This is a genomic window from Enterococcus sp. DIV0970a (genome assembly GCF_051711265.1).
Lineage (GTDB): Bacteria > Bacillota > Bacilli > Lactobacillales > Enterococcaceae > Enterococcus_D > Enterococcus_D casseliflavus.
The window spans coordinates 1614797-1672467 of sequence record NZ_JBIOMF010000001.1 but is presented as its reverse complement, the minus strand read 5'-3'; the positions used below and the strand labels follow the sequence as shown (position 1 = coordinate 1672467).

The 57671-nt window shown below is 36.6% G+C and carries 64 protein-coding genes, 1 tRNA gene and 8 pseudogenes (1 of these 73 cut by a window edge); 9 read left to right on the top strand and 64 right to left on the bottom strand.

Annotated elements, in window-relative coordinates:
* The 3 genes and pseudogenes from IGK14_RS07990 to IGK14_RS07980 all read right to left on the bottom strand — a co-directional run.
* Positions 1–1291: the 5' portion of a YhfT family protein gene (locus IGK14_RS07990; RefSeq protein WP_010748293.1), read on the bottom strand. It extends 26 nt beyond the left edge of the window; the window shows 1291 of its 1317 coding nt (coding positions 1–1291); its start codon is at positions 1289–1291; the stop codon falls past the left edge of the window.
* 24 nt (positions 1292–1315) lie between these two features.
* Positions 1316–1678 carry a DUF2620 domain-containing protein gene (locus IGK14_RS07985; protein ID WP_010748292.1) on the bottom strand — a complete coding sequence of 121 codons (363 nt, stop codon included), beginning with the start codon at positions 1676–1678 and terminating at the stop codon, positions 1316–1318.
* A 377-nt stretch (positions 1679–2055) separates the two neighbouring features.
* Positions 2056–3786: pseudogene (locus tag IGK14_RS07980) on the bottom strand (glycosyl hydrolase 115 family protein).
* Between the two features lie 739 nt (positions 3787–4525).
* On the opposite strand from IGK14_RS07980, the gene IGK14_RS07975 reads away from it, so the two are divergent.
* Together IGK14_RS07975 and IGK14_RS07970 are read left to right on the top strand one after the other, a co-directional pair.
* Positions 4526–4930, top strand: coding sequence for a hypothetical protein (locus tag IGK14_RS07975; RefSeq protein WP_010748288.1), 405 nt, complete (start codon positions 4526–4528; stop codon positions 4928–4930).
* 39 nt (positions 4931–4969) lie between these two features.
* Positions 4970–5479: an AAA family ATPase gene (locus IGK14_RS07970; RefSeq protein ID WP_231435324.1), complete on the top strand. Its 510-nt coding sequence runs from the start codon at positions 4970–4972 to the stop codon at positions 5477–5479.
* Positions 5480–5691: 212 nt separating this feature from the next.
* Here IGK14_RS07970 and IGK14_RS07965 read toward each other — a convergent pair whose 3' ends face one another.
* From IGK14_RS07965 to IGK14_RS07955, 3 genes and pseudogenes are all read right to left on the bottom strand, one after another.
* Complete coding sequence (locus IGK14_RS07965; RefSeq protein ID WP_010748286.1) at positions 5692–5943, bottom strand: hypothetical protein; 252 nt, start codon at positions 5941–5943, stop codon at positions 5692–5694.
* Positions 5944–6215: 272 nt separating this feature from the next.
* Positions 6216–7166, bottom strand: a complete 951-nt coding sequence (locus IGK14_RS07960; RefSeq protein WP_231435323.1) for a zinc-binding dehydrogenase — start codon at positions 7164–7166, stop codon at positions 6216–6218.
* Between the two features lie 319 nt (positions 7167–7485).
* Positions 7486–7887 (bottom strand): annotated as a pseudogene (locus tag IGK14_RS07955) (site-specific integrase); the annotation flags it as partial.
* 75 nt (positions 7888–7962) lie between these two features.
* Between IGK14_RS07955 and IGK14_RS07950 the strand changes: the two are divergent.
* Positions 7963–9125 (top strand): IS3 family transposase gene (locus tag IGK14_RS07950; RefSeq protein ID WP_146946556.1). Its coding sequence is split into 2 segments (ribosomal slippage): positions 7963–8239 and positions 8239–9125, totalling 1164 coding nucleotides; the frame shifts between segments, so codons are not numbered across the junction.
* Positions 9126–9253: 128 nt separating this feature from the next.
* Here IGK14_RS07950 and IGK14_RS07945 read toward each other — a convergent pair.
* From IGK14_RS07945 to IGK14_RS07855, 19 genes and pseudogenes are all read right to left on the bottom strand, one after another.
* A pseudogene (locus IGK14_RS07945) lies at positions 9254–10003 on the bottom strand (Arm DNA-binding domain-containing protein); the annotation flags it as partial.
* Positions 10003–10194, bottom strand: a complete 192-nt coding sequence (locus IGK14_RS07940; RefSeq protein ID WP_010748281.1) for a DUF3173 domain-containing protein — start codon at positions 10192–10194, stop codon at positions 10003–10005. The pseudogene IGK14_RS07945 and the gene IGK14_RS07940, both read right to left, overlap by 1 nt.
* A 594-nt stretch (positions 10195–10788) precedes the next feature.
* On the bottom strand, positions 10789–11529 hold the full coding sequence (locus IGK14_RS07935; RefSeq protein WP_010748280.1) for an endonuclease/exonuclease/phosphatase family protein: 741 nt from the start codon (positions 11527–11529) through the stop codon (positions 10789–10791).
* Positions 11530–11680: 151 nt separating this feature from the next.
* Positions 11681–12811 (bottom strand): hypothetical protein, encoded by a 1131-nt coding sequence (locus IGK14_RS07930; RefSeq protein ID WP_438711992.1) that lies wholly within the window; start codon positions 12809–12811, stop codon positions 11681–11683.
* Between the two features lie 42 nt (positions 12812–12853).
* Positions 12854–13893, bottom strand: a protein-coding gene (locus tag IGK14_RS07925; protein ID WP_231434936.1) for an IS630 family transposase whose coding sequence is annotated in 2 segments (ribosomal slippage) — positions 12854–13393 and positions 13396–13893 — 1038 coding nt in all. Because the reading frame shifts where the segments join, the coding sequence is not laid out codon by codon here.
* Between the two features lie 71 nt (positions 13894–13964).
* A complete protein-coding gene (locus IGK14_RS07920) occupies positions 13965–14273 on the bottom strand; it encodes a hypothetical protein (protein WP_438711990.1) in 309 nt (102 codons plus the stop codon).
* A gap of 110 nt (positions 14274–14383) precedes the next feature.
* The gene (locus IGK14_RS07915) at positions 14384–14749 is read right to left on the bottom strand and encodes a hypothetical protein (protein WP_010748278.1); all 366 of its coding nucleotides are present in this window, start codon (positions 14747–14749) and stop codon (positions 14384–14386) included.
* A gap of 96 nt (positions 14750–14845) precedes the next feature.
* Positions 14846–15175 (bottom strand): DNA/RNA helicase domain-containing protein, encoded by a 330-nt coding sequence (locus IGK14_RS07910; RefSeq protein ID WP_232624653.1) that lies wholly within the window; start codon positions 15173–15175, stop codon positions 14846–14848.
* An 81-nt stretch (positions 15176–15256) separates the two neighbouring features.
* Positions 15257–15598, bottom strand: a complete 342-nt coding sequence (locus IGK14_RS07905) for a hypothetical protein (protein WP_165569207.1) — start codon at positions 15596–15598, stop codon at positions 15257–15259.
* Positions 15579–16211 carry a DNA/RNA helicase domain-containing protein gene (locus tag IGK14_RS07900; RefSeq protein WP_438711987.1) on the bottom strand — a complete coding sequence of 211 codons (633 nt, stop codon included), beginning with the start codon at positions 16209–16211 and terminating at the stop codon, positions 15579–15581. The genes IGK14_RS07905 and IGK14_RS07900 overlap by 20 nt, the downstream gene beginning before the upstream one ends.
* Positions 16212–17008: 797 nt before the next feature.
* Positions 17009–17200 carry a helix-turn-helix domain-containing protein gene (locus IGK14_RS07895; protein WP_010748274.1) on the bottom strand — a complete coding sequence of 64 codons (192 nt, stop codon included), beginning with the start codon at positions 17198–17200 and terminating at the stop codon, positions 17009–17011.
* Between the two features lie 538 nt (positions 17201–17738).
* Positions 17739–18038: a hypothetical protein gene (locus IGK14_RS07890; RefSeq protein ID WP_174272996.1), complete on the bottom strand. Its 300-nt coding sequence runs from the start codon at positions 18036–18038 to the stop codon at positions 17739–17741.
* Between the two features lie 101 nt (positions 18039–18139).
* Positions 18140–19030, bottom strand: a pseudogene (locus tag IGK14_RS07885) (IS3 family transposase); the annotation flags it as partial.
* A 17-nt stretch (positions 19031–19047) separates the two neighbouring features.
* Positions 19048–19289 (bottom strand): annotated as a pseudogene (locus IGK14_RS07880) (transposase); the annotation flags it as partial.
* 57 nt (positions 19290–19346) lie between these two features.
* Positions 19347–19993: pseudogene (locus IGK14_RS07875) on the bottom strand (ATP-binding protein); the annotation flags it as partial.
* Positions 19986–20684: pseudogene (locus tag IGK14_RS07870) on the bottom strand (cell surface protein); the annotation flags it as partial. The pseudogenes IGK14_RS07870 and IGK14_RS07875, both read right to left, overlap by 8 nt.
* A 98-nt stretch (positions 20685–20782) precedes the next feature.
* Positions 20783–22378, bottom strand: coding sequence for a hypothetical protein (locus IGK14_RS07865; RefSeq protein ID WP_114148904.1), 1596 nt, complete (start codon positions 22376–22378; stop codon positions 20783–20785).
* Between the two features lie 155 nt (positions 22379–22533).
* Complete coding sequence (locus IGK14_RS07860; protein ID WP_010748268.1) at positions 22534–22869, bottom strand: hypothetical protein; 336 nt, start codon at positions 22867–22869, stop codon at positions 22534–22536.
* Between the two features lie 124 nt (positions 22870–22993).
* On the bottom strand, positions 22994–23908 hold the full coding sequence (locus IGK14_RS07855; RefSeq protein ID WP_311902653.1) for a helix-turn-helix domain-containing protein: 915 nt from the start codon (positions 23906–23908) through the stop codon (positions 22994–22996).
* A gap of 505 nt (positions 23909–24413) precedes the next feature.
* Between IGK14_RS07855 and IGK14_RS07850 the strand changes: the two genes are divergently transcribed.
* The 4 genes from IGK14_RS07850 (at position 24414) to IGK14_RS07835 (ending at position 27135) form a co-directional block, all read left to right on the top strand.
* Positions 24414–24767, top strand: a complete 354-nt coding sequence (locus IGK14_RS07850; protein ID WP_010748266.1) for a hypothetical protein — start codon at positions 24414–24416, stop codon at positions 24765–24767.
* Positions 24767–25036, top strand: coding sequence for a hypothetical protein (locus tag IGK14_RS07845; RefSeq protein WP_010748265.1), 270 nt, complete (start codon positions 24767–24769; stop codon positions 25034–25036). The genes IGK14_RS07850 and IGK14_RS07845 overlap by 1 nt, the downstream gene beginning before the upstream one ends.
* The gene (locus IGK14_RS07840) at positions 24954–25211 is read left to right on the top strand and encodes a hypothetical protein (RefSeq protein ID WP_034695591.1); all 258 of its coding nucleotides are present in this window, start codon (positions 24954–24956) and stop codon (positions 25209–25211) included. Before IGK14_RS07845 ends, IGK14_RS07840 begins: the two co-directional genes overlap by 83 nt.
* A gap of 928 nt (positions 25212–26139) precedes the next feature.
* Positions 26140–27135 (top strand): glycosyltransferase family 2 protein, encoded by a 996-nt coding sequence (locus IGK14_RS07835; protein ID WP_194186076.1) that lies wholly within the window; start codon positions 26140–26142, stop codon positions 27133–27135.
* Between the two features lie 66 nt (positions 27136–27201).
* Here IGK14_RS07835 and IGK14_RS07830 read toward each other — a convergent pair whose 3' ends face one another.
* From IGK14_RS07830 to IGK14_RS07750, 17 genes are read right to left on the bottom strand one after another with little or no spacing between them, the layout of a single operon-like run.
* On the bottom strand, positions 27202–27981 hold the full coding sequence (locus IGK14_RS07830) for a peptidoglycan recognition protein family protein (protein WP_010748262.1): 780 nt from the start codon (positions 27979–27981) through the stop codon (positions 27202–27204).
* A 39-nt stretch (positions 27982–28020) separates the two neighbouring features.
* Complete coding sequence (locus IGK14_RS07825) at positions 28021–28266, bottom strand: phage holin (RefSeq protein WP_010748261.1); 246 nt, start codon at positions 28264–28266, stop codon at positions 28021–28023.
* A gap of 1 nt (position 28267) precedes the next feature.
* On the bottom strand, positions 28268–28561 hold the full coding sequence (locus IGK14_RS07820; protein ID WP_010748260.1) for a hypothetical protein: 294 nt from the start codon (positions 28559–28561) through the stop codon (positions 28268–28270).
* Between the two features lie 35 nt (positions 28562–28596).
* Entirely contained in the window at positions 28597–28800 is a 204-nt protein-coding gene (locus tag IGK14_RS07815) for a hypothetical protein (RefSeq protein WP_010748259.1), read from the bottom strand.
* Between the two features lie 13 nt (positions 28801–28813).
* Positions 28814–32617, bottom strand: coding sequence for a hypothetical protein (locus IGK14_RS07810; RefSeq protein WP_438711982.1), 3804 nt, complete (start codon positions 32615–32617; stop codon positions 28814–28816).
* Positions 32614–34080, bottom strand: a complete 1467-nt coding sequence (locus tag IGK14_RS07805; protein WP_010748257.1) for a distal tail protein Dit — start codon at positions 34078–34080, stop codon at positions 32614–32616. Before IGK14_RS07805 ends, IGK14_RS07810 begins: the two co-directional genes overlap by 4 nt.
* A 2-nt stretch (positions 34081–34082) precedes the next feature.
* Positions 34083–37250 carry a hypothetical protein gene (locus tag IGK14_RS07800; RefSeq protein ID WP_010748256.1) on the bottom strand — a complete coding sequence of 1056 codons (3168 nt, stop codon included), beginning with the start codon at positions 37248–37250 and terminating at the stop codon, positions 34083–34085.
* Positions 37243–37938 (bottom strand): Gp15 family bacteriophage protein, encoded by a 696-nt coding sequence (locus tag IGK14_RS07795; RefSeq protein WP_142967529.1) that lies wholly within the window; start codon positions 37936–37938, stop codon positions 37243–37245. The genes IGK14_RS07800 and IGK14_RS07795 overlap by 8 nt, the downstream gene beginning before the upstream one ends.
* 12 nt (positions 37939–37950) lie before the next feature.
* Entirely contained in the window at positions 37951–38355 is a 405-nt protein-coding gene (locus IGK14_RS07790) for a hypothetical protein (protein WP_010748254.1), read from the bottom strand.
* A 51-nt stretch (positions 38356–38406) separates the two neighbouring features.
* Positions 38407–38904 carry a phage tail tube protein gene (locus IGK14_RS07785; RefSeq protein WP_010748253.1) on the bottom strand — a complete coding sequence of 166 codons (498 nt, stop codon included), beginning with the start codon at positions 38902–38904 and terminating at the stop codon, positions 38407–38409.
* Positions 38905–38915: 11 nt separating this feature from the next.
* A complete protein-coding gene (locus IGK14_RS07780) occupies positions 38916–39350 on the bottom strand; it encodes a phage tail terminator protein (protein ID WP_010748252.1) in 435 nt (144 codons plus the stop codon).
* Positions 39350–39679: a hypothetical protein gene (locus tag IGK14_RS07775; protein ID WP_010748251.1), complete on the bottom strand. Its 330-nt coding sequence runs from the start codon at positions 39677–39679 to the stop codon at positions 39350–39352. The genes IGK14_RS07780 and IGK14_RS07775 overlap by 1 nt, the downstream gene beginning before the upstream one ends.
* On the bottom strand, positions 39676–40020 hold the full coding sequence (locus tag IGK14_RS07770; protein ID WP_010748250.1) for a putative minor capsid protein: 345 nt from the start codon (positions 40018–40020) through the stop codon (positions 39676–39678). Before IGK14_RS07770 ends, IGK14_RS07775 begins: the two co-directional genes overlap by 4 nt.
* Positions 40010–40417 (bottom strand): hypothetical protein, encoded by a 408-nt coding sequence (locus IGK14_RS07765; RefSeq protein WP_010748249.1) that lies wholly within the window; start codon positions 40415–40417, stop codon positions 40010–40012. Before IGK14_RS07765 ends, IGK14_RS07770 begins: the two co-directional genes overlap by 11 nt.
* Before the next feature lie 9 nt (positions 40418–40426).
* Positions 40427–40633 (bottom strand): hypothetical protein, encoded by a 207-nt coding sequence (locus IGK14_RS07760; RefSeq protein ID WP_034695588.1) that lies wholly within the window; start codon positions 40631–40633, stop codon positions 40427–40429.
* Between the two features lie 20 nt (positions 40634–40653).
* A complete protein-coding gene (locus IGK14_RS07755) occupies positions 40654–41592 on the bottom strand; it encodes a hypothetical protein (protein ID WP_010748247.1) in 939 nt (312 codons plus the stop codon).
* A 14-nt stretch (positions 41593–41606) separates the two neighbouring features.
* Positions 41607–42656, bottom strand: coding sequence for an XkdF-like putative serine protease domain-containing protein (locus tag IGK14_RS07750; protein ID WP_010748246.1), 1050 nt, complete (start codon positions 42654–42656; stop codon positions 41607–41609).
* A gap of 49 nt (positions 42657–42705) precedes the next feature.
* On the opposite strand from IGK14_RS07750, the gene IGK14_RS07745 reads away from it, so the two are divergent.
* Entirely contained in the window at positions 42706–43227 is a 522-nt protein-coding gene (locus IGK14_RS07745) for a hypothetical protein (protein WP_010748245.1), read from the top strand.
* Here the strand turns inward: IGK14_RS07745 and IGK14_RS07740 are convergent, their stop codons facing one another.
* The 9 genes from IGK14_RS07740 to IGK14_RS07700 all read right to left on the bottom strand — a co-directional run bounded on the left by IGK14_RS07740 (position 43228) and on the right by IGK14_RS07700 (position 49588).
* A complete protein-coding gene (locus IGK14_RS07740; protein WP_010748244.1) occupies positions 43228–44043 on the bottom strand; it encodes a phage minor head protein in 816 nt (271 codons plus the stop codon).
* Positions 44036–45568, bottom strand: coding sequence for a phage portal protein (locus IGK14_RS07735; RefSeq protein WP_412045723.1), 1533 nt, complete (start codon positions 45566–45568; stop codon positions 44036–44038). Before IGK14_RS07735 ends, IGK14_RS07740 begins: the two co-directional genes overlap by 8 nt.
* Before the next feature lie 11 nt (positions 45569–45579).
* Positions 45580–46875 (bottom strand): PBSX family phage terminase large subunit, encoded by a 1296-nt coding sequence (locus tag IGK14_RS07730; RefSeq protein WP_010748242.1) that lies wholly within the window; start codon positions 46873–46875, stop codon positions 45580–45582.
* The gene (locus IGK14_RS07725; RefSeq protein WP_010748241.1) at positions 46838–47290 is read right to left on the bottom strand and encodes a terminase small subunit; all 453 of its coding nucleotides are present in this window, start codon (positions 47288–47290) and stop codon (positions 46838–46840) included. Before IGK14_RS07725 ends, IGK14_RS07730 begins: the two co-directional genes overlap by 38 nt.
* 74 nt (positions 47291–47364) lie before the next feature.
* Positions 47365–47892, bottom strand: a complete 528-nt coding sequence (locus tag IGK14_RS07720) for a hypothetical protein (protein ID WP_010748240.1) — start codon at positions 47890–47892, stop codon at positions 47365–47367.
* Positions 47893–48020: 128 nt separating this feature from the next.
* A tRNA-Lys gene (locus IGK14_RS07715) sits at positions 48021–48094 on the bottom strand.
* Positions 48095–48323: 229 nt separating this feature from the next.
* Positions 48324–48740 carry an ArpU family phage packaging/lysis transcriptional regulator gene (locus IGK14_RS07710; protein ID WP_016608639.1) on the bottom strand — a complete coding sequence of 139 codons (417 nt, stop codon included), beginning with the start codon at positions 48738–48740 and terminating at the stop codon, positions 48324–48326.
* Positions 48741–49020: 280 nt separating this feature from the next.
* Positions 49021–49221 carry a hypothetical protein gene (locus IGK14_RS07705; RefSeq protein ID WP_010748237.1) on the bottom strand — a complete coding sequence of 67 codons (201 nt, stop codon included), beginning with the start codon at positions 49219–49221 and terminating at the stop codon, positions 49021–49023.
* Positions 49211–49588, bottom strand: a complete 378-nt coding sequence (locus IGK14_RS07700; RefSeq protein WP_010748236.1) for a YopX family protein — start codon at positions 49586–49588, stop codon at positions 49211–49213. Before IGK14_RS07700 ends, IGK14_RS07705 begins: the two co-directional genes overlap by 11 nt.
* A gap of 159 nt (positions 49589–49747) precedes the next feature.
* Here IGK14_RS07700 and IGK14_RS07695 point away from each other — a divergent pair, with 159 nt between their 5' ends.
* Positions 49748–50221, top strand: a complete 474-nt coding sequence (locus tag IGK14_RS07695; protein ID WP_010748235.1) for a membrane lipoprotein lipid attachment site-containing protein — start codon at positions 49748–49750, stop codon at positions 50219–50221.
* A 294-nt stretch (positions 50222–50515) separates the two neighbouring features.
* On the opposite strand, the gene IGK14_RS07690 is transcribed toward IGK14_RS07695, so the two are convergent.
* From IGK14_RS07690 to IGK14_RS07630, 13 genes and pseudogenes are all read right to left on the bottom strand, one after another.
* Positions 50516–50689, bottom strand: coding sequence for a hypothetical protein (locus IGK14_RS07690; protein WP_010748234.1), 174 nt, complete (start codon positions 50687–50689; stop codon positions 50516–50518).
* Positions 50690–50737: 48 nt separating this feature from the next.
* Entirely contained in the window at positions 50738–51130 is a 393-nt protein-coding gene (locus IGK14_RS07685) for a hypothetical protein (protein ID WP_010748233.1), read from the bottom strand.
* Between the two features lie 35 nt (positions 51131–51165).
* On the bottom strand, positions 51166–52158 hold the full coding sequence (locus IGK14_RS07680; protein WP_010748232.1) for a tyrosine-type recombinase/integrase: 993 nt from the start codon (positions 52156–52158) through the stop codon (positions 51166–51168).
* 17 nt (positions 52159–52175) lie between these two features.
* Positions 52176–52451: a hypothetical protein gene (locus tag IGK14_RS07675; RefSeq protein WP_010748231.1), complete on the bottom strand. Its 276-nt coding sequence runs from the start codon at positions 52449–52451 to the stop codon at positions 52176–52178.
* Positions 52452–52463: 12 nt separating this feature from the next.
* Positions 52464–52876: pseudogene (locus IGK14_RS07670) on the bottom strand (RusA family crossover junction endodeoxyribonuclease).
* A gap of 14 nt (positions 52877–52890) precedes the next feature.
* Positions 52891–53796, bottom strand: coding sequence for a Lin1244/Lin1753 domain-containing protein (locus IGK14_RS07665; protein WP_010748229.1), 906 nt, complete (start codon positions 53794–53796; stop codon positions 52891–52893).
* Positions 53797–53839: 43 nt separating this feature from the next.
* Positions 53840–54889, bottom strand: coding sequence for a hypothetical protein (locus IGK14_RS07660; RefSeq protein ID WP_311902624.1), 1050 nt, complete (start codon positions 54887–54889; stop codon positions 53840–53842).
* Between the two features lies 1 nt (position 54890).
* A complete protein-coding gene (locus IGK14_RS07655; protein WP_010748227.1) occupies positions 54891–55841 on the bottom strand; it encodes a DUF1351 domain-containing protein in 951 nt (316 codons plus the stop codon).
* 214 nt (positions 55842–56055) lie between these two features.
* On the bottom strand, positions 56056–56238 hold the full coding sequence (locus IGK14_RS07650; RefSeq protein WP_010748226.1) for a hypothetical protein: 183 nt from the start codon (positions 56236–56238) through the stop codon (positions 56056–56058).
* Between the two features lie 2 nt (positions 56239–56240).
* Positions 56241–56489 (bottom strand): hypothetical protein, encoded by a 249-nt coding sequence (locus tag IGK14_RS07645; RefSeq protein ID WP_010748225.1) that lies wholly within the window; start codon positions 56487–56489, stop codon positions 56241–56243.
* Between the two features lie 2 nt (positions 56490–56491).
* Positions 56492–57019: a helix-turn-helix domain-containing protein gene (locus IGK14_RS07640; protein ID WP_010748224.1), complete on the bottom strand. Its 528-nt coding sequence runs from the start codon at positions 57017–57019 to the stop codon at positions 56492–56494.
* Between the two features lie 63 nt (positions 57020–57082).
* On the bottom strand, positions 57083–57337 hold the full coding sequence (locus tag IGK14_RS07635) for a hypothetical protein (RefSeq protein WP_194186081.1): 255 nt from the start codon (positions 57335–57337) through the stop codon (positions 57083–57085).
* The gene (locus IGK14_RS07630) at positions 57334–57561 is read right to left on the bottom strand and encodes a helix-turn-helix transcriptional regulator (RefSeq protein ID WP_438711969.1); all 228 of its coding nucleotides are present in this window, start codon (positions 57559–57561) and stop codon (positions 57334–57336) included. The genes IGK14_RS07635 and IGK14_RS07630 overlap by 4 nt, the downstream gene beginning before the upstream one ends.
* Positions 57562–57671: the final 110 nt, after the last annotated feature.

The following is a 57671-nucleotide window of genomic DNA, read 5'->3' as shown; positions in this document are numbered from 1 at the left end:
ATCCCAATAAATACAAAATGTTGACAATAACGCCTAAACTGATTGCAGCAATAGGACCCACGGCTAATTCTACGACTGGTTTTTTCGCTTTTCTATTCAAAAGCATCAAACCGATGACCCAGAAAAAACCTATTCCTGGTGCAATTTGCTCAGATGCCATCGCTCCCCCAATTAAAAGAGCAACTTCTAATACTTTATTCATAGCTGTACGAATATGTTCACCCATTTCGCGTATGCCTGGAAATTTGTCAAGGGCTTTTGCCATTAAGGTCAATAATTGTACTTCAACAAACATTAGCAGTGCGCCAACTAGAAAAGCAACAGGAGGATTACCATTCAATAAGATTCCTGCGACAAATACAAAAGTCGTGCCAGCTGGGCTATACACACCTGTAACGATTGCAGTGGAAAAAACTAAGGGAATGAAGCCAATTCCACGAGCAAAAGCAGCTAATGCAGCTTCACTCATTTTTCCTTCTGAAAGCAAATTTAATGAAATAGGATCACCTGCAATAATCATCAAACTTGTTGATGCCGCCACTAAGCCCCCTGTAACGGATAACCATAACCAGTTCTTCTTAATACGATTCACACGTTCTAAAAATACACTTACAAGGCTCTCATTTGAGTTACTACCATCGCTTTTCACTTGAATGGCATAAACAATCATGAAGAGCATCCCAACAAGTAAGGACATTCCTTCTGCACTAAGTGTTAATGTTGCGCCATTTCCTAAATCAAATGTACCAAAACGTTTTACAACAAACAATGTTAAAAGTGTAGCGCTGAATGAAATCGCACCTTTTTTGAATCCATGTTGACTAGCGATTGCAATCGCTGGAAAAATACTAAAACCAATAACTACAGGAGCACCTACTTGCGAAAGTGAGTCCATAAAGTTCACCGGCATCATTGCAAAGAGATCAACAACCGCTTGGAGTCCAATAACTAATCCAACACCATAAATAGCTCCTACACTAGCAGCAACAATAACTCCGATTTTGCCTTCCGGTGCCCAAGATCCGATAATATCTGTCATTAATAATACACTATGGACTAATAGAATAGATGCACCTATTGAAACAGGAATGCCAAATCCAATGACTAATCCAAAACTTAAAGCAAAACTTGTCGCTGCAATTTCTTTCTTACCAATTTTTCCTTCTAAAAATTCCGGAATGATTGGCCTTAATCCGTCATTAAAAACAGCGATTCCTTTATTTGCTAACACTGCACAAAGTCCCCCTAAAAGTGCAATAGCAATTAATTCAACAATTTTCGACGATTCCATCTCTTTTCCCCCAAATTATATAATCTATTGTTTTTTTAGTTCGTCTATAATGATAGGTACTACTGCTTCTTTATGCTGAGCGGTAAATCCAAAAGCTTTTTTTCCTGAACTGACATGTTCTCTTATTTCAGATTCCGGCATCACTTTTCCAGGCATAGAAACAGTTACACAGTTATCATGGCCTAATAAAGCTAATGCCATTGCCAGAGCACCCCCACCACCAGTATTACATGCGCCGATGTAGTAGTCAGCTTGTTTATTTTTGACTGCCATCGCAGCATCTAAATCACTTTTGATAACAATCTCGAACTGATCATCACCAAACGTTTCGACTAATGCTTTCACCTCGTCCTTATCGATTTGACCGCCGATAACTATTTTTTTCATCACAATTTCCTCCTCATGAATGTACATTTTTTTGTATATTGATAAATAATCAATAATTACAAATTGATTGTAACCGGAGACACAATCAATTGCAAGCCCTTTCTAAAAATCATTTGAATGAAAGTTTGTTTCAACTCTGCCCTTTTTTAAAACTGTTTTATGAAAAACCTACTTCGCTTAGCGTATACTCACACCAAAAAAGTAGGTTTCTTTGTTCCTCTTAGTCACTTATTCCTATATTTCTATTCTCGAATTCCTTGGGCAGTATAATTTTGACTTTTGTGTTGCCGTAGTTTTTATTTGCAACTAGGAACAAAATGCAACTTTATAAATAAAAAATGTAAAGAGGTCTAATCGCGTCTTTAAAAGTACTTGTTTCAACACCTTAAGGTTACTCTGATTTTTCTTGCTAACTTTTCATCCGTCAGCGCTTTTTTAGTATTTGAAAGCAACATAACTCTTGATTCAGTGGGATCCATAATATATTTTCTCTCCCACTGATCTTGATCTGGACCATCGCCAATGATGCGAATGTAAGACAACAGACTTTTGATCATCTCTTTTGTCAATGTTAGGTTGGTATAGCCATCATTTTCATAAAAATCATACCATGTATCACTAGGATTTTCCTTCAGTATTTGAATTAGTTGATGAATTTCTTCTAACGCATCGAAAACTTTTACAAATACAAAGACCATTTCTTCCCGATCAAGCATCTGATAAGTGTCTAACAAATGGAGCAGTGCTTTTAACGTTTTGCATTGAACAGCTACTGAGAGGTAAATATCATTAAAAAAGCGAGCATTTTGTGCATGTTTATCCTGAAGGGATGATGAAATCTGCTGGCATCTCAGCAATAGATTCTCCCAGGCTGCTATCTTTTCTCCTACCATAGAGAAAATTTCTGTGACTTGCTCCTTGATTTTTTGATCACCCGTCAACCATTCTATCCTCGGAATTTTTGTTTCTTGCTTGAGCCAGGATTGAATAATTTTTCGAATCAAATAACAGGCAAACTCGTCCCCAGCGGCTTGATCCTCATGTGTTCCATAGCGAATAACCGCTTCAAAGTAAGCATCATAGACAGCTTGGATCTCTTCTTGCTGATTTTGAGAGTATTGTGTTACATGCTCTGAAATTATCTCTTGATTGGTTCGTAACTGATAATCTGCTCGCCAGAAATTCGCTATTTCTTGTAAGAACAAAATATGCGGTTTTATGTTGCCTGTATTAACTAAGACAAACTTATCCATCTTGACTTCTCTAACCGCCATTAACTCTCTAGAAACAAATTCTGGGCTATTAGGCAAGATCGTCAAGAAATTAGATGCTTGTAAATCATGAAAGGCAACGTGATAATAGATTCCTCTTGATTGATTTGGTTTTGGTGTGTTTGTTAACACCTCATCTCGAGGATCGTGATTTTCTTGTCTACGAGAAATCATTTTGCCATAACCATTATCCGCCCAAATCTCAATCACATCATCTGGAAGCTCAAGTAAGCCAAGATTAAATAATTCCGTCATCTCCCCATAAATATTCATTGAACATACTGCATGGGGATCGACTTCTTTAACCATATGATATTGCAGATAAACGATTTCGTTGATCACTACTGCTTTTTCCGCTGCAGACCACTGTCGATCAAGATCTTCTGCCCAAAAAGGACAATCCCCCTGTCCACGAAAACCGAGTGTGTAAATGACGTTGGTACCTTTTTGCTAGTGTAAGGCTTTTTTCCATAATTCCTGAAACAACTCAAAATGTTCCTCGTATGAAGCCTTTAAACCGGGATACCTTCTAGCAAACATCTCAGCGCCTAATGGCTCGGCATGATGATGTGTATAGATCAACCCCATCGCTTGCGCATTTTCCCGATGTCTATGACTGTTCTTATCTGTTCCCGGGATGATAACATTTCCGCCTAAACGTAACAATGTTTCATAAATACGTTCCCAGACATATTCATTTGAACCATTATCTTCCCAATGATCCAGCAACAACTCATCATTGACAAACCAGCCCCGGTAGTCCGTTGCAAAATCAGGCAATGTTAAATCAAAATCTGTCCATTCAATAAATGGCTTTTTTATTGGGGGAATATCCATGAAATACCAAAAGGGTTGAACACCTAAAATTTTATGAGAGATTTCAAGAACCCCATACATTAATCCTAACTGTGTTTCAGCACACACTTTTACTTTATCTGGCGATACGAAAAGTATATGAAAAACATCCGTTTCATTTTTTCCATCAAGTAAAACCAATTCAATTTCATTTGCCTTCCTCGTGTCTGTCACAACGGTTAAAATGTCACGCTGCAAGATCTCGCAAGCATGTCCAATCACTTCATTTTTCAACTGTTTTGACGTGACAGAAGTATTTTTCGAAATGAAAAATGTTGTTTCCATGTAATCCCCCGTTTTATCTTTTTCTTTCATTATTTTAACTCTAATGAGAATCCAACTACTGTACTGTAACTAATATTCTATCTATAACTTGATAGTCAATTCGCTCTTTGAAAAAATAGGACCACATTCTAAAAATCATTCTAATAATCCCCATTTAAAAACTTTGAGATCGTTTACAAGTATAGAATAAACGAAACCTTTCCCCAAAAAAGTAGAGAAAATCGATGAAAAAATTAAAAAAACAGACTTTTTTCGTATTGTGGTTTTAATCGTCTTCTTTTATGTAAACACGTCTCTCATAGATAGATTACTTTAATTCAATCAATAATTTCGTCCTTCCCATTACTAGATTGGCGATACAAGTTAGCTAAAATTTCCCTCGCTTAGCACCTTCATCCTGATATAATGAAGTAAATCAACGACAAGGAGCCATAGTATGTCAAAAATAATTATTTCTGGAAGTATCGCTTTTCAAAAGGATTTTGAAGAACTAACGAATACACTTACTGAAAACGGTCATCAGGTGATCAATTATCCAAAAGCCACGGACGATCTTTCTACTCAGTTTCCAACCTTATTCGTAGACTTTTATAAAGACATAGAAAAAGCCGAGATTTTTTATTTGTATAACAAAGAAAAAAATGGCATCTGTGGTTATATCGGTGCAGCTGGCTTTGCGGAAGCAACCTTTGCTTTGACTCGAAAACTACTGTACGGACAGAAAATCCAATTGTTGTTGCATGAGGAACCGAGTGAAAAAGTTGCTTGTTCTGAAGAAATTGGGCTGTGGAAAGAGAATGGTTGGATCACAGTTAAAAATCTAAACACATTTTTGGATTGAGAAAAAATTACTTTTTATATGAAAGGTAGAGGTAGTCTAATGAAAAAGCTTATATTGATCAGCGGTACGATGGGAATTGGTAAATCAACTATAACTGAAGAACTATCCCAACAAACAAAGCAGTCTGTTTACCTTGACGGGGATTGGTGCTGGATGATGAATCCGTTTGTCGTCAATGAAGAAAATAAGGATATGGTGATCAACAATATCCATTTTCTGTTAAACTCTTTTATCAATAACTCTATGATCAACGTCATTTATTTTTGCTGGGTTATGGATGAGCAAAAAATTGTGGATCGAGTCTTGAACGGCATCGCATTGGAAGATATTGACGTGCAACACTTCTCATTAATTGCCTCGCCAGAAAAATTGCAGAAAAACTTTGAAGGAGATATAACCACCGGGAAACGAACACTCTCTGATTTACAGCGTTCACTGGATAGGTTACCAAAATATACTGAATTGCGTTCAAGAAAAATTGATATTTCCCATCACTCTGTTGCAGAGACCGTTTCAAAAATAACAAAAAAAATTTTGGCATCTTCTTAAATATTTCTTCAATGAGTAAATTTTGGCACATGTTTTTAACACAACTATTATCAGAGAGCTACTTCTTGCGACTGATACAAATAAGCCCACACTCATAAGAGCATGGGCTTATTGAGATCATTGTCAATTCTATATCTTCAATTGAAATTTGGCTTTTATCAGTTCAGATTTCAATTGCTGAATAATGATGACAATTTCTTATTTTTCTTCAATTACATATACTTCTCAACTTCATCAATTTCTTTTTGTAGTGCTTTTTCATCGTACTTTTCATACTTACCGGCTTCGTGTGCGATCTTTTTGATTTCATGAATCGCTTTTTTCTCAACGATCCATTTCTTCATACTATGTTTTTTGGCGTCTGCATCTAGTCTGTCTAATTCCGCTAAATTCTCATCTAACTTATCAAGAACCTCTGCAATCTTTACCAATGCTTTTGCTTCCTTTTCTTCATAGTTTGTCATAGATATCACTCCTTAAGTATTTGATATATTTATCTTACTGCTGTAATTAAATATTTTCAAATTAAATGTATTGTTTATCACAAAGTTTTATCTTATTCTCACTGAAGAAGTAGAAAACATTAGATTATTGCAATATTCTATTCATTTTACATTTATTTTTATCCTTAAAGATGTATCAAAAGAGAAATATCGATTATATAAAAAAACGCCTTAGTGAAACATCAAACATTCGGTGTATCGTTTACAATAAAAACATCTAGTTTTTTACCTTCTTATGGTTGCAGCAGAATTTTACCGATACTTTTTCCAGATTCTAAATAATCATGGGCAGCTTTTCCGTCAGCTAATGAAAAAATGGTTGGTTGACTGATTTTCATTTGATCCTTGCTAAAGTAGTCAAACAATCGAGAGCTTCTTCTCTCCCGCTCTTGAAAACTTGTCAAGTAATCCCAGAGATCCCCTGTCAAAATACTTTTTGATTTAGATAACAAGGGAATAAAGTCGATCGCTGGCGGATTTCCGCCGGCCATGCCAAAAAAGATAACCTTTCCTCTATTTTTGAGCAAGTCGACACTTTCGGCTAATGTATGCCCAATGCCATCATAAACGGTATCAAAGAAAGAAGTGTAGGTATCTTGCCATTCTGTATTTCTTAAAAAGACTTGTTTTGCTCCTTGGTCTAAAGCCAGTTGTCGCTTTTCTTCCGTAGAAGTGACGCCATAAACTTCTAGACCATCTGCGGTTAATAATTGCGATAAAATTTGTCCGACACCACCAATTATCCCATGGACGAAGACCTTACTACGATTCACATTATTGCCAAGATCATGAGCTAAAAAATCAGCTGTCAACCCTTGCAGACCAATACTGGCTGCTAATTTAGGTGGTATACCTGATGGAATACGGATGGCATTTTCCTCAGGAACAGCCACCAATTCTGCATTAGCAAAATGAACATCCACAAAAAGAATCGTTTCCCCTAGCTGAAACTTGGAGACAGATGTTCCTTTTTGAATAATCCTCCCTACCCCTTCATAGCCATTAATAAGAGGGTCTCGGGATTCAATATGATAGCTGCCCTTTCTCCGATAAATATCAGCATAATTCAACCCAATATACACCATTTCTACCAATAGCTCATTTTCATGAATGATGGGATCAGGCAAATCCCCATATGTTAAAACAGTTGAATCACCGAATTCATTAAAATACAACGCCTTCATGCGCAAATCATCTCCGATCTTCAATCTATCAAAAGCCACGCATCAATCGATTGAAACTATCTACTAAACAACCGATGAATGTCCCTTCGGTCATTTTAGATTTTCCTTTTATTCAAAAAAAGCACCTTCTCTCGAAGCTACTTTCATTTTATTCCTCTTACTGACATCCGTCAAAACAGATTATTTCTTCGGTTCGTCCTCATCCATTTTCGATTCCGACAAATAGCCTATAAATCCCGGTATATCAACATCGAAAAATCAAAAATCGGCTAAAAATGGCTCGTGACAGTAATTTGACAGCAGTAAATCGCAAAAAAAATTACACTTCAAATTTGGTAAATTCATCTGCTAAAGTTTGGTTGGTATCGGGATAAAGATGCCCATATTTATCCAAAGTTGTCTTAACAGAGGAATGTCCCAATCGCTTCGAAACAGCATAGATATTATTATTATGCTCAATCAAAAACGCCACATGAGAATGCCGTAATCCATGTAGGTGAATTGGTTTGACACCAGCTACCTCAGCTAATTTTTTTACTCGACTTAAAAATGTCTTTGGAGATGGCGGTAAACCATCAAAGGTAAAAATAATGCCTAAATCATCTCCAATCGTTTTTTGAGACTTTTTCCATTCCCTCAAATCTTCTATCGTTTGCTTGTCTAGAGTAATCGTTCGGATACTTGAAGTATTTTTAGTATCCGAGAAATCATAATCCGTTCTTGGATAGGCTACAATTAACTAGACAGAAAAATTAAGGTGTGTAGACTAGAAGAAAACATACCAGGAAGAATTTTTATGTCTAAGAGAACACGAAGAACTTTTTCACAAGAATTCAAGCAACAAATCGTCAATCTTTACTTAGCTGGAAAGCCACGTGTAGAAATCATTCGAGAATATGAACTAACGGCTTCAGCATTTGACAAATGGGTAAAGCAATCTAAAACGAGTGGTTCATTCAAAGAAAAAGATAATCTTACACCTGAACAAAAAGAATTGTTAGAACTACGTAAAAGAAACCAGCAATTAGAAATGGAAAATGATATTTTAAAGCAAGCAGCACTGATATTCGGACGAAGAGACAAGTAATCGATGCGAATAAGCATCTTTACCCTATATCAGCGATGTGCAGAATATTAGGTCTATCACGTCAGTCCTATTATTATCAATCAAAACCAAAGAAAGACGAATCAGAACTTGAAGAAGTAGTCGCTGAAGAATTTATCCGCAGCCGAAAGGCCTACGGCTCAAGAAAAATAAAAAAAGCCTTATCAAAACGAGGCATTCGGATCAGCCGACGAAAAATTAGTAGAATCATGAAAAATAGAGGATTAAAATCGAGCTATACTGTTGCTTATTTTAAAGTACATCATTCTACTTGCAATGAAGCCAAAACGACAAACGTATTGAATCGTAAATTCTTAAGAGACAACCCATTAGAAGCGATCGTAACAGACTTGACTTATGTACGAGTCGGGAAAAAATGGAATTATGTCTGTTTCATTTTGGATCTGTTCAATCGAGAAATTCTCGGCTATTCTTGTGGAGAACATAAAGATGCCGTTCTAGTAAAAAAAGCATTTAGCCGTATCAAACAACCTCTGACAGAGGTTGAGATTTTTCATACTGATCGTGGAAAAGAGTTTGATAACCAAGCTATTGATGAATTATTAACAACTTTTGACATCAATCGATCATTGAGTCATAAAGGCTGTCCTTTTGATAATGCCGTAGCTGAATCAACTTATAAGTCGTTGAAAGTAGAATTTGTCTATCAATACACATTTGAAACCTTACAACAATTGGATTTGGAGTTATTTGACTATGTCAATTGGTGGAACCACCTTCGGTTGCACGGTACACTTGGCTACGAGACACCGGTTGGTTACCGTAACCAGAGATTGGCGCAGCGAATCCTTGATAATGAGCTCGGATGTGCTAACGCTAGCGAGGCAGTCTAACTTTAACTGTTAGCTCCTGCCGAAGATCGTCACATCCGAGGAGGCTCATTGTCAAGGACAATCGGAATAGCATACGGAAGGAAGTTCTGCACCTTATAAAATTTGTCAAAAAAACTGTTGCCATTCCATCTTGTACGAATATAGAGTGACTTACTCAAACTACAAGTTCCTTTACAAAAATCAATATCTGGCCATTGTAACGCAAAAAGTTCTTCACTTCTAAGTCCTGTCACGAATAAAAAACGCATCATTCGTTTATAAAATTCTTCTTGGAAATCACAGCGATAAGAACAATTGTATACTTTCTTAAATTCATCAACAGTCCAAAATGCCACAACCGATCGTTGGGTTCTTATTTTTCCAATGGTGTCTACCGGATTCTCCTCAATGACTTCCAAAACTACCGCACGTTTAAAAATAACCCGTAACTTATTAAAAATCTGTTTAATATAATTATTCGATAGTGGACGAATTTTTCCTTCTTTATTCGTGACAGAACATTCTTGAACAAGAAATTGTTGAAACTCTTGGATATGAATCGGTCTAATTTTTTCCATCTGCATTTTTCCAAAATAAGCTAAAGCACGTTTTAAAGTCTTATCGGTTTTTACGTAGGTTTTCTCAATCGTCCCAAGTTTATACCATGGGAAAAAATACTTTTTGTAAAACTCACGAAAAGTAATCCCTTGTAAATAAATTTCTTGAGAATCAGAATAATTCTTTTTCAATTCTTCCATCGCATCTTTTGCTTCTTTTGGCGATTTAAATCCTCTTCTAGTGGGTTTAATTCTCTTTCCGAAACGATCATAACCCAAAGTTAATGAAAAATACCACGTTCCTCTCTTCTCGTCTTTGTACACATTTGCAACTCTTCTCATCAGTATTCATCCTCCCAAGAAATGTGTAAGACCTCCTCAATGACACTCACGGGTATCCTTTTAATCTTGTTATTTCGATAAAAAGAATACCCATTAGTGACCAAAAGAGCTTTGCATTCCTTGAAGATCTTGTCAGCGTAATACCGTGAAAATCCCAACTTGATAATATCTTGCCGAGTGGCTGTTTTCATTCTACCGCCTTCTCTTTCATATGTCAGCGCCTCACGAAAAAAACATAAGTTACAAATTACAAAAAACACTTATTTATCTACCAGCTGCTCATGTCAAAGAGCTCATAGGATTTTCACCTCTCCCCAGTGATGGCGAGCCAATTTGGTTACGGAAGTATCATTATTACATTTGCAGATTATGGCTCCAATTTGACGATTCTTATCTCAATTATTTATCGCTCCGGTTACTCATTACTCATCATGGCGTAATTGAGAAATGCTCCCTGCAAATGGAAAGTACTGATAGATTTTTGTATTCAGTTTTCAAAGGCCATTTTTCTTTACACTAATAAAGACAATTGAGAAGACAAAAAAGCAACTCTTTTTGGAAGAAAGTTGCTTTCTTTAGAAATTTAAGTTCATTGATGTTGATTGAAGATTGTTGATATTTCAATGGTATTAAAATGGAGATAGTTGCTCTATTAATAATGAAGCATCATAATTAGTTTTCTGGTCGTATTCAAGTTGCGTGGCGTGCTTTTGATAGGAATTTTATTTTCAAAATCGGCTTGTCTTATTTGAGTTTCAAAAAAATAACAAAAAAAATCTGATAAGCTAATTGTCATCTACATTTTTGAGTTGCAATTTAGAAAAAATCACAGCATGATCACTTAAACTTTCAAATTTGTTCCAAGAGTGTTCTATATATTTAATAGTCAGATCGGTAAAAATTCTATCAATTCTTGTTTTTTGAGACGGGCTGGTAGTGGGTTCTCCTTTTTTAATTGCATTTCCATCAAGCCAAGCATCATATTGATTAGCAAGTATTTTTAGATGTGTGAAATCATACTGAGGAAAAATTACATCCTTAGAATCTGTATCACAATTTATATCCCCAGCTACGATAAAATTCGTTCTTTTTTTTACTTGTGAATCAATCCAATCAGTCATTCTAGTAAAGATTTCAGGACAAAAATTAGAATCAAAACTAGCAGGATATATTCCAAGAACACTTAAGAACATATCATTTTTCAGGACAAAATCAACTTGCACCCCACGATGTATAAACCATTTTGCACTATAGTCTTCAAAAGAACAATCATTCTTGAGAGTATCTATTTTAATCCCTACTACACTTCCCAATGTTTTTTCTCTACTAGCTGGTAATCCAAAGATTTTATACTCTGGCAAATCAAATTCTTCAACTTCACAATCTTGTGAAACCTCAGTAATGAAAAAGAGTGTTGGAACTTTAGAAGCAATTCTTTCTTTTATACTCAAGTTATGTTTCTTCCTTTGATCAGCAATACGATAATAATTATTCATAGCATTTATTGCTAAAACAGTCACTTCCACAGATATCCACCCTTTCTAAAAAACTACTTCAGAGTTATTTAAGTTTTCAGATATCCCCCATGGCTCCTAATTCTCATTTGTTTTCTTTCTTTTTAACTTGATTGTCTGACTTAGTTTCTTAGTCTTTAGTAGAAGCTATTAGCTATCCATTTTATAAGCCAAGCATTATTTTTCTTGTAATTTCATTCAGAAAATTTTGTTGGGGAGCATTAGTTTGAGACACTTTCTTTCCCTCTAACATTTTAATAAAATCTTTATCCATAATTGGAATAATCAAACTTCTCATATCTGTATAAAAATCTTGACAACGTTTTATTATAGCCTCTTCATTTTCAGTTTTTCTAAATACCAAGAAACCAAATTGTCCATTGTTTACAGAAAAACGTCCATTTAATTGATCGAATTCTGGATTTAATACTTCGCCTGTATAGTTTTTGCATTCAACAAATACATATGAACAAGGAATTTTTTTATTATTCGACAGTGTATAAAAAAACCCCTCTTTGGACGCATTATCATATGTGATATCAATTCTTTTTCTACCATCGTGAAGAGGCTGCTCCTTTACTGGATTAATTAAGTCTGGATAAAACAGAAATGTCATTGTACCAATAATGAGGTTATGATAATCATTGGCAACTTTTTTCCCAGAAGGTATAGTTTTAAATTTGCTAATTAAGCTATCAATTAATCCAATGTAAACTTCATCATAATGGTTTTCGATTAGTTCAGAATCATCGATTGATTTAACCTTATCTTTTGCTTGAACCTTAAAATGATCATATATTTCTGGATGTTCCTTAGTAAACTTTTGCAGAAAAGTTTTTTTATCAAATCCATATTCCTCTTTTAAATCTTTCTTTGTAACATATTTTTCTCCATTTTTTCTTTCCTTGACTAGACTTGAACCAATTCTTAGTTCTCTTTCTTTCAGGTAAAAGTAAACAGGGTTATTAGCATATACGCTATAATCATAGAAATAGTTCTCAATTTTACACACTATTGCTTTGGGAACCAAAATTACAGGCTTCCCCTCAATTACCAACATATCTTCATAACTATTATTCCAGGAGTGTAATTCCGTGTCCCAATAAATTCCAGACGGAGCATTGGTTAACGATATACCATGTAAGTACATTTGGTCTTTTGTGTATTCAATTAAATGTTTTCTAATAACATTAATCGTCAAATCAGATAGTTTATCATGACCAATATTTGGGACAAATATTTTTATATCACTTGACGTATTGATTACACCGTCTTCTACTGCTTTACTTTCCATAATATAATTGAAAAGTTTGCTATATAGGTTGAATTAAATACTTTACATCCGCACGCACAGTCGGTCAATCACCTCAAGGGGACGCTCGTTTACATCGGCTAAGAAACCGCGGACCGACTGTTTGATTTTCTGGACGTGGTCAAAAAAAACATTGTTGATGACCGATTCCTTGAGCCACTTCCAAACGCCTTCCATTAGGTTCAACTGAGGGCTGTAGGGAGGGAGGAAGATGAGTGCCAGGCGCCTAGCGTTTTCTTCAAGAAAAGACTGGATCAGCTTGGCGTGGTGGATACGGGCATTATCCAATACCATCACGATTTTTCCGGTGGGGTATTCCCGCAACGTCCGCTCCAGAAAACGGAGGAAGGCCGCTGCGTCGTATGCCCCTTCTTCTGTACAAATGATCCGACCGGTTTCATAATCCAAGGTGCCTATCAATATTACCCCTTTGTGTTGTCCATAAGTGGGGATTTTTCGCTGGTGGCCGCGGAGAAACCAGGTGCAGCCAATGGCTTGGTAATCCCGGATCATGGTTTCGTCCTCGAATAGGAGGTGGTCAATATCGCTATTCAGCAATTTTTTTTTAGGCTCGGGAAGGTTTCTTCCAAAAATACCTGTTGTTTCTTGGAATCCGCTTTTTTGAGGGTATACGTCGGACGGGTCCAGCTTAGTCCTAGCCGGTGAAGGAGGTCCGCCACGCCTTTTTGCGTATATCCATAACTCCATTCCCGGAGAATCAGGTCACACACAATCGCCAATGTCCAATTGGCACGGGATTTGAAACCTACTTCCTCCGGAGTGTGGTAGGCGACGATTTGGACCAGTTCCGCTTCCTGTTCATCTGTCAGCCGTGAAGGTCGTCCGCTTTGTTTTTTGGAGACTAAACCTTGGATTCCATTATGGCAGTAATTTTTCACATAGTGGCTGACAGTATGCTCGTCGCGGCCGATGGTGTGCCCGGCTTCTTTCCGGGTGTGGCCTTCAAGAACCAACTTGACTGCCAGGAAACGCTCGTACAACCGGCGGTTGTCTGTCGTATTCATCGCTTTTTCCAATTCACGGATTTGGCGTTCTGTTTCCATGTTCCCCACTCCTCAAGTGTTTTCTTTAGTATACGCCTATAGGAGGAAAAACGAATACAATTTAACTCAATTTATATAGATTCATCTTTTCCTAATCCTTTACCATGTGTCCCCGATTTGGACAGTCCAAAACAAACTTCTTCAGGTTCATTAAATCTAAAATATTCTTTTGCCTTATTTTCTTCTCCTTTTTCCAAAAGATTCAAAACAAATTGAAAATAATTTTCCAATGTTCTATGAGCCTTTTTTGACCACTTGTCTTCTCTTATCGATAAAAAATACGGATCTAAAAATAAAGCTGTATCATTATCCAAATCAATATCTACAAAATCCAATTCACTCTGATTACGTTCTAATTTCAATTTTTCACTTATCTTCAAAGATACCAACTCCATTTTAATTATCTAAACTTACTAGTTCTGTAGTTGATCAAAATAATAATTATTTACTTTATAGTATAGTTTCTATTATGAAAGCTTGATCATCTCATTTACACATATGTGCTAACTTTTTTCAACCAATCTCCACTAACAAAATACGGATTATCTTTATCGTTTTCTTTTTCAATTAAAATCACATCATCATGAGTTGCTGCTACAAAAAAAGATTCTCCTTCGGAATATTTAAGCCCACCATCGCCAACACCGGTCTCTGTAAAAATGAAAGTTATAAGACTGGCTTCTTCTATTTTTGATGCACTCTTTTTTTTAACCAATTTAACTACTTTCTTTCCTCCCGCTTCTGCAGTTCTAATTATTACGTAACCACCTGCAGCCACCAGCCCTAATAATACTTTTGGTCCACCAACTTTTTTTGCTAAAGTTATCATTAATTGATACCAACCTAAATTTCCCATGTTATTTCCCTCCGTCATATGTTTTGGTTCTACTGATGCCTTGAATCACTTAATCAACAACTCTAATTTTGTTTAAAAATGATGTATTATATCCACTTATTCAATTTGAAGTGTATCTTCCAAATATTTCTTAAATGATTCATTTTTCCAAAAACCTATTCGTACGCCATCAATACCCCTGGTTAGCAAAATATAGTAGATGTTCAATACAAACAGTGTAAATTCATTTTCGTTCTCCGGATTAGCATCATTCTTTGAAAACTTACCATTTACATTGTGAAAATTATCGGGATTACCAATAAGACTTCCTGCCTCATCGACTTGTAGATCATTTCCAATCAGTACTCCGACTTTATTCAAGTCAATCTTTTGAACAGCAAAAACTGATCCAATCTGATCCTCTGCATTGGGATCTTTCGAATTAATCCAGTTTTCTTGTGTAGAATTCCATCGTTTGTTAAGATTCCCTTCGTGCCAATGGGTAATTTCTGGATCCTTACCATCTGATTATTTCCAAGGTTCAACCAATCCCCCCAAGACTCTATTAACATGATCACTATGATAATTTCTGTCATCTTCTATCCAATCAAACAAATTGGCTAAAGGATTATTTTCAAAAAATCCGAAATAAGCATCGATATCTCTATCGCAAAATACTGACCGATCGAAATCAGGATTATAATTTGTTTCTGATAATAAGTCGGTATCTTTATATAGCAAGTACTTAATACCATTTATATAATCATCTGAAGTATACGATTTACCTTCAGGTGCTTGAATTCGAAATTGTGTAGTCAGATATTTCTTTTCGAAATTTTCTGTAGCTCTACTAAACTGCTCTCGAGTCATGTTTGCTGGTCGAATTGCTTGTAAAAACATCATACATCAGAATAAGCTGCTTACCAATCTTTTTCAGAGGTTCTAAGTGATTATCATCTGAGTTAAATCTACCTTTGTATACATTATTGAAAGAAGACATTTGTTTAGCATATTTTCGTGATAACTTATGAGACTCATCAACAACCACTACATCAAAGTCCTTATCCTGATTAATCAATTGAGTGGAGATTACTTCGGTAAGATTATTTCTATTCATACCATACACTTTGTAAATTTCTTGAGCTGTCTTAATCCAATTTGGTTGTACAACTACAGCAATAGTTATATCAGATTGCTCATCCAAAAATTTCGCAACCAAATGAGTCAATAGAACTGTTTTTCCCGTTCCTGCATCTCCGTTGATTACAAAGTTCTTTTCTGGGTTTGCAATTATTTCATTGATAAGATCCATTTGTTGTTGGGTCAATTCTTTTATCGGACTATATTTAACCAAAGCTTGATTTCTAAGTTCATAAATAGTAGGTGTTTTTACACAACCTTTGCTATATAGTTCCTCCCAAAAAGGTAGAACAACTTCAGTAGCAATAGTCTCACGTTCCTTATAACTTCGATATTTCACCATTAATCAAGCAACCCATCAAAACGCTCCTCTCTAAAAACATATATATATTTAATTATACGCTTCATATCGATTTCAGAAAAGATTAACTCGATAGAATTAAATTTACATATGACAAATCAAACAAGCATGATGCTCCTACCAAAGTTCATCAAGTTAAATTTAATAATGAACAAATCAAAAAAGGAAAAACGAAATGCCCCCCTAGCAAAACCGACTTCGTTACTCCTCTTTTTTTGAGTTTAGTATGACAAACACTAACTTGTCCTCTAAATGCTTGTGAAGTATGCTGTTAACTTTTTTTATGAATTATCTACGTTTGTCTCAAATAATCTATTATCTGTAGTGTGTAGCCAACAGCATTCCTACCAAAATAAATTGTTAGTATAATTAATATCGCTGGTAAAACTAGAACCCAGTTTAATTGGAAGTTCTTAATTATCACTTTTAATACTAAAAAAGTGATAAGGAAAAAAGCAAAAATGTTAGCACATTCAAAATATATACCATTATAAAAAAATACTTTAAAGTAACTCTTTCTTTCATTTTTAGTAACAAAATCAAATAAATCGTCAGAAAAAATAAATATCCGAGAAAATATCTCTAGAATAATTTCCATGTAATATCACCTCATCATCCTTGAGTTAAAAATATTTTTTATCATGAAGCAGTAATCAATTACCAATATTTATACAGTTCCTAAAATACGATTTTATAAAAAGAAAGGTAGGTCCATAGATTTGTACCTACCTTTCGGTAATGCTAACAGAAACTGACTACACGGTTATCTTTTAAAGTGATTATTCTGGAATATCAAATTTTTTTAGCGCCAAATACAATCTGATCATACACTCTTGGTAACAATCTTCATCAAACTTTCCATTTCTACAAGATTCTTTGATTAATAGTGGATTAAATTTAGTCACAATTTGCATAAATGCCTCATCATCATTGGTTTGAACAAGAACTACGAGTTCTATCAATGATTTCATTTCAAGCCCCCCATCCTTTAACGCTTATTTCTCTCAGGAAAAGCGTAGGAGGAGCACGAATCATATAGTATTTTTGATTTAACGAATTAGTCGTTTTCGGATTTTTTTCAGGATTCGCTGACGCTTTTTTGTTACACCCTGTCGGCTCATCGATAGTAGAAGGGAAATTTCATAGTCCGAAAATCCAAGAATATATTTTCGGACTATGAAATATTGATCGGCATCAGGTAGATTTTGAAGTTCAACAACTAAATCTAAATTGGTAAATTCGAGTGAAAGGTTCTCATATTTAATCGTAACTATCTCTTTGGCTATTATCGGGTTTTCTCCAATTAAGTAATCAAGAACTTATTGTCCAGGAACAAATTCTGACTTTTTCAGCCTTGTATTTTTAGTAAAATAATTAATCGCGGTATTATGAACCGTTTTTTGAATATAATTTATAATTTGAGCATCGCATTTTTTAATATCAAAATTCTGATTCATCGCTGTCACTTCTTCCTTTGATATTTCGAAAGGAAAAAGATATACGGACAAATTAAGTTTTCAGTCTATATTGCCAATATCCTCTCATCGCACGTTCAACAGGGATTGATTCATCTCGATTAATTTTTGGAAGAATATTATTTACAAAATTTCGATAGTCAGGAAAACTATCATACGTTTCTTTCCACTCATGGTATATTTGCTTGGCGGATAAAGGCTTGCCTGACTCTTTCAAGATTGATGCAATAATAAACCCATAATCTTTGTAAGATCGATGATGTCTGCCGACTGCTTTTCGCTGAGTATAGTAATCCTGAAGCTCTTTTTCGTTTCGCAAGTTCAGTGGTTTCATTTCATGAGATGATTCTTCAATAGTTTGCTTTATGTTTTTGTCGTTATCTAAACGAAGTAAATATTCTCTTAATTCAAAATACGGGACCTGCAACAGTTTAGTTAACAGTCGGTTAGATTACTTATTTTCTTCGCCTCAAATTGTCGAGGAGTCATCATAAATTTTGTATGAATTCTTTTGTTTGGATAATAGTCTTCTAAATAATCTTGAATCAACACCTTCATCTCTATTTTACTTTTATGCTTGTTGGGTTCGATTAATTCTCGTTTGATTGATCGATGAAACGATTCGATTACCACATTATCAACAGGAGTCCCAGGTTGGCTCATTGAATGTGTGATGTGGTGGTCGGTCAACAGCTCTTGATAGCTAAGAGACCGATATTGGCTACCTCTATCGGAATGAATTACCGTAGGCAATTCTCCTTTGTAAATTTGTAATGGATGGATGACAATTTCTTTTTTCATGTTAGAATCCACCATATAGCAACGTGGAATACGAGTTGCTAAGTCAATGTAGGTGGACAAATAGAGGCGACCGTCATTACAAGGAATGTAAGTAATATCTGTCACCCAAACAGCATCGATTTGGCTCTGTTCAAATTGTCGATTCAATAAATTTTCTTTTACTATTTCTTCGATTGCTTTTCCTTTGCCATAAGAAGATTGGCGTCGATGAAATCCTTTTGCGCATAAATTCATTCCACGCATAAGGACTGCCACAACACGTTTATTGGTTTCGATTCCTTCATCGTAAAGTTGTTGAGCGATTCTTGGAGATCCGTATCGACCTTTGTGTTCGTAGAACACTCGCTTAATATTCTGTTTTAAAAAATTATGGCGGAGTTGAGTCCTACTGGGGCGACGATTCCGCCATAAATAATATCCTTGCCTACTTACATTTAAAATCCTGCACAAAGTTTGAATTGAATATTGTTGACGATGTTTGTGAACAAACTCAAAACGAACTACTTTTTTTGCTTCACAAACGTGTCGAACTTTTTTAGAATTTCATTTTCCTCTGTTAGCCGTTTATTTTCCTGTTCAAGAATGTAGAAATCCGCTTTATTAGGTAATCTTTTTCCTTTTCCAGCAAAAGCATTTTTCCCGTATCGATGATATTCTGAAACCCATCGGGAAATTGTTGGACGAGAGATATTGTATTCTTTAGCAATTTCTTGGTAGTTACTTTTTTCTCAAGGATATCCTGTGAAATCTTTAGTTTAAATTCACGATCATATGTTTTTCTCAACAGAGTTCATTTCTTCCGGTAACGTAACTGATAGTCAAGAAAAGTGTATCATAGCCCGTTGTCTAAATCTTTCAGCTCTTTTTTCTTATTGCGAATGGTAGCTAATGCCTTTTTATTGGTGACAATTTCTACATTCATACTTGAATCAATGGGGAACGTGAATTGTTGTTGCTGGTAATAGAAAAGTTCCGAGGAAGGAAACTCCATCTCTCCTACAATCGTATTAATTGTTAAGTACGCTACATAAGACTCATGTTTTTCATGTTCCAGCCGTAAGTATCGTGGCTTTTCTTCAATCAAGCAACGACTTGGACGCAACAAGTCATAGCGTTTTACCAAAATTTCCGATTTCAATTTTTTCTTTGGCAATTGAAATTCATATTCTTCAAAAGGTGTCCCTTTTCCCCATAGATATGTTCAATCAGGTAAGTCAGATCACTGGGTGTTACGCGTCTAACTTTGAATCGCCGATATAATTTACTTTCCATCAATTTTTCAAGCTTAGAATACCGGAGAATTTCTTCGTTCGACAAGGAAACAAAATCGCCCATTAAATGATGATTGACCCCATAGACAAAATCTTGAAATCCTGAGGAAAATGATTTGTTGATACTTTTTAGATTGAGTGCTTCATCTGTCGCAATCAGTTTGAAGCCAATAAAAAAGCGATAGTCAATTTGACTATCGCCAATCATAGATACTAATTTCTTTTGAATTGGTATTTGGGGTGATTATCAACTGATTGCCATTTACCCGATAATCAATATTTGCGGTATTTTCCGCAACCTCATCGAACTCTGACAAGTTCAGATTATTCGTATCCGTCACAGTAGTCGTTTGCCCTAATACTGTTTTAGCCGTACTATTATGGAAGCTTGGTTTCTTCTGATAATCAGCAATGACTTGATTGATTTTTGCCTCAATGCCTGCGACATTTACGTCACTACCATCCAATCGTTTGATTGAGTGAAGAGTATAACCGTTAACTTCTTGCCAAATCATCTTCTGTGCCACAATATGAATATCTGTACCGGATTTTGTCCATAAAACGGAAACTAGTTTCGCTTTCTCAGACATATCAGGCAATGGATTCTTTTCATATCCAGGTGTAAATTCATTATCGATCGGAACCCCTGGTTCAATACAAAATATATCCTGCTTCTTTCCATTATAGACAGCATAGTGAGGAACGGTAACTTCAGACATCAGTCGACCATCACTAAACGTACCCTCAACGGCGTACTGATGAGCCAAATCCAATTCAACTGTCACCGTTTGTGGATGAGTGATTTCTTCTGCAAAGGCAATCGTTGGCCCAATTGGTCTACCAATTGTTTGGCATAACAGTCCAAGTGTGACGAGAAAACACCAATTCTTAGATCTTTGGGGTTTCATAAGATAAATCTCCTTTCAATTTGAAAAAATAAAAAAAGACATTCGATAATTCGAACATCTTCTAGATAATGCTATTCAGTTAGAGTCATATAAAATAATTAATACCAAAAACTACTTTTTTCTTTAATTATTTTTGCTTCTTCATTTTTGAAATGCTCTCTTTCTCCAAAAAATTCATCTGATACTGCAACAGTAGGATCGAACCAATCAGCTTTTTTCTTAGCCCACTCAATCCATTCATCAGAGTATTTGATCCTATTCTCTGATTTCGTTGCTGCTTCGACATACTTACGGATTCGTTCAGCTTTCTCAAAATCAACTGCTTCATTCAACAAAAATAATGTTTGTTTAACTTCTTCATTGTATCGATCAATTTTCTTTTTTTTTAGGATTCTTTCTTCTTCCCTCTTTCTTTCAGCTTCCTCACGAGCCAGTCGCTCTACTCTAACTGATTCAGATGCTTCGTATAGAGCAACTAAGACTTCTCCTAGTCTTTCTTCTAACTGATAGCTTTTACTATCCCTGAAAGTGCGATTATTACATAATCTCAGACTTAGCTTACCGTTAAAAGGATAGTCATATTTTCTTACTCTCGGTTCATAAGCATATCCACCACGTTTTTTATCTTCCTGATATTTCAACATTTCCATATTTTCTTTTTTCGTTAAAACGTGAGGGATTTTTTCCTTAGCTTCTGAAAAAGTAAATGAAACGATTTCATCATTAATTATAAAAGCTTCCTTATTTGGCAATAATTGACAACCATAAGGTTCAATCGCTCTAATTATAGAATCAAGAATTCTACTTCTTCTTTGTACCCCTTCTTCAGATAAATTATCCGCATTCATTGGTGGGTCCTCAAGATTATGCTTGCCCCACCCTTTCGCTAGATTTTTTTGATATTCTTTCTGCCATTTAATAATCCTTTTTTTTTGCTTCAACACAGTAGAACTAAACTTTTGATTCTCATCAGATAACGATATCTGGTCTGCTATAGAAAGAATTGCGGCCAAAGTTTCTTCGTCTAAAAAACTCAATTTTTCCTTGATATCAAGTTGTTTTTCTGGTTCAATCCATTTACTATTCCGAAGTCCATGCTTGCCTTTTGGATAATTCCCTTTAGGTAGAGGAGGTCTTTTTATTTTAGATCCCGTTATAACTTTCGCCCAATATCCAGCTGGTGGCGTAGGTACATTCAACGATTTACATACTTTTCGGATTGCATTATCAGATACGTGATATTTTTTTGCTACTTCAGTTACTGGGTCTGACCAAACTTCTTTATATAGTCCTTCACGATCATAATAATTATATTTGGTATTCCCCATTTCAATTGAATCTGGAAAATTAGCAACTTCTTCTAATTTTTTAATTGCTTCTTTTTCTAATTTTTCAGTTGTTTCAATATCTATTTTTTTCTGTGCGTAAGAAATATTTTTGATTTTCTCATACAACTCAATTTTTTTATTGAACTCTCCTGTTAATTCAAGCACGGTCACTTCTTTACCACTACTTAGCTTAGCCCAATATCCAGAAGGTGGGGTAGGGATATCTGCTTCTTTTAACTGAGCAAGAAATTGTTGATATGGAACATCATATTTTCTTGCAGTCGCAGCAGCAGAAATATCCCATACCTCATCATATAATTCTTTTCTTGTAGTAGTATGTTTGATGACATTTTCCGAAGTAATCAACCTCTCTACACCCAATTTACTTGACTTATCTAGTTTTATCTTTGTTCTATCTTCTATTGCGAAAACATCAGAACTATTACTTTTTTCTCGTAATTCAGGAAGTATAATTTCAGCAAGTTTTGGATTAACCTCTTTTATTATCGCTTTGAAATTTTCTATTCCTCCAATTCTTCGCTTTCGCTTAATAGAAAAACCAAGTCATTTTTAATCCCTTCAAATTGTTCAATAATCTTATTTATCCCATTTTCAATATCCTCTACTTGAATATTGTTTATCTTTCCATGGTTATATGCAATCAACCGTTCGGGTACAATTGAATATGACCAACTAGAACGATAGCTATCATCAGATTTTATTGCAAATCCAATTGGCAACAGATTATTCCTCATTCCCACAGTTAACATATTTGATGAAATTCCTAAATAATCAGCAGCAATCTTAATAGTTACTTTTGACATTGAACGAATTTCATCATCCGTATATTTTCCCATCTCTCTCACCTCCCTTTAAAGAAAGCGCTCTCTATTCTATTATTTTACATAAAAGTAAGAACAGATAAAAGAGCCATTCAATAATTGAATGGCCCAAACTAAAGTAAACTATTCTTCTTAAAAACTAATTAGCACCATATATCAAAAATTCCAAAGACACTTTTCCTATATAGGCATACTGAATAATACGATCGGTATTTGGGGTATCTTTTCCATTCTCGTATCTATCCATCGACCATTTTGTAATAGGAGGCGAAAAAAACTTTCCAAAGTCTTCTCTTTCCAAACGATAATCCCTTCGAATTTTTCGAAGTCTCAAGCCCATTCGAAATGGATCAAGCTTTTCAAACTTGCTAATCTTATGTCCCTTTTTCAACATCTTATTAAAGGTGTCTCCATATAAAATATACGGAACAGTAACTTTCCCAAGGTAAGCAACATTCATTAATCTTTCGATATCAGGAATATTCGTACCCTTTTCCCATCTATTCACAACATTCTTGCCTGCTGATCGAGTAAAGTTCTTACCAAATTTTTCCAGTGTCTCACCGCGATTTTTCCGAATCTCTTGGATTCGTTTTCCGATCGCCATTTTATCGACAAAGGGTAATTTAAACGAACCATCATCTTGTTTTATATTCATCAAAATTTCTTTACCATCGTTAGAGAGAAACACAGCAATTTTTTGCTGTACATCCTTGGATGGCTTTCGACTACCGCTCAATATACGACTCATCAAAGGTGCATCAATTCCAATCTTTAGTGCTAACTGTTTACTTGTTAAACTATTCTTTTCTTTGAAAAACAACAATTGATTTACTGTAGTTGTTACAAGGTCAGTTTGACCACCCAAAAGTGTATCTACATTGAAAATCTCACTTAAAACAGTATCGATATCCTTTGATATTTTTCTTGTTCCCTTTTCGTACTTTACTAAAGCACTTTGTGAAACACCTGCTAAATCAGCCAACTTCTTTTGAGATAGCTTGCGCTCTTTCCTTAAAGTTTTAAGTAAGTCACCACTTATATTTTCAGACATGAAAAAAGCACCTCCTCATGAGATGCTTTCATCATACGCTGACGGTTAAAAACCTTCAAGGGAAAATATTCCGTTTTTGACAATTTTTTTTGATCCGTGACAACCGCATGACAGTTTAAACTTTTTTAAACGGGTAAATCACGGATTTTTCGCCACTCTAAAAGACTGATTTAATAGGATTTCCTTTTAAAAAATGCTACTTCTTCGGTTCATCCTCATCCATCTTCAGAACTGCCATGAAGGCTTCTTATATCATTCTGATATTTAATAGTATTTATACGTCCTCCTTATTCCCTGTTCGTCCTTGATATAATTATATTCATCAATCCCTTATATTCTAAACAATGCCTATACTGCATTAAGAATGTTTATCGATACTTGTCAGATGGGCGGAATATTGGCGAAGAAAATGAAAAATGCTTTCAAATATCTGAATTTTATAATTCTGTTCGCTTTACAAAGAGAACATACGTTCGTATACTTTTTTTCATAAGGAGTGATAATTATGGGAATGATTAAACCCTATGAGGATCGTAAAAAATTAAAGTGGATAGGATTCTTCTTGTCTGAACATACAACCGATATTGATAGAGTTGACAAAGAGTTAGCTTATGTATGCCCTCCTAAACCAGAAATGGATGAAGAAGAAATAGGAAAGTTTCTTCAGGAAGCGCTTATGAAACACAAAAAGTTAGCCGTGCAACTAAATTACACTCAGTTGGGAAAATTTATGCCTGATATAACCGGGTTTCTGTCTGGTCATAATGATTTGGGAATCTACATCGGATCCACCCTCATAGAATATGGTGAAATTCGAAATATAGATTTCTTTTCTGAGAAAAAGTGGTTTGATGTGTGATGAATATCATCAGCCAATACGAGCAAGGCTATTTATCCTATTCTGAGTTTATAAATGAATTTCCGTACAGTATTTCTGAGTCACAGGAAGCTTTGTACGGTGCAAAATGTGTCGAGTTTTATGTTGCTGTCGCATTAGGTAAAACGGATTGTCGCTATTATGTACAAGCTTATGGAGGCGATTGTTATGAAATCGATGAAAGGTGTAGTTTCGAAGATACGAGTGTTGAAGATAAGCAAGGCCCCTTTGGTGCGGTTCTCGCTGGATAATATAAACTGTTTAATCGCTGCACATAGTTTGAACTTCTTGGCCGATGTAGATGAGGGAATGAATATTGTGGTTGCTGGTGAGTATAATAGTAGGAAACAGTTTGTTGTGAAGAAATACTCTGTGATAGGCAAAACGAAGATCATGATTGAATTTGAAAATATCAATGTCCGATAAGCGCATTACTTTGCCTATTCAGTAAATTACTATATGATGATTATTATGATGACGGAACATAGTTCCACCTGCACGACATATTTTCATATGTCGTGCAATTTTTTTGCAAAAAAACCACTCCTGAGAAGGAGCGGCACAATTAGATAAAAAAGTTTTTCACATTTCATGCTGGTCAAAAAAAGCTGTATACTTCTCCAAAAGTTTAAAATGCTGCTCAAGATTTTTTCTAATGATTATCTGATCTCCCAAAAACGATTTTCGAGATGTACGTGCTATCTTGTGATAAACATCATTGTTAATTAAATAGTCTAATTCTTCATTAATTTTCTCGATGTTGCTTTGATCAGACGAAGATTGAAAGTATCGTATCGAATTGTATTCTAGGTGTCTTGCGCTGTTAATGACTTTTCTATAATGTAGTTTATCAACTTTCATAGAATCACCTCTAATACAAATTTACATCATTCTTAACTTTCTATCAATATGTTTAATTAATAAAATGCAGATTTTAATCCTATAATTAATATAAATGGGTAAAATTTTAAAGTTAAGAACATATATAAGAGATTTCTAATCAATAATTTCTATTACGTTGAAATAATGATAAAATAAACAAGAAGAGTATTAGGCGCACTTCCCCAAGTTTTCACCGCCTAACTACTCTTCTTAAAGTATTGCACGCACAAACTAATTTATAGCATAAACTAAATTACTGCAAGTAAAAAGAATCTGAGTCTATGTATAAGCCCGCAGAAGCGGGCTATTTTTGTTGACAAAAAAATCCACTCTTTGTATGAGCCATTCTAAAATCAATTAAATCAACTCATCTTTTGCCTGATCGTTATGTGACAATTCTGTAAGTTGTATTTTTTTATCCTGAGTGCTATTTTTTATTTAAAGAAACTTATTTCAGATAAAAGGTGATAAAATGTCGACCGTAAACGCACTCACAATTGTTGTCCCTATTTATAATGCTGCAGAACATTTGACTCGATGCATTGATTCAATAACTGCAAATACGTTTAGAAACTTTGAGTTACTGTTAATTAACGATGGGTCAACTGACAACAGCTTAGAGATCCTAAAAGAAAAAGAAATGGAAGATTCAAGAATAAAAGTTATTACAAAAATCAATGAAGGTGTATCTAAAACTAGAAATCTTGGAATAAAAGTAGCGACCGGGAAATTCATAATGTTTATAGATAACGACGATTATATTGAGAAGGATTACATTCAGACATTTATTGATAATTGTATCAAGAACGATGCTGATTTGGTAATCGGTGGTTATAAGCGTGTGAACAAAAGCAAAATCATGTTTTCTGATTTTCCACGGGATTGTGATTGGGGAAAGTATGTTATTCTTGCGCCGTGGGCAAAAATTTATAATCGCCAGATTTTGATAGACAACAATATCTTATTCTTAGATTATCCAATTGGTGAAGATGTTTACTTTAATTTAAAAGTATTCAGCAACACCAAAAAAATAGTGTCAATTGATTATGTCGGATATAATTGGTATTTTAATGGCCACAGTATCTCAAATACTTGTCAAAAAGCTTTTAATAAAGATATTGATATTCTTTTCTTATTAGATAAGTTAATTGAAGCTGCACATGGTCAATCAGATGCCTACTTAAAATACTTTATTAAGCGTTACTATGTTTGGTTCCTTCTGTTCTCAGGAAGACAGGCTCATAGAAATGATTTTCTAATTGAACATAAACGAATTAAAAAATGGATTTCTGACAGGAAATTTGATAGTACACTCAACCCTTTATCTAATGAACTAAAAGGAGAGGGAATAAAAAACAGATTAATAGTTTTCGCTTTTCGATCACTCGAAAAATCGCATCTAATTCCTCTTTTTTCTAAGTTTTATTGTAAAGGAACTATCGGCTGCAAATCAAAACAAACAATTTAATTGAAAGCTTTCTTTGTCCTATTAATAAAAAAATCGCCCACTTTTTTATTTTGAGTGGGCGATTTTTTATGCTTCTGTTGCTACTTTGCGGAGATACGCAACTTGAACTGGATCTGTGTGAATCCAAGTTTCATAGCCTGCTTTTTCCATCATCGCTTGGATTTTCTTCAAGTCGCCTTCTGTTTTCACATGAGTAAATTTGTTTCCTGTCAAAAAGTAAACTTTCGGATCATTTTGATTTCTAAATAGTAACATGGTTTCTCCTACTTTCTTTGGTTGAATTTGTGGTGTGTTTGCTTGTGTGTTGTTGCTTGTATTGCTGAAAACTGCGTTCTTGAATCGTTCGAATTCACTTGGTTTTGCCACCCAAGGAGCTGGACAGTTTTTGCCTGTTACGTCAAAGTGGCGCCAAATCTTCTCTCTCGTAATATGAGGATAAATGGCGATCAATTCTTTAACGGCCTTCACAGCATTTTGGAATGTCTTTTCCGTAATGTTTCCATTCTTGTCTAGGCACATTTCAACACCGATCGTTGAATAGTTGGCGTTGCCTATCTTAGAATACAGCGGACGATAGCGTGAACCATCTGCATTGTATTTGCTGATTTCGTTGGCGTGATACGCAACTTCATTTAAAGGAATGATACAGAGTGCTTCAATATCATCTATAAACAGTTGAGCAGAAGCATAGGTTCCTTTTAGGTTATTAAAATAGTTCTTGTGATTGCTTGCGGTGCCACCGCTATTGGCGGTGTAATGCATAACGATACCATCAATACCGTTATTCCTGATACCTGGTCTTGAGTACTCATTAATATTGATATACTCGTATTTGATGAAATTCATATCAATCATCCTTTCTAAAAAAAAGAAGCAGCCAATCGGCTACTCCTTCTTGTCGGTAAACTCTTGTCCATCACCAAAATCTGATTTTTGTTCATCTTGATACTGGCTGCTAGCGATATTCAAGAACACACCAGCTAAAGTTGCAGCAGCCGTGATCGTTCCAACAATAATTTCTGTCGAGAATCCATATAAACCACCTAGAGTTACGATAAACGCCGTGATACCTGGCACCCCAACGGTTAAAACTTTTTTTGCTAAATCATATTGCTTGTTCGTCAGATTCATATTATTTCCCTCTTTCTTTCCATAAAGACTTTAATTGTTCCCCATGCTCAATCAATCGATCATTGTGTTTATCCAAGCGCTCATCATGTCGCTTTAATTCATCATGAATTGCAACACGATCAGATTTACTTGCTTCTAAATCTCTTGTTAAAAGATCTAAATTATGAGCCAGTTTAGTTAGATTGTCGGAAATTTTTGTAAAATTGGACATTACTGGTTTGATTACAAATGCCAGCATTCCCACGATTGTCATAATCCAACCCGCCCAAGTTGCTAACTCCCCTATATTTAACATATGCCACCTTCTTTCCAATAAATTAAAAGAGCAACCTATTCTGGTTGCTCTTTCGTAAATGTTTCTCCGATTTTTTCCTGAACTAGATTCAGAATGAAAGATAGATCCAATTCATCTTTCCCAATATTCACTTGGCCAGAAAAAGACTGTACATCTCCTGCCTTTCCGTCGACATAAATAGTGTATCCCTTTACTTGTTTTTGCGAGTCATAATTAAATGTAATACTTGCAATATTCATCGTTTCACCTCCCCTATAGACTAACAAATCTAATCCCTGATAGTGAGATATAAGTCACACCACTGTCTGCGGAAGCTACCATCAAATCACCATTTAATTCTACTTGTATACGACCAGATCGACCAGAATTTGCCCCACATAAAAAAAGTTCAAGCATTGAAGCAGCATAAGGAATCGAACCGATTCTTCGTCCGGTTAAATCAAAATTCCCACTAGATGGTCCCACACGACCTCTCAATTGGACTTCATATGATCCATCAAGTAATTGGATTCTACGGTACTGAGGAGTAGCTCCTTCAATGGTTATGTAGCCACTTGCTAACGGAATATTTACCCAAGGAACTGATGTCAGTTGTTGAGCCGTAAGCTGTCCAGAAAAACCATTTTGACGGTCATTTAAAGTAAGTCTATCAAATGATAGAGAAGCAGATGAGATAAGTGAGTTAGCATCTCCTACTTTGTCTCCAGTATATCGAGTCATAGATACAAGTTGATGACTAAAGATAGTCTCGTAGGATTGAGTAGTAACTCCCTGAGAGTTCTTAATCACTCCTGAGTTGTAAAGCTCTGCCGAACCAATCCTCTGCGTACCTTGTGCAAAAGTTCCGTCATTGTACTGTCTAGTATAAGGATTGACAAACTCAGAACTGTTGATGGTAACCCCATTGATAGTACCTGCTGTAATAGTTCCTAGGTTTGCAGTGATGGCAGATAAGGTCGTAGCAACTATATTATCTGCTGTAAAAATATATAGGTTAAACTTGCTGCCATTCCATTGATAAGTCGCACCGATAATGTACCCACTTGCACCTGTGTTTTGCCAAAGCATACCAACATAAGGATTAGTTGGCACTGTTGCTTGACTGATGATGCCAGTCGGGTCACCTTTTTCACCTTGTTTTGCAACAGTGTATGAAGTGTTTGATGTATTATCTGTGAAAGTTAACACTGTCCTTGTCCATAAAAAGTTTCCAGCAGCAACCGTAGGAATTGATGTGGTCCACCCACTACTAGGCGCTGTTGTCCCACTATTAGAACTAGCAAAATTGATAGTTGTACTTTTAATCCCATTACCTGTTGCTCCTGTGGATCCAGTAGCGCCTGTCTCCCCCTTTGCTCCCATCTTACCAACAGAATAAGCAGTTGAATTTGTGTTATCAGAGTAAGTAAGAACAACCCTCGTCCAAAGGTACTGATTCTCGGAAACACTAGGTATTGAAACACTCCATGTTCCTGTAGGCGGTGTTGTGCCAGATGTACCAGCCTGATAGGTAGTAGCGCTGGACACGATTCCTTTTCCATCAGTTCCGTTTGTTCCGGCTGGACCTGTGGCTCCTTGCTTGTTCTTCACGACAATCATTATTTTTTGAATCGACACAGATTTGTATACCGCTTGATATGTTGCCGTTCCAACATCAGCTGACAAAGCAGTGACTGTATAACGCCCCGCTGAATTGATCGTGCTCGTCATACCTGTTTCAGAAACCTTCGAATACGTCACACCAGATGAAACTTTAGTTTGTCCCTCGTAGATAATAAAATCTCCCAAAGCTTTCGTGAAGTCAGTTACTGTGCCAGATGCATTAGCAGGTACTATAATGGAATCATTTGAAAGATACCCACTGATTACTTCTTTTGCATCTTGACCATTTGCCCCGTCCTTACCGTCAGAGCCATCCTTACCATCTTCTCCTGCTGGTCCTTGAGGCCCCATGAATGGTGTCCATGGTTTGTAATCGTCAGGATTATCAGACCCAACTTGATTCGTATCTGAATAGAATCCTTCGTATTTTGGATAGGCATTTTCGTAGTCTTCATCTGGTCTTGGGGTCCAAATAGAGTTGTAGGTTCCATATGCAAACTTAGCTCTCCATACAATAAATTCAATAGCAGCTCCTACTGACAATCTTGTAATGGAAAATTGCCTAGCTGCCCCAGTAGGGTGCGAGTAGTCTTTAGCTAAGAAAGTAACCCATTTAGCTTCACCTGCTTCAATTCTTGTTGAAGTAGTGATATTGCCACCTATATTAAAATCTACTGTACCTGTATTCTTAATATAAATAGAAATATCGTAATTCTCTTTTACCCCAGCAGTGGTCATACTTCCAGCTGGCATCGTACAGGCTATAGTCGAAGTACCACCACTGATTGCATATTTTACAGCTGTCGCGGCATTCCATTCTGGAACTGATACGTTGGCAGTCTTAGTTGAGGTCGCTCCAGCATAAGCAATAGCATTAGGTGATTCCGAATTTCTAAACAAATTCTCATTCGGATAAACCTTGGTAAAGGTACCGTCTGCCATCATCCATGCTTTATGCGGATGGTATGTTTCGCCTGGTTCTCCTTTTTTACCATCATCGATATTGGTAACTGTCACCTCAACGCCACCCCGCACATTCCCCGAATCGTCTGCTACTTCAAAACGAAAGACTGCCTTTTCTTCGATATCTGCAGCATTGATCGTCACTGTCTTGGTATTTGAAAACAAAGTGCCATCTTTATACCATTTCAGACTAAAGGTATCTGTTACATCCTTGATACCATCTCTAACACGAGCAGTTAATGTGGTACTGCCGAATCCATTTTTGAAAGTCACTCCATCACTAGTGATGATTTCATAAGTAAAGACTTTATTTGCTTCGATTAGTTTTCGCATTCGAGCAAGCAAATCATTACTGATTTCGGATTCTTTTTGAACAAAGTTAGTAAACGTTGTCCGATCACTAGATGTCACACCTAATACAAGAGACTCGGTCTGCTCATAAACCCTGGCTTCAAGATAAAGGGGTGGATTATAGTAAACTGAATCTTCTAATGAGAACGTATCTCCTGGATCACTGTCAAAATATCCTTGTGTTTCATAATCAACCTTGATCTGACTTATTTTTTTTAACTCAGAAAGCATGTACCCTTTTAAAGCTTCAACGGTGGTATATTCTGTTTCTCCTCGATCATCAAATAAATACCCATCATCTTTTTTGTTAGTGTTTGACGGAATTTTATTTCTTGCCTGCAAAGCTCGGATACCGTTATCGCCTTTTTTACTGAAATACAGAATGTTTCCATCAGCATCACGTTCTTCAAATTCGAGATTTACGATTGAAAGCCCATCTTTTCCATTAGCACGAATAGCTGTATAAAACTCGTCAGCAGAATCTTTTTGATTGATTACTTTTAACTCTTTTCCTACTCGTAGAGTTGTTTCACGTTTATCTTGACCTAATCCTTGATGGGTATCAGTGTGTTCTTTATAAATATTGATCACATGACGTTTTAGAGAATAATCATCGTTTGTCTCAGTAACTAAACCAAGTTCTGCGCCAATCTGATTAGCAGCTGAATATAAGCGATCTTTTTTATTCTGAATGCCATCCCAGCTAAAAACCATCTTTTTATCTGGCATTTCGTTAATCCCGATTTCAAGAGTTCCTTCGGAATCAATTACTTTGATTATTTCCGCAATCGTCATCGCTTTTGGCGAAGTATAAGCGGGCATTTTTTCTTTGTATAGCTCCCATGTAAGTGAAAAAGCGACAAGTTCTTTGTAATAACCATCTCTGCCTGTTTGGCTGATATTTAGCCAATAATCACGGTTTTTATATACAAAGGAAAGTTTATTCCCAACGGTAACAAACGAGGCTTCAGGATGTTTGTTGTTTATACGCATGACTAACGCTGTCGTATCTCCCTCGAAAAATCTTGTCAGGTCAGCTTTATCAAAGTGAATGGCTCCGACAGCAGAATTGTCCATATAGGTTAGGGTTTCACTGTCATGGGCATCTCTTACTGCAATACGCACGTTTTCAGTTGTCATACCCAAGCCTCCCTTATTTCTGCTGTTGCGGATTCCAATTCGGCAAAACTGGATAATGCGAGTTGAACTTTTGTTTTGCCAGGCGGAACTTTAAACCATTTCGTACCTTTCACTTCATCTTTCCCTTGCGGGAGATTATCTACATAAAGTTTCGTTTCAGTCCCGTTAATATAAATATCTGAGTTGGCTGCATAACGATTGACAAGATCAATCCATTTAACGATATTTAGTTTCTGAAAAACAAATTTCTTGAGAAATAGCATCGATACGTATTTCTCATTAATAATTCGATTACCATGTTGGCCAATAAAAACTTGGCACCCCACCACTTTTTTGTTGAGCAGGTCGGTGTTTTCAGATCTAAATTTTTTCCCTAGTAAAAATACCTCAATAGAACTTCCAATTTTGGTGATCGAAAAATACCCTTTATCTTGACGAAAAGGGTTGACTGCATCACTGCTTGCTATGAACGATGTTGATCCCATTGCTTTGCCAGGTACTCCCCAACTCGCAATAGAAGTGTAACTCGTGACTGTATTTTTCCAAACCACGAAAGAAAAAACTGCTTCTTCATTTTCATCAAAAAAGCAAAGTGTGATTGCTCCTGATTGATCGTACAAGAAAGCTTCAAACCCGATTTCTGAGTACAGATACCAATTGTCTGACCCAAGTTCACCATTAGAATCAGCTGCAAAGCGAACGTCTAACACTCCTCCGTGCCAATTTAATCCAGATCCGACTTTATCAAGTGTGATTATCTGTTTTCCATTATAAGTACTGAATCTTAGAGAACCATTGATCGCATTGATTGGGTTTTCCAGATTTTTTTGTATCGTTCGCGTCCAATTTGAAAATGAAGGAGCAGAACTTAAAATTTCCTTCGTTTTAGTATCGTCATAACCGTCTATCTCCTCAATCTTTCCGAACTGCATCACCCCATGTTCAGAGATTAGGCCAATGAAACCACTCTCTTTTTTGAGTTTGATGTGATAGTCAACAGCTACTTCTTCTGTTCCTTCATTATTGATTTCAAATTCCCAAACTCCCTCATCATTCAATTCTGCATTAATAGGCTTAATTGTTGATGAGTGGGAAATACCATCGGGGACAATCCAGTTAATTGTCCCCTTACCGATAAAAGATTTTTCAGATACTTTTGTGTCCCCTGAAGGTAAAGCCCAATAATATTTGTTTGGTTCATCCATGAAAACAAGCTTTTTGGGTTCTTTTACGTTAAGGATTCCCGCAAGTGCTCGTCTTTTTGAGATTAAGTCATATCTTAAAATAAACGGCATTGGTATAGTATTTTCATTGTATGAAGTAGTTAAATATTCTTTTCCCTTCACACCATCTCCAGTTTTTGCGAGTTTGACTTCTCTCTCAGCACCTAGATTTCTTTGAAAATCGCTCAAAACTGATAAATACTCGGTGATATCATAACCATCAAAAAAAACTTGTAGCATAATTACTCATACCTCCTTGCGACTCTCTGAATATAGGATTGCTGATCTAATTCTTCCTTGGTGAAAACAGCAGTTTGTTCTGCCCAAGCTTTTCCATCTGTTTCGATAGTATTTTTTAATACAATGTAATCGGGTTTTGAATTTTGTGTGTCTTGTTTATTAAATATATTTTTAATGATTTGGTTTGCAGGATCAATTGCATTGGCTTTTGAAACACCTGAAGCAAGTTCTGGTGCCAGTCTTCCATTAATCAATGCATCCATTGCTGGTATTTTACTAGGTATATTTGCTACTAAATCGTTAAAATAGTTTGAATCAAACTCGGATTCTATACCCTTTTGCAACTCATTAGCCCATGTAGAGACATCTGACTTAACTTCAGAAAAACCGTTTATAAGTCCTTCTTTTAAGCCACTAACTAAGGCTAACCCATTTTCAATAAGAACTTTTTTATCATATGGAATAGGTCCTTTTAAACTTGCTATCGTATCCGCCCATCCGGATACAGTTCTTTTTACATTCTCAAATCCAGACATCAATCCACTTAATAAACCATCAACCAATGCAATACCATTGTTAATCAACGCACCACCTGGTAATGCGCCGATTAAAGCGTTTAATAGATTGGCGCCTGCCTCTCTCATAGCTGATTGGTTATTACGAATATTATTAGCTAGCCCATTTACCAATGTAATACCGGCTTTAAATAATCGATCCTGTGCTCTTAGGATCCCTCTAACAGTGGCATCTACAATATCCATACCTGCACTGACGATTCGATCAATGTTGTTAGCAATACCTTTTAAAATTTGAACAATTAGATTTACACCTGCATTAATTACATCTTGAGCTTTTGAAGCCAATCCATTTATGAACTGAACAATTAGATTAAGAGCTGCAGAAACGATATCAGGCATCTTGGAAGCTAAACCATTCAAGAAATTAATTAAAAGGTCCGCTCCTGCAGATACAATACTTGGCAACTGTCCTGATAATGCTGTAAGGAACGTCACAATCAGTGTGCCAACAGCAGCTACTAGATCTGGAAGCTTTTGGGCAATACCATCAAGAATAGCAATTATTAGAGACATCCCAGCTACAACTATTTCTGGAACATGCTCTGTCAATGCAGTTAACCATGTTACTATCAAAGTCGCCGCCGATTCTATCAGGGCTGGTAGTTGCTCAGTGATGCCATCCAGTAAAGCCAAAATCAAAGCTCCACCAGCAACAATGATTTGTGGTAACCCTGCTGTTAAAGCTGCTAATAAAGCCACAATGATTGCTGATAAAGCGATTTGCGGTACTAGAATAAGCATAGCTGCGGTGAACGCCATAATTAGTTGACTGGCAGACATTGCTAGTGAAGGTAGACCTTGTGCAATTCCAGATACAATAGCAGCAACTATTTGCAATCCTCCTGAGATAATACCAGGTAATGCAGAAGCAATAGCAGAGAGAATTCCTTCAATTGCTTTACCAGCAGATTGCCCAATTTTAGGCCCATTTTTTTGCAAACCAGTCGCTAAGGAATCGAAACCTGACATTATTTTCTGAATGCCTTTTGATGTATCTCCTCCACCAATTACTTTGGCTATCAATTCAAATGCTTTTATTGCTAAACCTATCGGACCTAGCATAGCTAACACAACTGATTTCAAAATGGCGAATGCTATATTTACAACGTCAAAACTATCTGCTGCCGATTTTACGGGGCTGACCAAATTTTTGAACCAATCAATTAATGATTTAATTGATTCTCCGATAGCTTTAATTTTTTTTGTTCCTGATTCTCCAAATGCTCCGCCTAAAGTTTCCTCTAATTGATCGAATGATGTAATTGATCCTGTGGCAATTCCAGCAATTGCTTTAATAGCTAATTTGATATCATTAATTTTCCAAGCAAATTGTGTCATACTGTTCCATAAAGATTCTGGAAACATTTTTGTAAAAGAACTTCTTAACTTCTCCATTTCAGCCGGTAAAGCATTACCAGATAAAACTGTTTTTAGGAGATCAAAGAAAATCTTTATACCTCTTGCCACATCACCTAAAGGAACCATAAACTGCTTGAGACTACTAATCATAGCATCAACTTTCGCCCTAAATGTCTCACTGGTTTTATAAAAATAAACAAAGGCTGTAATTAGTGCGCCGATTGCTAGAACAATTAGCGCGACTGGGCTTGTTAATGCTAAAAAACCAGCTTTCACACCAGACATTATTGCTTTTAGCTTTGCAAAATTGTTAGCTGCTAAATAAGCAGCACCTAAAGCAGCCGCAAGAGTTGTTACTGCACCTACAACAACATATACAAGCGCAGGATTTTCTCTAAACACTTCTGCTAGTTTTGCCATCGCTCCACTAATTTTTTGAACAATTGCAAGAAATGGATCAAGCAACGGCGCACCAAAAGCTGCCCCTAAATCCGTGAAGGCTTGTTTCATATTTCCGATAACGTTCTCTAGACCGCCACCTTCACGTGCAGCTTGTCCTAATGCTCCTGATAACTTGTTACCATCCTCAACCATTTGCAAAAGCGTTAACTGCTTCTGGGCTTCGGATAAGTCGTTAAATGATTTGCCGTAAAGCTTATTTGCAGCTGCATTTCGTGTTGTTTCAGTAGATGAAATCCCAAGTGCTGCATCGTTTTCGTAGTTTCCTTTTAAATACGACTGTAAACTCTCAGAGACTTCGCCAATTGATTTATCATAAAAAGCAGCGCTGTCGGCTGCCGCTTTAGTTGCTCGGCTAGTTAAATCTAATGCATCTGCTGTATCCATCCCAGTGGTTTTTGCAAATGCTGCCATAGAAGTGAAGGCGGGTTTCAAACGATTAGGCAGAATATTTGTTTCTTTAGAGATTGAATCAATGCTACTTTGAGCATTCTTTTCCAAATTGCCGAATACTTGTGAGAACTGCGCATCCATAGCTTGCATATCAGCTGCTGATTTAATTGAAAAACCGGCAACAGCAGTACCTACAGCTAAAATGCTCAAGCTAGCTTTTTTGGCAAACTCAACAGATTGTTCAGAAAGTGAGTTGAAGGCTTTGGACTTTCCAATCTTGTTGTCTAACTGTTGAGCCGCTTCATTACCAAAATTTTGATACTGCTTTCGTGCTTTGTCGGTATTAAATTCGACATCAATGATTACGGAACCATCATTCATCCTTCACCTCACCTCTTTCTTCTTGTTTTTTCAACATGTATTCACGTTTTTGCTTAAGATCCATCATTTCAAATTCCAAGTTTGCTCGATCTTCTTTCAAAGCTACCGCTAATTTTGCTTTTCTTATTTCTTCAATTTCATCTGGTGTGGCTTTTTCTGGGTATTCCATCATGCGAATCTTGATGACATTTTTAAACTTGGTATTCTCAGACAAACCAGCTAATAAATGGTTAAACTTATCCCAATGCAGTGTTCCCTTGCTTCTTTCCACCATCAAATCCATCCCATAATCCATCAAAAAAGAGGAATAGATGTAGCCAGAATCCTGTTCAAATTCATACCACTTCTTTTCCTCGTCCTCTAAAATATTTCCTTTTAAATCACGTTTGACTGTTGTGCTTTCAAATTGATCCCCGGCAATCCTTTTAATGATAGCGTTTGATAATGGAATTAAATCATCTTGCGGAATAATTTCTGCTAATTCTTCAATCGTTTCGGGAAGTTCTTCCGCCCAATCATGGGATAAAATTAAGATAATGGAATATAGTACTTTTCCTTCTTTAGATAATTCGGGATCTTTCCACATTTCGTACCATCGTAGAACACGAGAAAATTCTAGATTTAATTCATAAGTGTTTTCATTGATTACGACCGAATCATCAATACCCCAAGCAAGAGATAATGCCATAAAGCATCACCTCTATTTCTTTTTACCATCGATATAGGATTGGGCTTTTTGTTTTGTTTGAAGCTTTTTATACTGGTCAGCAACTTCAAGGAATGCTCCGACAACCAAATCAATTTCATCATCTGCAGCATCCATCAGCTTATCGAACGATCCTTCACCCAGCACTAAATCAATAACGTCTTTGACAACGGACTCAACTTTATCATTAGCTTCAACGACTGCTTCGTAATCACCTGATTCAGAAGCGGTTTTGATAACCTTTTCTTGCTTTTGAATAAATTCAAGCATTTTGGGTAATTCTGACAAATACTGATCACGATATTTCTTACCTGTTTTGATTCCGAAATCTAAACCCGCAATTCTTACTGGTTGAACCTGCTTTTTAAAACCTACTTCGATTAAATTGTTTTTTGACATTTGTATTTCCTCCTAATTTTTTTATGTAAAAGAAAAAGGCTAGTACAATGACTAGCCTTCTGGGAGTTTTGTGTCCTCTGGAACACCATTGAAAGATACTTGCATTTCAAAGTTACCACGGTTGTTTGGTCCCCCACCGGTATGGACGATACCTGACAAGGTAGCATTACCTTGAATTACTCGGCCATCTGGTTCAGTATGACGGAAAAATACAATTCGATCTTGTCCAGCTTTATTTAAACGATCGCGTACAAATTCTTGAGCTGCATCAGTGGCATATTTTCGGTGACCAGTAAAAGCATAAACACCGGTAACTCTTGTGATATCGGTGTTTGATCCACCTTTATCACCGTAATATTCATATGTTTCAGATGATTCATCTTGTGAAGGTGTTGCTTCCTGAATACCATCTGCTAGCTCGTGAACGGTCGTAGGTGGCACAAGTTTTCCGTTTTCACCAACCGTTGCAGCTACACCGATTTCATATTTGTTCATCCAGTTAGGTGAATAGCCTTCACCAGCTGCAAAATACTGTAAATTCATTTTCATGAAATTTCCTCCTATTTACTTATATTTAATCGAACAGTTAGTACATAAAGATATGCATCATGTTCTTGAATTCCTAAATTTCTAGGCTGTGTGTAAACTTCACTCGAATCAAACAAAAATGAGCCATCACTCGAGCGAAGTGTGACCCATTCACCATTTTCTTTTCTTGGCAATTTATCAAAGCTATCTGCAATCTTCCAAGCATCATTAAAAGCTTGTGATTGGTTTGTGTTTTTGATAATGATTTGAACCATGAACGGAATTTGCCTGTTTCTAGCCAAGTCCTGCTGTCCTTGTCCGGATGCAATCCCTTGTATAGATAAATCTCGTTCATTGTGCTGAGGAGGTTTGTCTTCTTGAATGATTTGCTTCCCAGTGCTTGTTACTCTTGGTGTTTCAAGTTCTAATAAGCGTAAGTGATCAGCAATTCGTGCAAATAAATCCATCACAGAGCCTCCTTAATTGCTTTTTCTGCCACATTCAGTACTTCATCCATATCTTGAGCTTTCGCAACCTCAGCCCACCGTATGGATGCTTGAGGATTGTGGTTTTTAGATGGAGTTCCCCTATAATATGCGTACCCAGCATACTCTGTACCCCATACCAGTTTTCCTTTTGGGAAATCACTATCAACCCAAACACTAGCTTCGGTTGCCCCAGTGTCTTTTTTAACATACTGATTAGCCGCTTTAGCAAATGCGATTGCGGTCGGATTGAGAGCGGATTCGATAGCTCTCTCAATACGATCGAAATTACCTTCAAATCTCCCGCTCATTGCAACATCACCTCAATATGATGTGGATCTAACTGGTCCGTGAAAACCTCATAGCATTCAACGATTTTTAGTTTGCGGTTTTGAAATGTAATTGTTCCATCCTCGCTAGGATTTACAAAAGGTTTTGAATTAACAGCATCGACGTACAAAATGCCGTTAGTCAAAACCTCTGTATTATCCGTTTTTATAATTCTTTTTCGCTTAGGAGTAAACCTCACATGTTCAATCTTCTGTGGGTTAGGTAGTTCACCACTTCCCATTGAGCCATCATCATCAGGCTTTGGAGCCTGATAGATAACCTCATGAATCAACAAGTGTTTAGGTATTGGCTTAAATGACACCGATCCTCACACTCCTTTTTCTCAAAAGACCGGTTCCCTCTAGATATGAAAGACAATTTGGAGCGACCCGATTGGCTTGCTTACTCGTTGACGTTGTTGCGCTAGAATAGCTAAACCCGCCGATAGAAGCGCTTTGACCGCTCAAAGTATTTCCTGTAACATCAAGATCTATACCTTCAACTTGATAGTATTCAATTTGAGCACAACAAGCTTTTTTTATCAGCAGCTGTACATGTTCGGAAAATTTATCCAAACCGATTTTAGGCACTTGATAATCTGTCAAAGAGTCAATAATGTCCGAAGCCCTTTTGGATAGACGAGAGAAGTTCCCAGCTTCAACAGGCGTTCCCTCGTAATCATCCTTATAAAAGACTTCATCAACATAAGGTTCAGACATGATCTTCACCTACTTTTCTTTTTTGTCTTCCTTCTGGTCGTCTTTGCCGGCTTTCTTGTCATCTTTCTTTTCTTCAGCACGTTCTAAGAAAGAATCATCTAGATTTACAGAAACTTCTTCAGCACGTTTAACGGTCATATCAATGACCGTCCCTGCTTCATAAACTTCTTTAGTTTCTTTATCACGGAATTTTTTTAAAACGTTGTATTTTGCCATGTTTTTCACCGTTACCTTTCTTATCCTTCTGGAGTAGCGTCAATACCGAAGTAAGCTAGTGCTTTAGGTTCACGAATGATGAAGTCAATATCATCAAGCATGAAGTGATATGTTGCCTGTTTTGCAACGGCACGACTGTCTTGAGCAGCAGTTGTCAATGTAACAGTTAAACCAGAAACTACAGCTAGGTTTTCGTATGGAGTAAACAGAATTACGTTGTTTTCCATAGACTCGACAACTTCGACGCCAAATCCGCCAATATTGCGTAGAGCACCATCCACGAGCACTGCATCACCCAAAGCAGTATTTCGATTTTGTAATTCAACAACATAGTTTGTTGCTGTCGCTTGAGACATAAAGAACTTAAATGTTCCTTGACGCAAATATTTTGGTTCAATTCTAGCAGTTGCAGCTGTTAGCTCTTGAATCGTTGGCAATTTTGCACCTTCTACTTTAACTTCAGCAGATGCTTTAGCCATTTTGATGTAACCATCATTTAACTTCACGAATGCATCAGATGAAGATTCATCCCCATTAAATGCTAGATCTTGCAAATCCGCTGCATACTGAGCTTGCATTAGTGAAAGTAACGCTTGACGGACATCTTGCCCACGAGTACGAGCGGTATAAAATGTATTGCTGTTCTCGATCCATGTATCCAAGTAAACCGGAACAAGAGAGAATGGTACTGTGTCTTCTTCTTTGATATCCGTGCCAGTATCTTCAGTGTTAATACCTAGATGTTTTTTCAATGTACGCTTTTTAACACCTAATTTATCCAAAGATCCTGTACCTGATTTGGCAAAATGGACAAATAATTTCCCGATAGTTCCTGCAGTTGCAACTGCATCTAAGAAGAACGCTCGAGCATTGTCTTCACGTAAGGTAACGTTGTTACCAGCTTTCAAGATTGCGTTCATTTGTTTGATCAATGTTTCGTTCGATAAAACGTTTGTCATTTGTGTTTCCCCCTTTATTCAGAAATTGGGAAAGCAGCGTCCACATAAGATGGTACAACCGATTTCTCAACTGTTTCTGTGTAATTTTGTTCTGCATTGTTGCTGATTCGAGATTTTTCTAGATTCTCGATCTTCGCATTCAAAGGTGCTACAGCTTCTGAAACAGCCTTAGCAATAGCATCAGCATCTAATTCAACGCTAGCTTCTGAATTCGCTGTTTCTGGTTTTTCATCTGATTTATCGCCTTTTTCCAAAGCTGATAAACGATCGTTTACTGGTTTCAGTGCTTCGCCGAGTGCTTTTTTTAACTGTTCTTCTGTCATTTCCTCATCCTCCTCGGATTTGTTTGTACTAAAAAAGGACTTAACCGTTTCGATTAGTCCTTGTTTGCTAATTGATTTAGTTGTATTTATTGTGCCGATAAGTGTGGATAACTCGCCGATTTCCGACTGAATGCTGGCGACTTTATCCGCATCACTGTCTGTGTAGTTGTCCAAGATTGACCAAGTGGCCGATCTGAAAGCATCGATCGCCGCATTAACATCCCGGTAAGTTTTACCTCTTTCAAAGTTGTCGGCAGTCTGCTTCTGAACTTCTTGGACCTGAGCTGTACCGGCCAATGAATATCCTGTAAAATCACCTTTCTGGATCGACTCCCACATTTCATCAGTAGCTTTAGTGACAAGTACCCACGTCCCTTTTGTGATTGTGGTTTCGCCGATAATCATATCAACAGGGGCAACGTAACTCTCTACTACTTTTCCGGCATTCGTGGTGAAATCGTGCTGTTTGTCAATTTGTTGATAATCCGCCATGAATCCATGTGCAGCCTTCTCGATTGTGTCAGCATCCATGAAATCTCCATGAACATCTTCAACATCAGGCTCATAAACAACACCATATACAAGTTTTTGTGGATCATCTGATTTAGTAACCAACTTAACTTCGGTTTCAAAATTTGGTTTTAAGTCTTCGGCAGACTTAGTAAGAAAGAATGATTTCTTATTTGCTGCCTTATCCACGTATGAAACATGTGTTACAAGAACGTTTTCTAGTTTTCGCATTTTCTCACCACCTTTCAATGTTATAATTGTTAATAAAAGGACTGATTTTATGGAGCAGGAATACTATAACAGTGAATATCTAAGTGAATTACTCGAATCACCTAAGACATCCGATTTTTATTTTCGCCAAGAACAATTAAAAGTTTTTTTATCTAATTCTATTGATAAAACAAGCGATATAAAACCTTATCTTGCAGCGATCGTTGCTGCTAATATGTCTATTCTTCAATTTCTTAAAAACAATGAAGTTACCCTTTCTGAAGCGTTAGAACAAGATTCTACTTTGAATGAACAGGATAAAATCTCACTTATCAAGTTCGAAAAAGATTTAAGCTATTTGAAACCAGTTGGCGGACCTATTGATTATGTAAGAGAAATATTCCCTGAATCAATCGATACTTTTATATTATGGTTTATCATTATCCGATCTATTGCGTCATCTTTAGGTAAAACATTTAATTTTACAACCAAAGCATTAATGGATCTTCAACAAATAAAGCGAAATGATCTAGAGATCCGATTAAGGAAAATAGAACTAAAAGAAAAAGATAGTAAAAATGAGAAAAAATGATTATTCAATTTGTGGCACCAAAAAGCAATGACAATGTATTGACTCCTTAGCAGATAACATAGGGTCACGAGGATAACGGCAACTTTCGCCATTGACGATGAAATACTCACCTTTAGCGATTGTTTGACCGTCCATTGCCTCGTGACCTTTTCTCGGTTCTTTGATGCCATGAGTATGGCGCCAGGTCATGCCAATAACAGCATCGTTTTGCATTAATGCTTCATACTGGCTGCCAGAGTATATCCTTAAACCCTCAGTGATCGCAGTTGTTCTGGCACGATTACGAGAGAATTCAGGTAAAGATGAGAGTTTTATTTCAAGCCACCGAATTCCTTTGCCTTCATCGAAAGATTCTTGAATTAAATCAACGATGGCATTTTCTGTGGTAACATTCATAAGTTTAGGCAGATTCTTAAGCCATTTTTCAACATCCCGATAGTGTTTAGTACGATAATCAAATTCTTCTTGTCCATCATATTTAGTGTTGAATTCATCAAATAATCCAAAGAAATTCTTTCTTAATTGAGGAATGACCTTATTTTTCATATTTGATTTAAACGACCTTCCTCTAAGCATGACCTTGATAGATAACTTGGTGGGTTTCTTTTTCCTTTTCTCTAGGAACTTCTGTACTTTCTCCCAGACTTCTTCATAGTCAATCTGTAGCGTGTCATCCATCTTATCTTCGGTTTGCAAAATATACTTGAGCAAAATCGGAACAAACAAAAAGCCAGCTTTTTCTAAAAGCTTGGCTAATTCTTCATCTTCTTCTTTTTTTAGCTGTAAAGCGGCTTTGATTAGTTCTTCATCATTCATCAGCCTTCACACTCCGGATCATACGTCGAATACTTGCAGCAACTTCACTTACCTCTCCTTCGCCATATGCTTTGGATACGTCTAATTCATCAAGATTTAAAGCTGATGAGGTTGTTTGATTCTTTAACGGATAATTGTACTCGTCACCTTCAAATGCCTCTAGTGGCTTATTTAGAGCTTTAGAAAGAATATCTCTCAGATCATTTGGAGCCACGGCATTTGCTTGGATAGCCGGTGTGAGAATTGCCTTCACATCCTCCATATTCACTAAATTGGAGGATTTTAGGAATACTTCAACGTATTTAAACTCATATTCCCTAAACAGCGAATTAATACGCCAATCGTAAGATTCTCGCATGGGTTGAAATACTTGTTCTTCCGTAAGTTCCTTGGCTGTTTCAGCTGTGGCTCTGGTGTAATCACTTGACCTAGCAACATAGATTGGCGGCAATCTGAAAGCCCCAAGAACTGATTCAATGACGTTTGCATCATACTCAAGAAACAAAGCATCTTTTTGCAGGATGTCTGCTAATTTCTCGATATTGATAGATGGCTTGAATTTATCTTCACCCACCCCTATCATCTCTTCAGACGGACTCACCTTCTCAGCTTCCAGCAATAAAAACTTATGCTGATTTTCTTCTCCGCCAATAGCATTCGCATATGCTTGTAACGTAGCTTCTGATTCTTCGGTTAATTGGGCATTTTCTAGAGTGATAGCCAGTGGGATATGCCGTCCTTGTGTGAAGTACCTATGATTCAGTTCATCAGCTTTGCGATTTCCAAGAATCTTAATTAAAGGACCAATCCAACGAGGTTTACCATACGGATCTTGAAAGTCACCATTTTTCAGATGAATAATTTCTGTTGCAGTTCCTTCTCCCTCTGCTGCAATACTACCGTTTGTGTTTAAGGGTGTTGGGTCGCCAAAAGTTTTAAACCACGTACCAGATTCTGTTGCAGAATCATCCATAGAGTCACGGAATACAAAATAGCGGACTTTTATTTCTGAACCATCTGCATTTACTACTCTATTTAATTTAGTAACAGTCATATACTCAGGCTTTACAGAATCAATTCCTACAACATCACCTTTAAGATTACGAATAACTTCAATATAGCCATTCCCGCATTCTTCAACATGTCGAATGACCTCCTCAATCACTTCTTTCGGCGGACGTTCAAAGGATAATTCTTTGAGAAGGGTATCCAATTGATTCCATTCTGCCTTCATCTCTGCTGTTTCTTCGGTGTCGTCAACCTTGTAACGTATACCAAAACCAAATCCAGCCACGTTCGTTACGTATGCTTCAATTGATTGATTCAGAATGTCAGATATATCGGTGATTGATCGTAAAGTAGCAATATCATATGGTGGAGATAATTGGGTCAAATCTCTTCTTTGATCAAAACCACCTGCAGACTTAAACTTTAGAGTTCTTTTCTTCTCAATGCTCACGTTCTTTTTGATATATTCTTTAGGAACAGATCCTGACGATCCGCCACTAATAATTTTTGATGTCAAGAAACCACCTCCTAAAATGCTGTCTTTCTATTTGTACGTCTTTTCTTGGCTTGCTGACCTTTACGTCTTTCCAGCTCAATAGAGTATCGTAGCATCGCCATTGCATCATCAAAGAAATTCACCGGATCGTCCGTAAAAGTATTTGATTTCTCGTCCTTTCTCCACTTCCATTGTTGTATTTCTTTGATTGTATTTGTACAACTTGGATGGATATGGATGCGCATCTGCTTCAAATAATCGATCTGCGCTGAGACACTTCCGGGTTCTTTTACAACAGGTTCAGCATGATAGCCAGCTTTGCGCCACATTTTAATTCGATCCGGTTCGGCAGAATCACACCACATAACCAGTTTTTTATTGATTCTTTTTTCATTAGCGATCGCAATAAGTTCACTCGTATCTTTTTCGAACTCGTAGATTTCACGGCACAAAAAAAGCTCACCATCTTTAAATCCAATCTCACCAATAGCATTGGCATGATTGAATCCAAAGTCTTGAGCGTTAACCATGTAGTCAAAACGTTCTTGATCTGTGTTAAAGTTTTCTACAATGTAATTAGTAAGGATAAGTCCACCAGACTCACCCCATTCGCCTAGCCCATAGATTTGATATCCATCAGGATCACGCTCTTTCCGCATCATCATCCGCCGGTGATAGGCTTTATCTATGAATCGATTCTGTAGATATGTGGATTGATGAGTAAAGATGTCTGGATGTGTTACATCAAAATACTTTGCCTTAATCCAGTGAGTAGCAGATACCGGGTTAAAAGTAAAAGTCATTTGATAGTACAGATATGGGTTAAAATCCAAATTACCACGTAAACGGTCATCAAGAATATCTACATCGGCTTCATAAAGTTCTGTCGCTTCCTCGATCCATATCCAAGTTAGTTTTCCACGATCAAATGTAATAGATTTTACTTTTTCTCGCTGTCCGTCATCTTTCATTCCACGAAATATCACTTGATTGCCAGTAATTTTTGATTCGAGCATCATAGGCGATGATTTAATCGACCAATATTTGTGGTAATCAGATCCGTAGATTTTATAAATAGCAGATTTCAATTCAGCATACGTACTATCTTTATTTGACTCGGCGACTTTACGAACACAAAGAAGATTTGCTCCTTTATACTTCGGATCTCCAAGTTTTATGATAAAGTCTTGCGCAGTATTTACTGATTTACCAGAATCAGCTGATCCTTTAGCTAATCGATATCTTTTCCTAGTGGTATTGTATGTTTGGAAATTTCGGTTAAATTGTACCTTAACTATCATTTGGCGCTTCGTTTTCGCCATCGCCATAATCAACCACCACTTTCAGATCCATATTGCCATCTAGTTCCACTTTATCAGTCCATAGGCTATACCTCTTGCCAAGGAGTTCAGCTGCTCTTATACGATCTTTATTAGCTACTTGCACATCTTCTATCGTTGAACCATATTCAGATCCTTGAAAGACTACCGTTTGATCTGTTTCTTCTCCTCGCATAACCTTACTCAAATATTCCAGGACCTCTTCTTGATTAGCAATCTTTTCTGATTGTAGCTGTTCAAGTCTTTCGTCTATATATTGTCTAATGTCAGGTTTTGTCAGGTTCTCACTACCTACAGACTTAGCAGTTCGTTTACTATACCCAGCAGAAATGGCGGCTTGAGTAGCATTACCGCTGATAAGGTACTCATCCGCAAACCTACGTTGTTTTTCAGTTAATTTCACTACTCTCACCTCGCAATCTGTGTTTGTTTTGTAATTCTATGTAAAAAAAAAGACCTCATGAGAGGTCCAACTAATTAGTAAAAATCCTTTAATAAATTAATTATCTCTCGCGTATCTTTTATCATAGCCTCAGTCTTCACATCACCTTTAAATTTTGACTCTTTTTCATCAAATTCTTTCTCAAACAATTTGTTTATCTCGTCGTGATTATTTTCCGGTGTTATATTTGGATACGCGGAGTAACTAGAAAGTTCATTTCGCAGTATTTGCAATGTATACTTTTTCATCTCATCAAATACATCTAGGTCATTAGAAAAATATTTATTAAAATATTCTACTGTATCTTTTACATTTTCTAATCTTGACGAAGTTTCGGCTTGATTTCTGATTCCCATTATAAAGGTGTATTTTGTGATATCCTTGACTAACTTTTGATTGTCTTTCTTCAAAGTATCAATTGTTTTTTTATTCAAAACCAGTTGATAAGTAACAACAAATACTGACAGTGTAAGCATTATACCTGCTATAGCTATCATGGAATCAGACACAAAATTTGCATGCTCAATTTGCATTTTAAAAAAATCGGTCATTTCACTATTCAATATTTTCACTCCTTTACCTATATCATACCAAGAAACAAAGTGATACCCAATAGAAAAAAACAGCCCCGAAAGACTGTTTAGTAGGAGGCACCAAAGATCATGTGAGTAATCTAATTGACAACTCCCAATCAGGAATGTAGGACTTGAACCTACGACTTTCAGATTAAAAATCCGATGCTCTACCAAACTGAGCCAATTCCTGAAAAAGACGGCTAGCGAATGAAGATAAGGAGTGTGTGCAACTCCATTCATAATAGATTTTTTGTCGCCGTCTTAATTAAATCCAGGGCGCTGGGAACAATTTTCAGAAAGGAGGTCTGCCTACGTATCTTAAAGGAGTGCGCCCTGTTATTTACAATAATTGATAATACTATCTTACTATGGATTATTGGTACTAAACCGCCATTATACCGCCAAAAAACCGCCATTTTTCAGCGATAAGCGACAAGCTTGCCACGACGATAACTTTCAGCAAATTCAACCAATGCATCTGATTTCATTCGCTCAATTTGCCGAACTGAATAGCCCATTTCATCTGCGATCCTTAGATTAGAATACTGATCTTGTAAACAGAAGCTATAATGAAGTATCTGTCTGCTTGTTAGCTTCAGAGCCATAAGCGCTACAATGATTGCATCTCTTTCTGTTTCTGCATCCAATCTCTGAATAAAAGCATCCTCAGACTTATTTCCATTACTAGGCGTTCTAGGCATATCAGTAATAATCGGTGAGCGGACATCGATCTTTGAACGACCTGCAATCCGCTCCAACCGACGGTAGTTCTTCAAAACATATCGTGCATTCTTTCTCGTTTGCGAGAAATCAACTTCTCTTAGTAATAGCATCATTGCTCAATCGCCCCTTTATTTGGTATAATGAAGTTACCTTGGCGGGGACAAAATCATTATTTTGGGGCATTGGGCGATTGCTTAATGCTTTTTATTTTGCTTTACTTTCGATCTCTTTTAACTGCTCTGTGACGATCACTTCGATGATCAAAGCCAACTTGTTCCATATAATAGCTTCCTCCATAATCTTGCTCCTTTTCGTCTGTAGCCTTGCCTATCACAACACATAGAAACATAATCACGACAAAAGCCGTTGTACCTAATACTGCAAAAGTCATCTTCATCCCCCTGCTTCCATAGCATCTCTCACCAGCGGATCGTTAATAATAATCTTGTACTTCATCTGCTCATGCTGCAGCTGTTGTTCTAGCTTCACGATCTGCTGTTGCTGGTCCACAATTGTATAGGATAGCCAACTTAACCCTGCGATCGTCAGCAGTATTGATATCATAGCTAGTACTGTATAATGATTAAATTTCATTGGCTGGCTCCAATAGTTCTGGGTTCTCGTAGATATTGCCACATACACCGCAATAATCTTTGATGTTATATAGCCAATCCTCATCCCCTGCTGTGAAAGTTCCATTCTCGAAAACTATTTTTTCATAGTAGTGATATCCATGTTCAGAATACTTAATTACTACTATATCTCCCTCGAAAATCTCCATGCCGTTCTTGTCTTTCAAGCCTGTTGATTGCATGAGATACTCTGGTTTCACTTCTATCCAACCAAAACCATCGGTAGCCTCAACCAAAACCTCACCATCGCCGAATCGGTTACTCGTCACTCGGACTTGATCGTTCATAAATTTCGTATCTGGTTCCCACGCTCTAAATTTTGGTATCATTTTATCCCTCCTGTTTGCTATCGCTGACTATTCTTTACTGTGTTTAATGAAATGACAATTCACTTCATTTACCATTTCTAGCGCTAATTATTTACCAAGTTATTTCATTATGCTATCCTTAATTCAACATAAAAGCTTTTATATGAGGAGAATAAACTTATGAAAAAGTCATTTTTTATTTTAGGCTGTGTTCTGGTACTATCTGGATGTTCTAACAAAACGTCCGTCAGCACTGCTTCCGATTCGTCTGATACTTTACAAACATCTTCGACAACAATGGTTTCTTCTGCAACAGAATCACACGAAAATACTACTGAAGATTCTCTCGATAAATATCAATCTACATCGGAATCACAAGATAACACTTTAGAAAGTAGTTTTATTGAAAACTCTAGCAATCAAGAAACTTCAGTCCCTATGACAAATAAAGAAGATGAATACTATCAACAAATTAAAGATGCTTGGCAAAAAGAGAAAGATTATATAGACTCTGTCACTGACCCAAAAGTAAAACAATCTTTACAAACTCCTTTTGCTGCTGCTAATGCCAAAGCAACTGAATTAGTAATGAATAATCCATCAGATGAAACAATTATTATGAACGCTTTGAAAAAAGTTGTAGATGATCAATAACGTTGTAAATAGTCCTTATGAAACTTAAACTAGTTTTCGAACTAGTTTTTTTATTTCGTCGGATAACTGACTTGGTAAAATATAAAATATGTTACAATACCTAAAAGGAGGTATTGCTTTGGGAACTTTTTTAGCTTTTATTTGGTATATTTTTATAGGATTTATGCTTTATGGAATCATCAGATTGGCAGTTAAACACGGAATTTCAGATTCCAAAAAAAAATAATTTATGATTCTGTTGCTACTCTTTTAGGGTAGTTTTTTTATTTCCACAATTTTGGTGGATACCGAACTTTATTCCACACAATTACTTTCTTCATTTACTTCCAAAAATATAGTGGCGCCTTTTGATAATATTTTTTTTACTCTTTGAAACTCCTTAGAATCTACTTGGACTCGACTATCATCTTCAAGGACTACAAAATACTTATCCGCTTTTTTTGATACTGCTACTACTTCCTTATCCATTTATGAATCCCTCTTTCCGTAATTTCTGTCACTTACTGACTTTCTTTCCTAATATTCCGTACAAGCGATCACATACGTTCCGACTTCTTGGCTCTTGATCACATCGGCAAATGAAGTCCATTTACAAAGCTCACCAGCAAAAACTCCATAATCTCCGAATTCCATTTTTTTATTTTTTTGTGGTTCATAGATTTTCAGTTTCCCTTGTTCGAATGCTTCTTTTTCGGATTGCATGATATCCGTGCTATCCCACATACCCATTTTTTCAATTTCACATTCTTCGATATCATTTAGATACTCGACTTCAAGTCCAATTTGCTCATCGTATAAGACTAAGGCATGTAAAAGTGACGGCGCTGCGATCCATTGGTATTCATCAACCTTAAAAACTTTCATGTCCTCGATCGTGTAATCTTCGTATGATAAATTAATTGTTTTCAATTCAATTCCTCCTAGTTGGTAATTTCTTCCGATTCTTAACTAACAAATTTTTGATGAGACAACTTGAGTTCCTCGTCGCCAATCATCGAATATTTCAACGTTGTATCTATGCTTTCATGGCCTAAGAAGTTCATCACCAATTCGATCGGCATCCCGTGCCTTCTTGCCAAGGTGGCTGCAGTTCGTCTGAATCTATGTGGATGAACATTTGCTACACCTGCTCGATTGCCCAAACGCTTTACAAGCTTCTGAACTCCAGCTGATGACATTTCCTTACCTATTGTTTGTCCGAAGAATAGTGGTCCAGTAATATGTGGCACGTCTTTCAGATAGTGGTTCAAAGCCATCTTCGCTTTTGCATTCAGGTATAGCGTTCGCTGCTTATTGCCTTTACCGATCACTGTGATTGAGTCATTTTCCTGATCGTAATCCCGAAAATTGAGTGAAACTAATTCCGAAACCCTACAACCTGTGCTAAGCAATAACTCAATCACTAAAGATTCTTTGGAGTTTGCTGTTGCCGATCGCAACTTTTCAACTTCTAGCTCGCTGAATTCCTGTTTCCTACGTTTGGGTACTTTGATGGCTTCTACTCTGGTCCCAGGATCTTTTGCGATATATTCCTCGTTGCATAACCATTTGAAGAATCGAACAATACAACCTCGTTCTCTTGCTAGCGTGCCTTTGCTAACCCTATCGATCATTTCCCTGTTGGCAATAAACAATCGAATGTCGTTAGTAGTAACATCACTGAATGGCTTCCTAACGCTTCTCATGAAGAGATTGATTGTCTGCATATAAAGATTCAAAGTTCCGCTTGAAAGTCCCTGTATCTTCTTTGAAACGAAGAATTGCTTGTATGCAGCAATATCAGATGTTTCATCGTAAATTACAACTTCGTTTTTCTGTTCAGTGATCAAATAATTCGCACATTCTACCGTTAGAACATCTTTTAGCTTTTTCAACTGATCTCCGCTTAACAGATCCTGAAGTTCGAGTAATGTCCTATTGATCAATTTTTCTTGCAAGTAAGTCCACCTCGCTTCTAGCAGACTTCGTGGAATTTCTTAAGACTTACTACAGTCACATCGTTAAGATTTCGTTGTATTTCATCATCTTTTTCTTCAATGCAGCTGAGGATTCTTACTCGTGCTGAATTCTTGTAGATTCGACTTACTTGTGCTCTTATCTGACCTGAAAAAGGTCTTCCCGGAGTGCAGATGTAGCTTTCACCAACTTTTACAGATCCTTTTTCTTGAACATTTGCTGATTCATATTCTCCAAAATCTTCGAATGGCGCTTTAATGCTTCTGCTTCTCATTGATGGTCCCTCCTAAAGTGGATTAATTTCAATTTCTGTTCGAGGATTGAAGCTGTAAACTTTACGGCAGATGCTAACTGCTATCTGGCCATCGTCTTTATACAAAATGCCGTTTACCGCATCCGTCACTGCTTTGAAATAATTATCAATGTCTGGCTTTTTATCGCAGTACATTACATTGTCTCGTCCTCAAGCAAAGTCCTGTTTTTCTTTACTTTTGAGATATAAGCTGGTGGATATACGAAGAAGCAGACATCAACAATTACTGGTCCTTTTTCAATTAACAGCGGCCTTGTTGACATAGCATGGTATTTGACTGCATTTTTGTATGCTTTCATCGCTGATTCCTCATACGGAGTCTTACGATGCTTGGTGAACCTCGGCCTTGATTGAGGCTTTGGTGTGATCGGTATGACAATTTTCAAGCAATCTGCTCCTTTCAATGCTTCGTTTTGTTTAGATATGCTGCTAGTTTTGCATCAAGCTCTGCTTGGCGCTCAGGTGATAACTGTTCTTCCCCCTGTTCGTTTACAGCCCAATCAGGTAGTTTTTCCTCACGTAGTGGCTTTTGATTATAGCCTTGTTTCTTAGCGCCTCTAGTTCGTTGATAATCCCTCGCTTGATCGATCGTTTTAACGTTAGCATCTGCCCATTCCTGCAAAGAAGCCGTTAAAAAGCTAATAGCTCTATTCTTAGGGACGTCTTTACTACCAGCAAGTTTAATGGCAGCTTCTACAAGTTCATCGCCATAGAGATCCACCAGATTAAGCAGATCTTCAACCTGTACAACATTTGGAAAAAGCCATAATTTTTGGAAAGTTCCAAGGGATGCACTCTCGCCCGCAGTAGCATCTTCTTTTATTTCCTTTTCTTTACTTTCCTTTACTTTACTTTGTTGATTATTCCCCTGATTAACTGAGTTATTCCGCCCGTTAATCGAGATATTCGACCGATTAACCTCGTTTGTCAGCAAATACTTAAATTCAAGCTCAACTTTTTTACGTTCCTTAGTGGCTAGAATGTATCTGTTTTGAATTCCTTTAGAAGTTAATACGGAGTATTTATCAAAAATATCTTTATCAAAGAATTTTACTTGCACGGCTTTTCTAACCAGTTCTTCAACTGTGCCCTCCTTCGTACCAACTTCGTCAGCCACTAAGAACGCAAGGTCGTCATCCCACAAAACGTAATACCCCTCATCACGATAAATATTAGCCAGCAGGGCGACCAGTATATGAACGGCTTCTTTACCGCATGCTTTAATAATTCTTCGAACTTTTAAATCTGATAAAAAATCGACATCCAGAGGAAAATAATCAAGACCTTTCTTCGTTGGTCTTGCCACGCTTATTCCTCCTAATCAGAGGGAGTTAAACTCCCTCACTCTTTTAGTATTCGACTTCTGGGAAAGGAACTTCGCCATCAAAGGGGTCACCTTGTATTGCAGCGTGTGGTTGATAGGTATCAAATAACGCTTCTTGTTTTGGTTCTTCTTTAGGCATCTGGTTTTTAAGCAAGGTCAGAAATCTTTTCGCTTGATCTTCGGTAAACTTTTTATACATGTTTGCTTTGTACTTCGTTAATAGGTCATCTTTAGTTGTTTCTAATGCTTGAGATACAACCTCAATCATCAATTCAATTTCGGCAATCAGATCCGGAGAAGCTACTTTATTGTTCTTATTCTGATCATTAACAACTGTTGATTTATCATTTGTATTTAGTACTAATCTAGCCGCTTGTTTCATAGATTCATCTTTAGCATTTTTAGATAACCACTCTACATATGAACGATCATCTTTGGCAATTTCACCAAGCGTTCTTCCTTTATTTTTACCGAAAGTAACTTTAAGAGCAGAAGCATCGCTAGTATTCATAGTTTCTAACTTTTCTTTGTTAAGTAAATCTTTCATATCCTCTACATCTTGTGTAAATACATTCGAGAGCGATCCTACTGTCAATGCTGCATCAACTTGTGCTCGTTTTTTCGCCATTTTTAGTACTGTATTCACCAGTGTATATGGATCTTGATAATCTCCTGTCCAAACTTTCTTACGTTCAATTTCGCTCCATTCGTTCTGTCTATATCTGGATTCTTTAGTATTAGCACTTCCAAATCCTTCTGTAATAAGTTGCCCATTCTTTAGCAAAGAAGACTTCACTGTATAAGCGAAGAATCCGTTAGTGTAATCTTCGACTTTATCAACGATTTCATATTCACTAGTTAGCCCCATGAGCATCAAAATCTTTTCTGCACCTGGTTTCAATAGAGTTGGTTTGTTAGTTCCCGGTATAGTACCGTAGTCTTGCTCTGGACGTAATGTTTTCTGAACAACTACTTGAAAATTATCAATAGCTTGTAATTGTTGAGATACTTGCTCGATGTTAGCGCTCATTACCAAATCCATAGCGCTATTTTGTATAGCTAAATCGTTAGACATATTACTTAGCCACCTTTCTGAAAGAAATATCATATTGCTTCATAAACTCATTCATTGATGCTAAAGCCTCATATGTTCCGGTAACTTCCAAAACGAAAGTCAATATTTCCTGCTCAACTTGCTCCTGTACTTTTATAACTTCACCTGTTTCCATATCGATCGTAGTATCATTTACTTTAGAAAATTGTTCATTTGCTAGCTTAGACATTGCTGAATCATATTCTTCTTTTGCAATTCTTTGTCGCTCTTTTTCTTCAAGGTCAAGTCGTTTTTGCTCAACAGATTGTTTGATCTTCTCAATTACTTCTGCAGTTGATAGACCACGATCAATTAAGCTCTCCCAAGCGTAAGGATCTAAACCAGATAACTCTGCAAACTCTTTAACAGCCTCTTTACTAGACAAAATTTGCTGTTTTTGTAAGGATAGAAATCCTAATTTACTATGAATAGCTTCGATAGTTTTCTTTGTAGGTTCTCCTTTTTTTGTGAAAGCAGTTGTGTTGTACCAACTTTTATCAATTTCTAAATCCTTTAAGTCTTCATTTGTCAGGCTATGAGATACCATCATTTCTGAAAGTAATTCTTGAAGCTTCTCAAGCCGAATTGCCGTTTGTTTCGATTCGAAAGAATCAATATCTTGCTTGATTCCATCTATTACAAGTGCAAGCTGACTAGTATACTTCTTGATTTTTCTTTCGAATTCCGTCAAGGGTTTTTGAAATTCGCTTTTGACTTTTTTCCGTTCATCATCTAGCATATTTTTAATTTTGTTTAGCTCAGTTCTGGACTGCTTTGCTTCAGCCATATTCTCCTCACTGAAAACTAACGATCCATAAAAGGCTGCTTTTTCATCAACATACTGCTGCAGATTCTCTTCGTTTTGGATTTCTATAGTAGAAGGGTTAAAAATAACTCCTACCTTCATTTCTGTGGTCAATTCGTTTGTTGGCATTGTGTTTTCCCCTTTTCTGTTTTAAAATGGAGACAAAGATATTTATCAAAATATTCGATGGACTTGCTATTGCTTTGGTCGGCTAGCAGGTCTTTTTTCTTTGTCTTTAATTACTGATAGTCCTTTCAAAATCCCTTTAGTCGCATATTCACGTTGCATATTATCGAACAACAACCAATGTTCAATTTCAGCTAGTATGATCTCTGCTTTGTCCTTATCGTTCAATGCGCTTCACTTCTTTCTTCTGGAAGTCTTTAGCAGCAACATCATAGACAACATTTGCAAAGGCCCATAAGAAAACTAATGCCAAACCTGCTGCAATGTGAATAGCTGAGAATGCTACTACGAATAGTAATAAAGTTGTTACGGTGAATGTATTTTTGATTGATCGTTTCATGTTTATGCCTCCTTGAAATTGAATACATTGCTAATTTTTTCCAAGTTTTTTCTTTTCTTGGCTTCCTTAATAACTTGATCAAACTGCTTTCCAGCACTTTCCCTTAAAAACCTTTCCGCTTCATATATGCTGACCACTTTATTTGTACTAAACTGAATACTTTGAATTGCACCGAGATTTACCAAAGCGTATATATTATCTTTGCTAGTCTTAAACTCAGCGGCTAGTTCTGGCAATGTGTAAACCAACATTTTTAATCATTCCTTTCTCTTGTTTCTGACTGTCTAGTCATGTCTCGCATATCCCAACCGAATCTATTGCACATTGATGATAAAACAGATAATTCCAACCTAACTTCATCACTAAGCTCAAACCAATATAGTTTCAGATGATCGATCTCAATATCTGATAGTTGATCCGGTTCGATAGTAAGCAAATCCCAAACTTCATATTTTTTCTCAACTTCAATTCGTTCCATTTCTTCCTTGTCTTGCCCAACCATTTTGGATAGAGGGTGATTATCTCTTCTTTTTCTGTTTAATGGCTTAGGTGTGTGGAATAGCGCTGCTGCAACCTCAAAGTCAACATTTGGATCTTGTAAGTATTCAGCAATATCAACAACCTTCTCAATCCCCATGGATCTTCGTCCATTCAAAACATGACTCAGTAATTGTGGAGAAATATTTATATCCTGAGCCATCATCCGTTGATTAAGAGCTTGCTTGTCTACCTCCTTTCGATAGATAGCCGCAATGTTCTGTTCAATGGCATTTACGCTCATATCTTCATCTCCTTTGTATTTAGTTATTTGTTTTCGTAGCAGTTGAACTGCCATAAAATGTATTTAAGCAACAAGTTCCGGTATTGAGGCGAACTGCCACTTTCTATCAATATATTTATAAATGTCCTGCGCTAATTCATCAGTAGCTAAGAAGCGAATAATGATTTCTTCAACACCGCCAGTGTTTGTGAACAGTTCGCCTTCAATACCAATAGAAATATTAAATTTACGCTTAATCGCTGGAACGATCATTTCGATATATCGTTTAAGAAACCCAGAATCGATGTTTGCTTTAATCATTTGTGGTTTGTCTTTCATACTTCTACCTCTTTTAACTCATTTTTGTAGTTGAATGCTTTAAAAAAAATTTCCTCTTTAGGTTCATTGAAAATATCTTCAATGTGCTGCATTTGAGAGGGTTTTGGTGAAGTACGTCCGATTTCCCAAGAACTGACTGTTTTTTGAGAAACTTGAAGTAACTCGGCTAATTTATCTTGTGACATTGACTTATTTGCTCTGATTTCAGCTAGCTTGTTTTTCATGTAATCACCTCCGTTACTACCTTATGTAGTAATAATATACCACAAAAAGTAGTAAGTCAACTCTTTTACTACATTTTTTTGTAAAACCTCAATTTTTCTTTCTCTACCAC

Excerpts from the sequence above, each read along its gene's own strand:
- IGK14_RS07985 (WP_010748292.1), bottom strand. The coding sequence starts at position 1,678 with ATGAAAAAAATAGTTATCGGCGGTCAAATCGATAAGGACGAGGTGAAA.
- IGK14_RS07975 (WP_010748288.1), top strand. The coding sequence starts at position 4,526 with ATGTCAAAAATAATTATTTCTGGAAGTATCGCTTTTCAAAAGGATTTT.
- IGK14_RS07970 (WP_231435324.1), top strand. The coding sequence starts at position 4,970 with ATGAAAAAGCTTATATTGATCAGCGGTACGATGGGAATTGGTAAATCA.
- IGK14_RS07965 (WP_010748286.1), bottom strand. The coding sequence starts at position 5,943 with ATGACAAACTATGAAGAAAAGGAAGCAAAAGCATTGGTAAAGATTGCA.
- IGK14_RS07960 (WP_231435323.1), bottom strand. The coding sequence starts at position 7,166 with ATGAAGGCGTTGTATTTTAATGAATTCGGTGATTCAACTGTTTTAACA.
- IGK14_RS07940 (WP_010748281.1), bottom strand. The coding sequence starts at position 10,194 with ATGAAAACAGCCACTCGGCAAGATATTATCAAGTTGGGATTTTCACGG.
- IGK14_RS07930 (WP_438711992.1), bottom strand. The coding sequence starts at position 12,811 with ATGGAAAGTAAAGCAGTAGAAGACGGTGTAATCAATACGTCAAGTGAT.
- IGK14_RS07915 (WP_010748278.1), bottom strand. The coding sequence starts at position 14,749 with ATGGGAAATTTAGGTTGGTATCAATTAATGATAACTTTAGCAAAAAAA.
- IGK14_RS07905 (WP_165569207.1), bottom strand. The coding sequence starts at position 15,598 with ATGACTCGAGAGCAGTTTAGTAGAGCTACAGAAAATTTCGAAAAGAAA.
- IGK14_RS07900 (WP_438711987.1), bottom strand. The coding sequence starts at position 16,211 with ATGGTGAAATATCGAAGTTATAAGGAACGTGAGACTATTGCTACTGAA.
- IGK14_RS07895 (WP_010748274.1), bottom strand. The coding sequence starts at position 17,200 with ATGAAATCATTGATAGAACTCGTAGTTCTTGTTCAAACCAATGATGAT.
- IGK14_RS07890 (WP_174272996.1), bottom strand. The coding sequence starts at position 18,038 with ATGAAACCACTGAACTTGCGAAACGAAAAAGAGCTTCAGGATTACTAT.
- IGK14_RS07860 (WP_010748268.1), bottom strand. The coding sequence starts at position 22,869 with ATGGGAAAATATACGGATGATGAAATTCGTTCAATGTCAAAAGTAACT.
- IGK14_RS07855 (WP_311902653.1), bottom strand. The coding sequence starts at position 23,908 with ATGTCTGAAAATATAAGTGGTGACTTACTTAAAACTTTAAGGAAAGAG.
- IGK14_RS07850 (WP_010748266.1), top strand. The coding sequence starts at position 24,414 with ATGGGAATGATTAAACCCTATGAGGATCGTAAAAAATTAAAGTGGATA.
- IGK14_RS07845 (WP_010748265.1), top strand. The coding sequence starts at position 24,767 with ATGAATATCATCAGCCAATACGAGCAAGGCTATTTATCCTATTCTGAG.
- IGK14_RS07840 (WP_034695591.1), top strand. The coding sequence starts at position 24,954 with ATGAAATCGATGAAAGGTGTAGTTTCGAAGATACGAGTGTTGAAGATA.
- IGK14_RS07835 (WP_194186076.1), top strand. The coding sequence starts at position 26,140 with ATGTCGACCGTAAACGCACTCACAATTGTTGTCCCTATTTATAATGCT.
- IGK14_RS07830 (WP_010748262.1), bottom strand. The coding sequence starts at position 27,981 with ATGAATTTCATCAAATACGAGTATATCAATATTAATGAGTACTCAAGA.
- IGK14_RS07825 (WP_010748261.1), bottom strand. The coding sequence starts at position 28,266 with ATGAATCTGACGAACAAGCAATATGATTTAGCAAAAAAAGTTTTAACC.
- IGK14_RS07820 (WP_010748260.1), bottom strand. The coding sequence starts at position 28,561 with ATGTTAAATATAGGGGAGTTAGCAACTTGGGCGGGTTGGATTATGACA.
- IGK14_RS07815 (WP_010748259.1), bottom strand. The coding sequence starts at position 28,800 with ATGAATATTGCAAGTATTACATTTAATTATGACTCGCAAAAACAAGTA.
- IGK14_RS07810 (WP_438711982.1), bottom strand. The coding sequence starts at position 32,617 with ATGACAACTGAAAACGTGCGTATTGCAGTAAGAGATGCCCATGACAGT.
- IGK14_RS07805 (WP_010748257.1), bottom strand. The coding sequence starts at position 34,080 with ATGCTACAAGTTTTTTTTGATGGTTATGATATCACCGAGTATTTATCA.
- IGK14_RS07800 (WP_010748256.1), bottom strand. The coding sequence starts at position 37,250 with ATGAATGATGGTTCCGTAATCATTGATGTCGAATTTAATACCGACAAA.
- IGK14_RS07795 (WP_142967529.1), bottom strand. The coding sequence starts at position 37,938 with ATGGCATTATCTCTTGCTTGGGGTATTGATGATTCGGTCGTAATCAAT.
- IGK14_RS07790 (WP_010748254.1), bottom strand. The coding sequence starts at position 38,355 with ATGTCAAAAAACAATTTAATCGAAGTAGGTTTTAAAAAGCAGGTTCAA.
- IGK14_RS07785 (WP_010748253.1), bottom strand. The coding sequence starts at position 38,904 with ATGAAAATGAATTTACAGTATTTTGCAGCTGGTGAAGGCTATTCACCT.
- IGK14_RS07780 (WP_010748252.1), bottom strand. The coding sequence starts at position 39,350 with ATGGATTTATTTGCACGAATTGCTGATCACTTACGCTTATTAGAACTT.
- IGK14_RS07775 (WP_010748251.1), bottom strand. The coding sequence starts at position 39,679 with ATGAGCGGGAGATTTGAAGGTAATTTCGATCGTATTGAGAGAGCTATC.
- IGK14_RS07765 (WP_010748249.1), bottom strand. The coding sequence starts at position 40,417 with ATGTCTGAACCTTATGTTGATGAAGTCTTTTATAAGGATGATTACGAG.
- IGK14_RS07760 (WP_034695588.1), bottom strand. The coding sequence starts at position 40,633 with ATGGCAAAATACAACGTTTTAAAAAAATTCCGTGATAAAGAAACTAAA.
- IGK14_RS07755 (WP_010748247.1), bottom strand. The coding sequence starts at position 41,592 with ATGACAAACGTTTTATCGAACGAAACATTGATCAAACAAATGAACGCA.
- IGK14_RS07750 (WP_010748246.1), bottom strand. The coding sequence starts at position 42,656 with ATGCGAAAACTAGAAAACGTTCTTGTAACACATGTTTCATACGTGGAT.
- IGK14_RS07745 (WP_010748245.1), top strand. The coding sequence starts at position 42,706 with ATGGAGCAGGAATACTATAACAGTGAATATCTAAGTGAATTACTCGAA.
- IGK14_RS07740 (WP_010748244.1), bottom strand. The coding sequence starts at position 44,043 with ATGAATGATGAAGAACTAATCAAAGCCGCTTTACAGCTAAAAAAAGAA.
- IGK14_RS07730 (WP_010748242.1), bottom strand. The coding sequence starts at position 46,875 with ATGGCGATGGCGAAAACGAAGCGCCAAATGATAGTTAAGGTACAATTT.
- IGK14_RS07710 (WP_016608639.1), bottom strand. The coding sequence starts at position 48,740 with ATGATGCTATTACTAAGAGAAGTTGATTTCTCGCAAACGAGAAAGAAT.
- IGK14_RS07705 (WP_010748237.1), bottom strand. The coding sequence starts at position 49,221 with ATGAAATTTAATCATTATACAGTACTAGCTATGATATCAATACTGCTG.
- IGK14_RS07700 (WP_010748236.1), bottom strand. The coding sequence starts at position 49,588 with ATGATACCAAAATTTAGAGCGTGGGAACCAGATACGAAATTTATGAAC.
- IGK14_RS07695 (WP_010748235.1), top strand. The coding sequence starts at position 49,748 with ATGAAAAAGTCATTTTTTATTTTAGGCTGTGTTCTGGTACTATCTGGA.
- IGK14_RS07690 (WP_010748234.1), bottom strand. The coding sequence starts at position 50,689 with ATGGATAAGGAAGTAGTAGCAGTATCAAAAAAAGCGGATAAGTATTTT.
- IGK14_RS07675 (WP_010748231.1), bottom strand. The coding sequence starts at position 52,451 with ATGAGAAGCAGAAGCATTAAAGCGCCATTCGAAGATTTTGGAGAATAT.
- IGK14_RS07660 (WP_311902624.1), bottom strand. The coding sequence starts at position 54,889 with ATGTCTAACGATTTAGCTATACAAAATAGCGCTATGGATTTGGTAATG.
- IGK14_RS07655 (WP_010748227.1), bottom strand. The coding sequence starts at position 55,841 with ATGCCAACAAACGAATTGACCACAGAAATGAAGGTAGGAGTTATTTTT.
- IGK14_RS07650 (WP_010748226.1), bottom strand. The coding sequence starts at position 56,238 with ATGAAACGATCAATCAAAAATACATTCACCGTAACAACTTTATTACTA.
- IGK14_RS07645 (WP_010748225.1), bottom strand. The coding sequence starts at position 56,489 with ATGTTGGTTTACACATTGCCAGAACTAGCCGCTGAGTTTAAGACTAGC.
- IGK14_RS07640 (WP_010748224.1), bottom strand. The coding sequence starts at position 57,019 with ATGAGCGTAAATGCCATTGAACAGAACATTGCGGCTATCTATCGAAAG.
- IGK14_RS07635 (WP_194186081.1), bottom strand. The coding sequence starts at position 57,337 with ATGAAAGACAAACCACAAATGATTAAAGCAAACATCGATTCTGGGTTT.
- IGK14_RS07630 (WP_438711969.1), bottom strand. The coding sequence starts at position 57,561 with ATGAAAAACAAGCTAGCTGAAATCAGAGCAAATAAGTCAATGTCACAA.